The organism is Nostoc sp. (assembly GCF_036917315.1).
In the GTDB taxonomy this organism is placed as follows: domain Bacteria; phylum Cyanobacteriota; class Cyanobacteriia; order Cyanobacteriales; family Nostocaceae; genus Nostoc.
In genome coordinates this window covers 1-57,671 of the sequence record NZ_JBALDR010000016.1, presented here as the reverse complement: position 1 = coordinate 57,671, position 57,671 = coordinate 1, and the positions used below count along the sequence as shown (strand labels likewise).

General features: G+C 41.3%; 50 protein-coding genes. 27 read left to right on the top strand and 23 right to left on the bottom strand.

The genetic code is table 11. The features are described 5' to 3' along the window. Positions 1-35: 35 nt before the first annotated feature. From V7K84_RS09250 to V7K84_RS09240, 3 genes are all read left to right on the top strand, one after another. Complete coding sequence (locus V7K84_RS09250; protein WP_334837504.1) at positions 36-2,090, top strand: FAD-dependent oxidoreductase; 2,055 nt, start codon at positions 36-38, stop codon at positions 2,088-2,090. 289 nt (positions 2,091-2,379) lie between these two features. Then, positions 2,380-2,706 (top strand): ATP-dependent Clp protease adapter ClpS, encoded by a 327-nt coding sequence (gene clpS / locus V7K84_RS09245; protein WP_322673636.1) that lies wholly within the window; start codon positions 2,380-2,382, stop codon positions 2,704-2,706. Positions 2,707-2,711: 5 nt separating this feature from the next. Next, positions 2,712-3,056 (top strand): DUF2103 domain-containing protein, encoded by a 345-nt coding sequence (locus tag V7K84_RS09240; protein WP_334837502.1) that lies wholly within the window; start codon positions 2,712-2,714, stop codon positions 3,054-3,056. A gap of 29 nt (positions 3,057-3,085) precedes the next feature. Here V7K84_RS09240 and V7K84_RS09235 read toward each other — a convergent pair whose 3' ends face one another. The 3 genes from V7K84_RS09235 to V7K84_RS09225 all read right to left on the bottom strand — a co-directional run bounded on the left by V7K84_RS09235 (position 3,086) and on the right by V7K84_RS09225 (position 5,656). Continuing rightward, a complete protein-coding gene (locus V7K84_RS09235) occupies positions 3,086-3,406 on the bottom strand; it encodes a hypothetical protein (RefSeq protein ID WP_094348335.1) in 321 nt (106 codons plus the stop codon). Between the two features lie 970 nt (positions 3,407-4,376). Further along, positions 4,377-4,805, bottom strand: a complete 429-nt coding sequence (locus V7K84_RS09230) for a hypothetical protein (protein WP_334837500.1) — start codon at positions 4,803-4,805, stop codon at positions 4,377-4,379. Continuing rightward, entirely contained in the window at positions 4,802-5,656 is an 855-nt protein-coding gene (locus V7K84_RS09225) for an FAD-binding domain-containing protein (RefSeq protein ID WP_334837498.1), read from the bottom strand. Before V7K84_RS09225 ends, V7K84_RS09230 begins: the two co-directional genes overlap by 4 nt. Before the next feature lie 204 nt (positions 5,657-5,860). Between V7K84_RS09225 and V7K84_RS09220 the strand changes: the two genes are divergently transcribed. The 4 genes from V7K84_RS09220 to V7K84_RS09205 all read left to right on the top strand — a co-directional run bounded on the left by V7K84_RS09220 (position 5,861) and on the right by V7K84_RS09205 (position 10,427). Then, a complete protein-coding gene (locus tag V7K84_RS09220; RefSeq protein ID WP_334837496.1) occupies positions 5,861-7,711 on the top strand; it encodes a serine/threonine-protein kinase in 1,851 nt (616 codons plus the stop codon). Between the two features lie 152 nt (positions 7,712-7,863). Further along, positions 7,864-8,343 carry a thioredoxin-dependent thiol peroxidase gene (gene bcp / locus V7K84_RS09215; RefSeq protein ID WP_334837495.1) on the top strand — a complete coding sequence of 160 codons (480 nt, stop codon included), beginning with the start codon at positions 7,864-7,866 and terminating at the stop codon, positions 8,341-8,343. 52 nt (positions 8,344-8,395) lie between these two features. Then, positions 8,396-9,052, top strand: coding sequence for a type I restriction endonuclease (locus V7K84_RS09210; RefSeq protein ID WP_334837493.1), 657 nt, complete (start codon positions 8,396-8,398; stop codon positions 9,050-9,052). 217 nt (positions 9,053-9,269) lie between these two features. Next, entirely contained in the window at positions 9,270-10,427 is a 1,158-nt protein-coding gene (locus V7K84_RS09205; RefSeq protein WP_334837491.1) for a cysteine desulfurase family protein, read from the top strand. Positions 10,428-10,469: 42 nt separating this feature from the next. On the opposite strand, the gene V7K84_RS09200 is transcribed toward V7K84_RS09205, so the two are convergent. The 3 genes from V7K84_RS09200 to V7K84_RS09190 all read right to left on the bottom strand — a co-directional run bounded on the left by V7K84_RS09200 (position 10,470) and on the right by V7K84_RS09190 (position 13,307). Beyond that, a complete protein-coding gene (locus V7K84_RS09200; RefSeq protein ID WP_334837489.1) occupies positions 10,470-10,871 on the bottom strand; it encodes a hypothetical protein in 402 nt (133 codons plus the stop codon). Between the two features lie 27 nt (positions 10,872-10,898). Beyond that, positions 10,899-12,257 (bottom strand): DUF262 domain-containing protein, encoded by a 1,359-nt coding sequence (locus V7K84_RS09195; protein ID WP_334837488.1) that lies wholly within the window; start codon positions 12,255-12,257, stop codon positions 10,899-10,901. A 108-nt stretch (positions 12,258-12,365) separates the two neighbouring features. Then, positions 12,366-13,307, bottom strand: a complete 942-nt coding sequence (locus V7K84_RS09190; RefSeq protein WP_334837486.1) for a 1-aminocyclopropane-1-carboxylate deaminase/D-cysteine desulfhydrase — start codon at positions 13,305-13,307, stop codon at positions 12,366-12,368. Positions 13,308-13,526: 219 nt separating this feature from the next. On the opposite strand from V7K84_RS09190, the gene V7K84_RS09185 reads away from it, so the two are divergent. The 4 genes from V7K84_RS09185 to V7K84_RS09170 all read left to right on the top strand — a co-directional run bounded on the left by V7K84_RS09185 (position 13,527) and on the right by V7K84_RS09170 (position 20,378). Beyond that, positions 13,527-15,257 (top strand): diflavin flavoprotein, encoded by a 1,731-nt coding sequence (locus V7K84_RS09185; protein WP_334837484.1) that lies wholly within the window; start codon positions 13,527-13,529, stop codon positions 15,255-15,257. Positions 15,258-15,417: 160 nt separating this feature from the next. After that, positions 15,418-15,930: a phosphate-starvation-inducible PsiE family protein gene (locus V7K84_RS09180; protein WP_334837483.1), complete on the top strand. Its 513-nt coding sequence runs from the start codon at positions 15,418-15,420 to the stop codon at positions 15,928-15,930. A 134-nt stretch (positions 15,931-16,064) separates the two neighbouring features. Next, positions 16,065-17,801 carry a diflavin flavoprotein gene (locus V7K84_RS09175; protein ID WP_334837482.1) on the top strand — a complete coding sequence of 579 codons (1,737 nt, stop codon included), beginning with the start codon at positions 16,065-16,067 and terminating at the stop codon, positions 17,799-17,801. Between the two features lie 777 nt (positions 17,802-18,578). Further along, a complete protein-coding gene (locus V7K84_RS09170; RefSeq protein WP_334837481.1) occupies positions 18,579-20,378 on the top strand; it encodes an iron uptake porin in 1,800 nt (599 codons plus the stop codon). Between the two features lie 182 nt (positions 20,379-20,560). On the opposite strand, the gene rpmA is transcribed toward V7K84_RS09170, so the two are convergent. Next, positions 20,561-20,857, bottom strand: coding sequence for a 50S ribosomal protein L27 (gene rpmA / locus V7K84_RS09165; protein WP_289798566.1), 297 nt, complete (start codon positions 20,855-20,857; stop codon positions 20,561-20,563). Positions 20,858-20,884: 27 nt separating this feature from the next. Next, entirely contained in the window at positions 20,885-21,292 is a 408-nt protein-coding gene (gene rplU, locus V7K84_RS09160; protein WP_334837480.1) for a 50S ribosomal protein L21, read from the bottom strand. A gap of 589 nt (positions 21,293-21,881) precedes the next feature. On the opposite strand from rplU, the gene V7K84_RS09155 reads away from it, so the two are divergent. Together V7K84_RS09155 and V7K84_RS09150 are read left to right on the top strand one after the other, a co-directional pair. Further along, positions 21,882-22,115: a Nif11-like leader peptide family natural product precursor gene (locus V7K84_RS09155; RefSeq protein WP_334720947.1), complete on the top strand. Its 234-nt coding sequence runs from the start codon at positions 21,882-21,884 to the stop codon at positions 22,113-22,115. A gap of 477 nt (positions 22,116-22,592) precedes the next feature. Continuing rightward, positions 22,593-23,687 carry a nucleotidyltransferase domain-containing protein gene (locus V7K84_RS09150; protein WP_334837479.1) on the top strand — a complete coding sequence of 365 codons (1,095 nt, stop codon included), beginning with the start codon at positions 22,593-22,595 and terminating at the stop codon, positions 23,685-23,687. Between the two features lie 54 nt (positions 23,688-23,741). On the opposite strand, the gene V7K84_RS09145 is transcribed toward V7K84_RS09150, so the two are convergent. Then, positions 23,742-24,038 carry a hypothetical protein gene (locus V7K84_RS09145; RefSeq protein WP_322667694.1) on the bottom strand — a complete coding sequence of 99 codons (297 nt, stop codon included), beginning with the start codon at positions 24,036-24,038 and terminating at the stop codon, positions 23,742-23,744. 172 nt (positions 24,039-24,210) lie between these two features. Beyond that, positions 24,211-25,335 (bottom strand): magnesium chelatase ATPase subunit I, encoded by a 1,125-nt coding sequence (gene bchI, locus V7K84_RS09140; protein ID WP_334837478.1) that lies wholly within the window; start codon positions 25,333-25,335, stop codon positions 24,211-24,213. 441 nt (positions 25,336-25,776) lie between these two features. Between bchI and V7K84_RS09135 the strand changes: the two genes are divergently transcribed. Continuing rightward, positions 25,777-26,973 (top strand): glycoside hydrolase family 10 protein, encoded by a 1,197-nt coding sequence (locus tag V7K84_RS09135; protein ID WP_442940935.1) that lies wholly within the window; start codon positions 25,777-25,779, stop codon positions 26,971-26,973. Between the two features lie 110 nt (positions 26,974-27,083). On the opposite strand, the gene V7K84_RS09130 is transcribed toward V7K84_RS09135, so the two are convergent. Next, positions 27,084-27,767, bottom strand: a complete 684-nt coding sequence (locus tag V7K84_RS09130; RefSeq protein ID WP_334837476.1) for an ATP-dependent Zn protease — start codon at positions 27,765-27,767, stop codon at positions 27,084-27,086. A gap of 116 nt (positions 27,768-27,883) precedes the next feature. Next, entirely contained in the window at positions 27,884-28,279 is a 396-nt protein-coding gene (locus V7K84_RS09125; protein WP_334837475.1) for a hypothetical protein, read from the bottom strand. Between the two features lie 65 nt (positions 28,280-28,344). Here V7K84_RS09125 and V7K84_RS09120 point away from each other — a divergent pair, with 65 nt between their 5' ends. The 6 genes from V7K84_RS09120 (at position 28,345) to V7K84_RS09095 (ending at position 32,112) form a co-directional block, all read left to right on the top strand. Continuing rightward, a complete protein-coding gene (locus V7K84_RS09120) occupies positions 28,345-29,031 on the top strand; it encodes a response regulator transcription factor (RefSeq protein ID WP_334837474.1) in 687 nt (228 codons plus the stop codon). Further along, on the top strand, positions 29,019-30,335 hold the full coding sequence (locus V7K84_RS09115) for a sensor histidine kinase (protein WP_334837473.1): 1,317 nt from the start codon (positions 29,019-29,021) through the stop codon (positions 30,333-30,335). Before V7K84_RS09120 ends, V7K84_RS09115 begins: the two co-directional genes overlap by 13 nt. A 311-nt stretch (positions 30,336-30,646) precedes the next feature. Beyond that, positions 30,647-30,988, top strand: a complete 342-nt coding sequence (locus V7K84_RS09110; protein ID WP_334837472.1) for a DNA-binding protein — start codon at positions 30,647-30,649, stop codon at positions 30,986-30,988. A 273-nt stretch (positions 30,989-31,261) separates the two neighbouring features. Next, positions 31,262-31,477, top strand: a complete 216-nt coding sequence (locus V7K84_RS09105; protein ID WP_322674149.1) for a DUF2945 domain-containing protein — start codon at positions 31,262-31,264, stop codon at positions 31,475-31,477. 9 nt (positions 31,478-31,486) lie between these two features. Then, positions 31,487-31,813 (top strand): DUF3140 domain-containing protein, encoded by a 327-nt coding sequence (locus V7K84_RS09100; RefSeq protein ID WP_334837471.1) that lies wholly within the window; start codon positions 31,487-31,489, stop codon positions 31,811-31,813. A gap of 98 nt (positions 31,814-31,911) precedes the next feature. After that, positions 31,912-32,112 (top strand): hypothetical protein, encoded by a 201-nt coding sequence (locus V7K84_RS09095; protein WP_334837470.1) that lies wholly within the window; start codon positions 31,912-31,914, stop codon positions 32,110-32,112. Between the two features lie 185 nt (positions 32,113-32,297). Here the strand turns inward: V7K84_RS09095 and V7K84_RS09090 are convergent, their stop codons facing one another. Together V7K84_RS09090 and V7K84_RS09085 are read right to left on the bottom strand one after the other, a co-directional pair. Continuing rightward, on the bottom strand, positions 32,298-34,586 hold the full coding sequence (locus V7K84_RS09090; RefSeq protein WP_334837469.1) for an FUSC family protein: 2,289 nt from the start codon (positions 34,584-34,586) through the stop codon (positions 32,298-32,300). Between the two features lie 135 nt (positions 34,587-34,721). Further along, the gene (locus tag V7K84_RS09085) at positions 34,722-35,288 is read right to left on the bottom strand and encodes a hypothetical protein (protein ID WP_334837468.1); all 567 of its coding nucleotides are present in this window, start codon (positions 35,286-35,288) and stop codon (positions 34,722-34,724) included. 153 nt (positions 35,289-35,441) lie between these two features. Between V7K84_RS09085 and V7K84_RS09080 the strand changes: the two genes are divergently transcribed. After that, a complete protein-coding gene (locus tag V7K84_RS09080) occupies positions 35,442-35,786 on the top strand; it encodes a hypothetical protein (protein ID WP_334837467.1) in 345 nt (114 codons plus the stop codon). A 2-nt stretch (positions 35,787-35,788) separates the two neighbouring features. Here the strand turns inward: V7K84_RS09080 and purU are convergent, their stop codons facing one another. The 3 genes from purU to V7K84_RS09065 all read right to left on the bottom strand — a co-directional run bounded on the left by purU (position 35,789) and on the right by V7K84_RS09065 (position 39,280). After that, complete coding sequence (gene purU, locus V7K84_RS09075) at positions 35,789-36,643, bottom strand: formyltetrahydrofolate deformylase (protein ID WP_334837466.1); 855 nt, start codon at positions 36,641-36,643, stop codon at positions 35,789-35,791. Between the two features lie 96 nt (positions 36,644-36,739). Further along, positions 36,740-37,366 (bottom strand): DUF4340 domain-containing protein, encoded by a 627-nt coding sequence (locus tag V7K84_RS09070; protein WP_334837465.1) that lies wholly within the window; start codon positions 37,364-37,366, stop codon positions 36,740-36,742. 114 nt (positions 37,367-37,480) lie between these two features. After that, positions 37,481-39,280 carry a GldG family protein gene (locus tag V7K84_RS09065; RefSeq protein WP_334837464.1) on the bottom strand — a complete coding sequence of 600 codons (1,800 nt, stop codon included), beginning with the start codon at positions 39,278-39,280 and terminating at the stop codon, positions 37,481-37,483. A 168-nt stretch (positions 39,281-39,448) separates the two neighbouring features. On the opposite strand from V7K84_RS09065, the gene V7K84_RS09060 reads away from it, so the two are divergent. Beyond that, complete coding sequence (locus V7K84_RS09060) at positions 39,449-39,820, top strand: four helix bundle protein (RefSeq protein ID WP_334824048.1); 372 nt, start codon at positions 39,449-39,451, stop codon at positions 39,818-39,820. A 59-nt stretch (positions 39,821-39,879) separates the two neighbouring features. Here V7K84_RS09060 and V7K84_RS09055 read toward each other — a convergent pair whose 3' ends face one another. Together V7K84_RS09055 and V7K84_RS09050 are read right to left on the bottom strand one after the other, a co-directional pair. Continuing rightward, positions 39,880-40,692, bottom strand: coding sequence for an ABC transporter permease (locus V7K84_RS09055; protein ID WP_334837463.1), 813 nt, complete (start codon positions 40,690-40,692; stop codon positions 39,880-39,882). Then, positions 40,693-41,703: an ABC transporter ATP-binding protein gene (locus V7K84_RS09050; RefSeq protein ID WP_334837462.1), complete on the bottom strand. Its 1,011-nt coding sequence runs from the start codon at positions 41,701-41,703 to the stop codon at positions 40,693-40,695. It abuts the gene before it with no gap. 158 nt (positions 41,704-41,861) lie between these two features. Between V7K84_RS09050 and V7K84_RS09045 the strand changes: the two genes are divergently transcribed. From V7K84_RS09045 to V7K84_RS09030, 4 genes are all read left to right on the top strand, one after another. Further along, the gene (locus V7K84_RS09045; RefSeq protein WP_334837461.1) at positions 41,862-42,050 is read left to right on the top strand and encodes a diguanylate cyclase domain-containing protein; all 189 of its coding nucleotides are present in this window, start codon (positions 41,862-41,864) and stop codon (positions 42,048-42,050) included. A 606-nt stretch (positions 42,051-42,656) separates the two neighbouring features. Further along, positions 42,657-46,901 (top strand): PAS domain S-box protein, encoded by a 4,245-nt coding sequence (locus tag V7K84_RS09040; RefSeq protein ID WP_334837460.1) that lies wholly within the window; start codon positions 42,657-42,659, stop codon positions 46,899-46,901. A gap of 414 nt (positions 46,902-47,315) precedes the next feature. Beyond that, entirely contained in the window at positions 47,316-47,483 is a 168-nt protein-coding gene (locus V7K84_RS09035; protein WP_334837459.1) for a hypothetical protein, read from the top strand. 309 nt (positions 47,484-47,792) lie between these two features. After that, positions 47,793-48,275, top strand: coding sequence for a cupin domain-containing protein (locus tag V7K84_RS09030; protein ID WP_322636879.1), 483 nt, complete (start codon positions 47,793-47,795; stop codon positions 48,273-48,275). A 340-nt stretch (positions 48,276-48,615) separates the two neighbouring features. On the opposite strand, the gene V7K84_RS09025 is transcribed toward V7K84_RS09030, so the two are convergent. From V7K84_RS09025 to V7K84_RS09010, 4 genes are all read right to left on the bottom strand, one after another. Then, positions 48,616-48,861 carry a ChaB family protein gene (locus V7K84_RS09025; RefSeq protein WP_334837458.1) on the bottom strand — a complete coding sequence of 82 codons (246 nt, stop codon included), beginning with the start codon at positions 48,859-48,861 and terminating at the stop codon, positions 48,616-48,618. A gap of 114 nt (positions 48,862-48,975) precedes the next feature. Further along, a complete protein-coding gene (locus V7K84_RS09020; protein WP_334837457.1) occupies positions 48,976-49,644 on the bottom strand; it encodes a DUF1345 domain-containing protein in 669 nt (222 codons plus the stop codon). 262 nt (positions 49,645-49,906) lie between these two features. Then, positions 49,907-50,296, bottom strand: a complete 390-nt coding sequence (locus tag V7K84_RS09015) for a DUF1499 domain-containing protein (RefSeq protein ID WP_334837456.1) — start codon at positions 50,294-50,296, stop codon at positions 49,907-49,909. A gap of 210 nt (positions 50,297-50,506) precedes the next feature. Then, the gene (locus V7K84_RS09010) at positions 50,507-55,630 is read right to left on the bottom strand and encodes a putative Ig domain-containing protein (RefSeq protein ID WP_334837455.1); all 5,124 of its coding nucleotides are present in this window, start codon (positions 55,628-55,630) and stop codon (positions 50,507-50,509) included. 403 nt (positions 55,631-56,033) lie between these two features. Here V7K84_RS09010 and V7K84_RS09005 point away from each other — a divergent pair, with 403 nt between their 5' ends. Continuing rightward, positions 56,034-57,182, top strand: coding sequence for an alanine--glyoxylate aminotransferase family protein (locus V7K84_RS09005; RefSeq protein WP_334837454.1), 1,149 nt, complete (start codon positions 56,034-56,036; stop codon positions 57,180-57,182). Positions 57,183-57,671: the final 489 nt, after the last annotated feature.

The window sequence follows — 57,671 nt, the reverse complement described above, 5'->3', positions numbered from 1 at the left end:
AAGGTGACACAGGATTTGGAGCGGTTTTTTTAACTATGAAGCATAGACACAAAGTAGCTTTTAGCTTAACATCGTTGATCGGTCTTAATTTAATCTCTAGCTTAGTCGCATTCGATCGGGCGATGGCTGCGCCAACGTCTCCGACGAACGCTGCGCCACCGAGAACCCCAGACAAAAGTGTAAATTGCGAAATTTTAGTTGTAGGTGGTGGACTTTCTGGTGTAGCCACAGCTTACGAGGGCTTGCTAGCAGGGCGAACAGTTTGTCTCACAGAAATTACTGACTGGCTGGGAGGACAAATTTCTGCTCAAGGGACATCTGCGTTAGATGAACGCCCAACTCAAAGAGCTTTGAAATTCTATTCTCGCGGCTACCTAGAATTGCGAAACCGCATTGGGCGGAAATACGGTAAGCTTAACCCTGGTGAATGCTGGGTAAGTGAATCGTGTTTTCTTCCCCACGATGCTCACACAATTTTGACCCAGATGCTTAAAGATGCCGAAAAGCAGGGCAAAGGGAAGTTGCAATGGTTTCCCAACACAGTTATTAAGGATTTGGAAATCGCTGCTGATGGCAAAATAATTAATAGTGCGATCGCAATTCAATCTCAACCACCAAAAGGCGCACCACCTCTCAACACTTTTACGTTATCTCAAAGTATTGAAGATGCCTATCGCTACGAAAACTCATCTCGGTTTACTAAAACGATTGTCCGTTTCATCCCCAAGCCAGCGAAAGAGGATGCTCCTAAATGGTATGTCGTAGACGCTAGCGAAACTGGAGAAATTATCGCCCTTGCTGATGTCCCTTACCGATTAGGCATTGATGCCCGTTCTTACCTAGAACCTTCTGCTTCTAGTGCCAATAATGACCCCTATTGCCCTCAAGGCTTTACCTACACCTTTGCAATGGAGGCCACTAAGGAACCGCAACCGCAGACAATGCCTGCATTTTATCCACAATATGCGCCATATTTCAGCTATGAATTAACGCGACTGGCTAACTTTGATTTAGTTTTTAGCTATCGGCGCATTTGGAGTCCAAACAAAGGAAAACCAGCAAAATTTGGCGGTGTAAGTTTTACTGCGGCTGCACCAGGGGATATCTCGATGCAAAACTGGACTTGGGGTAACGACTACCGCCCCGGAACCGGTCAGGATAATCTAATTTACACTCGTCAACAGCTACAAAGTACTGGACAGTTAGAACCAGGGGGTTGGATGGGAGGACTGCGGACAGAAGCCCTCCGCAGCGCTGAGGAAAATGCCTTATCTTTCTATTACTGGTTGGTAGCTGGCACTACGGATTCTCAACTAGGGGATGGTGTCAAGCAGCCGCAAACTAATAACCGCTTTGTTTCCGGTTTGAATTCACCAATGGGGACAATGCATGGTTTATCAAAATATCCCTATATGCGAGAAGGACGGCGGATTATTGGCCGCCCCAGTTGGGGACAAACCGGAGGTTTTGGTATCTGGGAAATTGATATTTCCCGCCGAGATTATAATGACGAGTATTATTCTAAGACTCTGCCAGCAGATATGTATCGTCGCTTACGAGCAGCAGTTGCAGGTTTAGAAGCAATATCAGTAATTGATGGTAAAGTTGCACCAGACAAAGCAATGCGACGAACTCGTTCTACCATCTTCCCCGATGCTGTAGGTATTGGTCACTACGCCATAGATTTCCATCCTTGCATGGTGAATAGTCCCCCACAAGCACCTGGTAACACAGAACGTCCAGGCGAAAGACGTGGCGCTGGTCAAGCTTATCCCTTTCAAATTGCTTTGAGAGCGATGATTCCCCAGAAAATTGATAATTTGCTCGTAGGTGGCAAAAGTATTGCGACTAGTCATATTGCCGCTGCTGCCTATCGGGTACACTCCTTTGAATGGTCGGCTGGCGCAGCTGCGGGAACTATTGCTAGTTTTGCACTTAAAAATGCGATCGCACCTTACCAACTAGTTGATGATTTACCTAAACAAGAGCCACAACTAGAAGCACTCAAACGGCTTTTGCAACAAAATGGCAACCCTACCGCCTTCCCAGATACATCTATTTTTAACGAAAACTGGGATAATTGGAAATAGATTGTCATTTGTCATTGGTCATTTGTCATTTGTCATTTGTCATTGGTCATATCAAGTCCGGTTAATCACTTCTGATTACCGAATCTGTGCAAAAATCATCTCAAAAGCCTCTTCCCCCAGCAAGAAGTGCGGTATAAATGATAAGTCTTTAGCCGGACACGATATCATTGGTCATTGGTTAAGGACAAAGGACAAATGACAACGGACAAATGACAACAGACAACTAAACAATGAATTAAACTAATTACTTGTAGTGTAGTTTTGTAAAATTATCTTGACCAATTGTTTTATGGTTATGACACTTTCAGCAGATGTTTACGGGATGTCCACAGCACCAACTATAGCTCCTGAACGGTCTAATCAAGTTATCCGTAAGACTTATCCGAATTACAAAGTGATTGTATTAAACGATGATTTTAATACATTCCAACACGTGTCTGAATGTTTGATGAAATATATTCCGGGAATGACTGGCGATCGCGCGTGGGATTTGACTAATCAGGTACACTATGAAGGTCAAGCGATCGTCTGGGTCGGGCCCCAAGAACCTGCGGAACTCTATCACCAGCAGCTGCGCCGAGCAGGTTTGACAATGGCACCTCTAGAAGCAGCTTAATTATTATGGGCAAACCCTCCGTAGATCCTCTCCGCACGGCTTCTCTACGAGACGCTACGCGAACACAAAAAGCTGCCAGACTGGTTTGGAATCACTCAACACACCTTTCTGGTCTTATCCCGATTTTAGAACGTCTTTGTCAGCAAGATGGCATCCAAACTGTGACGCCGGGAGTGATTGGGCGATCGAAGGGTCATTGTCCAAAAATGCAACTACGCGTCTCAGTACCCATTCGCGGCGGCTATAAAGTCATTGCACGGCAGGGGAAAACGGTACAAGAGGTCTTTATTTTAACGACTTTACCCCAAGATCGACTAGAAGCTGCATTAGCGATCGCTATGAGATGTTGACCGCATACTCCATGCCCAATCCCCAATCACTATTCCTCAACCCGATGGACTGCAAATTTGTGTAGCGGCAGACTAACAATACAAGAAAAAGTTAAGAAATATGACAGAGCTGTAGTTATTTTCAAAGTCATGACTACAGATTCCCAGCCGGGTAAAACTATTTTTTCGATGCCAAAAGCTACACAGTAAACTAGCCAGTAACTAAAGCTCATTCTAAACAGAATTCGCTCTGTTTCTTCCATCTCATTTGTTTGTTGCTTACTATTCCACAGTAACAACAGTCCAATAATGCAAGCGACAAAGGAAACAGCAACTACAGATTCGTGACAAAATATATTTAACGAATGCATTTGTGTTTATTCCCACATTTTTTCAGTTGAAACTCAGTCTAAAGGAATATTCCTTGCAGAGATACAAATTATTTACAAACCTCAATAGATTCAATACTGCTGAGTGAAAAATCTCACTTGCAACTCAGCACTCATAACTTCATTAACCTGCAAGACTAGTTGCCAAAATTGAAGCGTTTGCAACAATTGCTCCTTCATGTATAAGAAACGTTTAAGTATTTCCAAGAAATGTATAAGCAAGTGCTGGAAAGACTTAATACTTTGCAACAATTACTCCTCCATGTATAAGAAACGTTTAAGTATTTCCAAGAAATGTATAAGCAAGTGCTGGAAAGATTTAATACTTTGCAACAATTACTCCTCCATGTATAAGAAACGTTTAAATGATTGCAGCAATTGTTGCAATTAGCTTATGAGTTAATCTTAGTTAAAAAATCAAAATCTTTTAACTAAGATTAACTGCCTCATCCCCCAACCCCTTCACCCAAATCGGGAGCAGGGGAGCCAATTTCAAAGTCCCTCTTCCAAATTGGGCTACGGTGTACAGACAAGTTCCTTCTAATATCATGTCCGGTTAAAGACTTATCATTAAGACCGCAGAGGGGCAGAGGGGGAGAGGGGAGGGGTTTTGGGTTTTCTGCATAGATTTGGGAATTATAACTAACTCCCCCTTGCCAAGCTACGGTGTACACACAAGTCGGAAATAGTAGTCTGTATTGGAATAATTGACGAGTCCATTCTTTGTAGAGACGGCGATTTATCGCGTCTCTGTAACGTGTCAGTTTTTTAGACGCGATAAATCGCGTCTCTACATGAGAGGTTTCTGGCTTATCCCAAGCGTATTGGGATAAAACTGGTGACTTGTGTGTACACCGTAGCCAATGCATCGGGAGGATTAAGGGGGTAAATCCAGAGTTTGGGCTTCATTACCAAGATGTGTGTACACCGTAGCCCAATTTATAAGAGGAATTTAGGGTGAAGGCTTTTGATAAACATAATTTTGAGCTACTTTCCAATAGCGCGAGAACCGTTTCAAGTCAATATAGCCGTCATAGCCAAAAAATGGTTCTACCTCTAACACTTCCACTGCTATAGAACACTCCATTTGATTACAGATATCATCAAACCGGGGACTAGGACTATTGGCTGTGACAACTAAATTAGCATCATGTTCTTGAGCAAAAGCTAAAATTTCTTGTGCCACATTGCCACGGCGAATAACAACAGGTAACTCTAGCAAACATTCGTAGATAAAAGTCAGACGTTTAAGACTCAATTGCCATTCCTCTATCAAAGCCTCATCCCAAACCCAGATAGCTGGGGCATCAGGGTATTTTTGCAATGTGGGATTATTTGGACTGAGGCAATCTCCATGTACCCAAACAATTGGTTTATTCATTTTTTACCTTTCTTTCCCCGTTGCCAACTTTGGCTATTCGCTTGTTTGCTAAATTCACCTTTGGGAAAAAGTCGCTGTTCTAATTCTTCATAACTGCCTTCAAAATCACAATGACCATAGAGGGGACATTTCTGGCAATAAATGCCTTTAGTGTAGCGTTCTAAGTTTTCACGGTTGAAAAAATACGGTTTATGACTAAAGGTGCTAGCAACCCACTGCCATGACATATTATTACTAGCAGGATCTCCGTCTAAAAGGTGTTCGAGAAACCACTTAGCTCCAGCTTGCCAACGAATACGCCGCCAATGGACAATATAAGCAGCTAGCCACATTCGTGCGTGGTTATGTAGATAGCCAGTTTCTCTCAAATCACGACTGAAACTGTCAATGCAAACTCTGCCTGTAGTTCCTTCTCTAATATCTTGCGGCAATTCGGGTGCATATTCGCCCACAGTATAACCAGTTTTGTACTCTTCCTGGTCTTTCCAGATTTCATTCCCTAACTTTATATACAACCGTTGCCAATAGTCGCGCCAACCTAACTCGTTAATTAGTTTGGTAGCATCGTTTTGTTGCTGTACCCGTTCAAGGACATAATCTCGAATTTCTCGCAAACTCAAAACGCCATAGCGGATGTAAGGTGAAAGACGCGTGACTGCACCTGCGAAAAAATTACGTGTTTGGGCGTAGCTTACTGGGTCAATTTTTTCCAACGCGTTTTGTGCTGCTTTGCGTCCCCCTAGAGTTTCACTGATGTGGTCATCGCGTTCTGCTGCACCTGGGAATTGTTCGCGCAGGTAGGCTACCAACTCATCGCGGTTGGTAAATTCGCGTTGCATATCTTTAGGCATTTGAACTTTGAAAAGTAAGAATAGATAAACAAAAATACTTGTAGGTTAAGTCATTATTATCGCGCTTAAATATAAGCGATCGCTCTCACTCTCATGAGAGAACTTAGGCAAAGATGAATGAGTGCATCGCATTGATGCCTATTTTCTCCAGCTTATCAGTAAGTAAAGCTAAGATATCAGATAAATCTGTCACTTTTCAAAACGATGAGTCTGTGCATCAATCCTAACTGCCAAAATACTGACAACCCTGATAATCTACTACGCTGTCAAAGCTGTGGCTCTGAATTGCTATTAGAAGGACGCTATCGGGTAACTCATTTACTGAGTGATAAAGGTGGCTACGGTGACATTTATGAAGTTAGAGATCGCAGTGATATAGCCAAAGTTTTAAAAGTTCTTAAGGAAGAGAAGAAAAATGATGCTAAGGCTGTAGAACAATTCCAGCGTGAAGCTGAGGTTTTAAGTAAGCTTAATCATCCAGGTGTTCCACAAGGGGAAGAATATTTCACATTTTTTCCTATAAATATTCAACAGCCAGTGCATTGTTTAGTAATGGAGAAAATTGAGGGAGAAAATTTACATGAGTGGCTACAAAAAAGAGGCAATCGCCCCATTAGTGAAAAGCTTGCAGTTGATTGGTTAAACCAACTGGTAAACACATTGCATGAAGTACATCAACAGCAGTTGATTCATCGAGATATTAAACCATCTAACATCATGCTTCAACCGAATGGGCAACTGGTGTTAATCGACTTTGGTATCGCAAGAGGAATTAGTAAAACATACGAACAAAAAAAATTGGCTGGACAGGTTACGAGAGCGGTTAGTGATGGTTACTCGCCTTTAGAGCAAGCAACTGGAAGTGCCATTCAGCAGTCAGATTTCTTTGCCTTGGGTCGTACTTTTGTCCATCTTATAACAGGAATACATCCTTTTGACCTGTGCGATCAATATAACCATGATATATACACAGATGAGTTAGAGGATTGGCGACAGAAAGCCCCTAAAATATCTGCTTCGCTAGCAGATTTGATAGATAAATTGATTGCACGTCCAATTAATAAGCGTCCAGCCGATACCCAGGTAATTTTACAAAAGTTAGCAGAAATTTCTGAGACTTTATATCCTCTCAAGTTATATCAGTCGAAGTCATATAACCAGATATCTACAATCAATAAACCAAGGATTGTTCTAGAATATACTCTTGGAAGTTGGTACTTTGGTCACTCTGGCTGGATTAATTCAATAGCCATTAGCCCAGATGGACAGACTTTAATTAGTGCCAGTAATGACATGACAATTAAAGTGTGGAACCTTAATAATGGAGATGAAAGTTTTACTATTACTCTAGTTCAAAACGTAGTTAGATGTCTGGCAATTAGTCCAGATGGACATACTTTATTTAGTGGTAGTAGTAAAGGTATAATACAAGCATGGAATATAACTACAGGCGAAGAAATTCATACTTTTACAGAGGATTCGTACCAAGTTTTTGCTCTAGTTATTAGTCCAGATGGTCAAACCTTGTTCAGCAGCAGTAGTGATATTAAGGTATGGAATCTAAATAATAACGATTTAGTTCGTACTCTTAACATACATTCAGGTCCAGTATTTACAATAGCAATTAGTCCAGATGGGAAAACCCTTGTTAGCGGTAGTGAAAACAAAAGTATTAAGATATGGTCAATTTGTACTCTTACTGGGCATTTAGGTGCTGTCAATTCTGTAGCAATCAGTCCAGATGGAAATACTATGGTTAGCGGCAGCAATGACAGAACTATTAAGATATGGAATATGAACTCAAAAGAAGAAAGTTTTACTCTTACTGGGCATTTAGATGCTGTCAATTCTGTGGCAATAAGTCCAGATGGAAATACTGTGGTTAGTGGTAGTAGTGACGAAAAGATTAAACTTTGGAATTTAAGCACTGGTGAAGAAATTTATACTCTCACTGGGCATTCAGATGCTGTTACATCTTTGGTATTTAGCCCAGACGGACAAACCTTGGTTAGCGGTAGTCGGGACTCCACAATCAAAGTGTGGCGAATACAATAGCTTCAAACTAAAAACACAGCCCTATTTATGCCAATCTGAACACTGCCGAGAAATTCATCACACAAGTAAATAAGATTGCTTGCTCAATATATGTACAATTCTAAAGCGATATTCACGATGAGCTACGCTTACACAATCTCTCACACCCCATCATGAGCAACATTCCCCAAGTCGGACAACCAGCGCCAGATTTCTCTACCCCTGACCAAAATGGCAATTCAGTCACTCTCGACGACTTCAGCAGTCAGTGGGTTGTCCTCTACTTCTACCCCAAAGATGATACACCCGGCTGTACCACCGAAGCGAAAGATTTCACCGAGTTGTATCAAGACTTCAGCGAACTGGGAGCGAAAATCTTAGGTGTCAGTCCAGATTTGGGTAAATCCCATTGTAAATTTATCAGCAAACATAACTTGTCGATCGCCCTTTTAAGCGACCCAGGACATCTTTTAATCGAAGCCTACGGCGCTTGGCGATTGAAAAAATTTATGGGTAAAGAATATATGGGTGTTGCTCGGTCAACCTTTTTAATTTCACCTGATAAAATTATTGTCTATACTTGGCCCAACGTAAAAACCAAAGGTCACGCTCAAGCAGTTTTAACTAAATTACGAGAATTAGCAGCCACGTAAGGCGGCTGGATGCTAGAAACTGCTAGGGTGATAATTAAAGTCAGGAATAAACATGATTCAAGTCATCCAAGCCCAAAATGTTACTCTTGCCTACTTAAAGAAAAAATTTGCTCTCTATAAATCTGAAGATGAGCAATTTTTTACAGAGTGGTTTGACTATATCCCTGAAATTTCCGAGTTAGAAAAACAATATTTAGACAGAGTTAAAAATAACTATCTTAACGTGCTTGAAAATGCTCCTCTTTTAGAAGAAGCAGTAAAATTGGTAGTATTATCTCCGTTGCTAGATTTAGCTGGTTTTTATCGTTCTCCTTTTTATATTGCTACTGAAGAAAGTGTAGAAATTAGTGAAAATTTTATCATTGATAATGAAGTAACTACCGAAGATACTAAAGAAATTATTAAAGGAAAAATTGATGTCCTAGTTCTCCAAGATCGGCTATGGTTACTGATAATTGAATCTAAAAGGTCTAGTTTTTCCTTGGCAAAGGCGATTCCTCAAGCACTAACTTATATGCTGGCAAATCCTCAGCCTGAGCATCCTGCATATTCCTTGGTAATGAATGGAGAAGATTTCCAATTTATTAAGTTGATAAAACAAGATAAACCAATGTATGCTTTATCTGATAGATTCACTTTATATAGACGTGAGAATGAATTATATAAAGTTTTGAATATATTAAAAAAAATAGGTCAAGTTTTAAATTAATTATCTGCGATCTTTATATCTAGTCGTATGTCAAATTTAAATTAATAGGTAAGCAAATTTTTAGTAATGGTGGTGATTTTATTTTTCTGAAACTTACCAAAAAGAATCAGCCAAAGTATGCTATATCTGACCAATTTACACTTTTGAAACGAGAAAGTGAACTGTATCAGGTTCTAAGTGTATTAAAAAATTTGAGTCAAAGTTTAAGTTAATAATTATGTCTATTCGTCCTATTTACCTTGATTGTCACGCTACTACACCCGTAGATGAACGGGTACTAGCAGCAATGCTTCCCTACTTCACAGAGAAATTTGGCAACCCAGCAAGTATTAGTCATGTTTATGGTTGGGAAGCAGAAGCTGCTGTGAAGCAAACGCGAGAAATTTTAGCAGGAGCAATCAACGCCACGCCAGAAGAAATTGTTTTTACCAGTGGTGCAACAGAAGCAAATAATTTAGCGATAAAAGGTGTTGCTGAAGCTTATTTTAAAAAAGGTCAGCATATTATTACTGTTGCCACTGAACATAGTGCAGTAATTGACCCTTGTAATTATTTAAAAAGTCTCGGTTTTGAAATTACTATTCTCCCTGTCCAAAAAGATGGATTGATTGATTTAACTGAGTTAAAAAAAGCTTTCCGCCCTGAAACGATTTTAGTCTCGGTGATGGCTGCAAATAACGAAATTGGTGTGTTACAGCCTTTAGCAGAAATTGGGGAAATGTGCCACGATCGCCAAATCTCATTTCACACCGATGCTGCCCAAGCTATTGGTAAAATTCCTTTAGATGTGCAAGCGATGAAAATTGACTTGATGTCTTTAACAGCACATAAAGTATATGGGCCCAAAGGCATTGGAGCGCTCTACGTCCGCAGACGCGATCCTAGAGTACAACTGGCTCCCCAGCAGCACGGCGGCGGACATGAGCGGGGGATGCGTTCTGGTACATTGTATACACCGCAAATTGTCGGCTTTGGGAAAGCTGTAGAAATCGCTTTGACTGAACAAGAGACAGAAACCCAACGTCTCACCCAATTAAGACAAAGATTGTGGGAACAGCTTTCGCAAGTTGAAGGAATTCATCTCAACGGACATCTTCAACAGCGATTAGCGGGAAACTTGAGTATTAGTGTTGAGGGAGTGGATGGAGCCGCACTTTTGCTAGGATTGCAGCCAGTAATGGCAGTATCTTCTGGTTCTGCTTGCTCGTCAACAAGTACTGCACCTTCCCATGTTCTCACAGCATTGGGGCACCCCCAACAGCTAGCTTATGCCTCGATAAGGTTTGGCATTGGCAGGTTTAATACAGAAGAGGAGATTGATATTGTAGCGAAACATGCGATCGCTACCATTCAAAGTTTACAAAATAAACGGTAAGCATGAAAACCAGCAATGCCTCTTTTTTGGATAATCACTTTTTTATAAATGGATATTATCTGTGCGACTGCCCATATCAAAAACATTAAATTCAATCCCGTCTAACTTCAGTCTCAAAGCCTCTAACAAAAGATTTACTCTTTCTTCGATAAAGATGGTTAGGGCGTGTTCAGGAAGTGCATCGGCTCTTGACCATTCGAGGATAATTGTAGGTATAAGATGAGAGTGTAGCACTGTCTCTAAACCAGGCTCGTCATATTCCTTGAGATAATCTAATGGATTTTTATCGCTAATTTTCAAATTAGTTATTTGAGACAGATAGGCAATATTCATCAAGCTGTCACATTCTATTTGACTAGCAATACCACTCTGTTTAATAAAGTTAACTGGAAATATATGGTGCAAGTTAGGCTTATCTGTTAGCAAATAATAAACATCAGACAAAATATCTCTATGAGGTTTTGCCCAATCTTACGGCTTGTGGTTTGCATAAAGTGATAGTATTGCTCTGGATAAGCGACCTCTATAACTGTAAAAAGATTTTCTTAGAGAATTCTTATCAATATCAAATTTATTGAATGAGGAAGTACTATTAGCCTTTTGTTGATTAACAAAGTATATATGTTCCCAGAGGTGAGTAGTGTTTGTTAGTAAGTCTGCATTATGAAAACTATAATACCAAAAATATTTATTTAAAAAACTATAATCTGGTTTATCATTCCGATAAAAGTATGCTGTAATAGTCAGGTATAAATATCGGTAAGGAATTAATCTTCCACCCTTAATATGCAAAATATTATCAAAGAAATCAAAAGTTTTAGCAACGGCTATTTTAAAATTAGACCATACAGCTTCAATATGCTCTGTTTTTAGCTTATTAAGATACATATCAGTAATATTTTGTATCCCAGCTTCGGGAAATTCAAGTTTTACTACTACAGCTAGCATCTGGAGCAATGTCCAATTATCGATACTGGCATATTGACTACTAGAAATAGTTTTTTTAAATTTATCAAATAATTCACGAAGATAGAACCCAGAGATATTATTTGTCTTATTTTCAGAACGAAAAGTCTTAGCAACCACAATATCAAAGATATCCAAGGGTTTACCAGCTTGATTAATCCGCTCAAATATTTGACAAACTTCCGCAACTTCAATACCTCTCAACTCAATGAAAGAAATTTTATAACTATATAAGACTTCTCTAATCCTTCTCAATTGTTGCATATAGGGATTTTCAAAGTCACCGTATCCATTTTTATGAAGATTTCTTTCTATTTCCCCAGGATTTTTAAGAATATCTATTAAACTGACAATTAGTTTATCTTGATAACGGTTTTTTCTCCCAGTATTTGCTGTAAGCTTACCATCTCTATCATCGATTTCGTCCCAAAACAAAAACCTTTTTGCATAGCTTGTGTCATCAGTCGCATCAGTAAGTTTAATAGTCAAGTCTATATATAGTGTTGGATCAAAGTTTTCGTTATTAGCAATTTTACCCTTGCCCCCATGTATTGATGTTAATAGAGAAGTTGTTCTTTGTTGTCCATCTAAAATGTATTGGTATTCATTCGAGTGAAAATTATCAGCAAACTTTATACCACCTATTTCTCTATGACTTTCTAGCTTGGTATTAGTTTTCCAAATTAAAATACTTCCTAAAGGGTAAAACTTATAGATACTATCCCAAAGTTTTTTAACATTCTCTTTCTCCCAGACAACATCTCTTTGAAAGGTTGGAATTTGATATTTATTTGATAGAAGATTTTCCAAATAGAGAGCAATACTCTGATCATCCGCCTTAATGCGTTCAGTAGATGTAAACATTGAATTAACCTTATCTAAGTTTGAGTAAATATCAAGATTGGTGTATGAATTTAACTTGGTTTAGTAAAATTCCATACAAGGTTAACTGATATTTAATTAAGTGGCAACTCAGATTTTAGAAACTCTCTGCAATCTTTCTTCCATACCAACGTTGCCCTGTAAGCCTCCTGTGTGTACTAGCAACAAGCGATCGCCTTTACAAAAAAATCCCTGCTGTAGTAAATCCATCACTCCGTAAAACATTTTGGCGGTATATACGTAATCAAGGGGTACGCCATGTTCTTGTGTAAACTGTTGGCTAAACAGTAGTAACTCGTCGTTCACCTTTGCATAGCCGCCAAAATGATAATCACATACCAATTCCCAGGAAGCGGGAGAACTATATGGCGAGGGTAAGCCAGAGGCGAGGTAATTTATCAATAGATTTTCGATTTCTTGTGTGAGAAATGCGCCATTTTTTAGAACGGGAAAAGCGATCGCTCTTTGTTCTTTATGCAAAGAAAGGGCAATACCTGCTAGTGTGGTGGCTGTACCGCAGGCTACGCAGATACGATCGAATGCGATCGTCGCATCATTAACTATTTCTGTGCAGCCGCGCACACCATTTAAATTACTCCCACCTTCGGGAATGATAAACACCTCACCGAAACGTTGTCGCAGATATTCTTCTAACGCTGGTGTGTTACGCTGTCGATACATTTCGCGGTTCAGATACACAAGCTGCATACCCTGTTGTACAGCAAAACTCAGCGTTGCGTTTAATGGTAGCCTCTCCTCTCCACGAATTACGCCGATGGTGCGAAAACCGAAAAGATTACCAGCCGCCGCAGTTGCATAGATGTGATTGGAATAAGCGCCGCCAAAGGTTAGCAGTGTTGTGAAATTTTTCTCCTTGGCCTCTAAAAGATTGTATTTCAGCTTAAACCACTTATTGCCGTTAACCCACGGGTGCATGAGATCCAGACGTAGCACATACAGTTCAACACCAGCGTGACGGGCGATTTCGCTATTGATTTGTTGTAGAGGAGGAGTAATAAAGGTTAACGACATCTGTCAAGATTCTAACTTAGAATTTGCATTTTCTCACGTTCATTATCGAATATAAAAGTAATGATAAACATTGAGTAATTCAATGGTTAGTCAAGCTAAATGATGAATAAATCTTTCTGATGATTAGCTTTAGAAATTGGCATTTTACTAATTGAGTGTTTCAGGTAAATATAAGAAACAGAACACTCGCTCCAGATAATATTCTTTTGGAGAAAAGAAATGGTTGCACTCACACAGCTTACTCAAGTTATTTCCCCTCCTGGACGTTTGACGATTGAAACTGTTGAAATTGCTCCTCAAACGACTGCTATACGTTGTCTCGATTGGGATAGAGAACGTTTTGATATCGAGTTTGGTTTACGGAATGGTACAACCTATAATTCTTTCTTAATTCAGGGAGAAAAAATTGCCTTAGTTGACACATCTCACCGCAAGTTTGAGCAATTATATCTTGAGGTAGTGACGGGATTAATCGATCCAACTAAGATAGATTACTTGATTATTAGCCATACAGAACCTGACCACAGTGGCTTAGTGAAAGATATTTTAGAATTAGCTCCTTCCATTACTGTTGTTGGTGCAAAGGTAGGTATTCAATTTTTAGAAAATATGGTTCACCAGCCTTTTAAATCAATGCAGGTGAAAAGTGGAGAGCGATTAGATTTAGGTAACGGACACGAATTAGAATTTATCTCTGCACCTAATTTACACTGGCCTGACACAATCTTGACCTATGACCATAAAACTTCTACACTCTACACTTGCGATGTGTTTGGGATGCACTACTGTGATGACCACACTTATGATGAAAATATTACCTTACTTGAGGAGGATTTTAAATATTACTATGATTGTCTTATGGGGCCAAATGCTCGGTCTGTCTTGGCAGCTTTAAAGCGGATTGAAAAGTTAGAAATAGCAACTGTTGCTACAGGACATGGTCCTTTATTACAAAACTATATCTCCGAATGGCTGGGACGATATCAAAACTGGAGTTTAGAACAAGCAAAAATAGAGACTTTAGTAGCTCTATTTTATGTTGAAGATTATGGGCATAGCGAACATTTAGTCCGTAACATTGCACATGGATGCGCAAAAACAGGCGTAGCAATAGAATTAGTAGACCTCAATAGTGCGGAGCCTCAAGAAGTTCGAGAATTAGTTGCACAAGCTTCTGGTTTAGTAATTGCAATGCCACCCCAATCTTCGGTGATGATTCAAGCTGCTTTAAGTACAATTTTGGCTGCTGTTCATAAGAAACAAGCAATTGGTTTATTAGAGTCAGGAGGGGGAGAAGATGAACCAATTTACCCCTTACGTAATAAGTTTCAAGAACTAGGATTAACTGAAGCTTTTCCACCTATTTTAGTTAAGGAAATCCCTACCCAAGCAACGGAACAACTTTGTGATGAAGCGGGGACAGATATGGGTCAATGGTTAACCCGCGATCGCACCATAAAACAAATCAAATCTATCAATACCGAGCTAGAAAAAGCTCTAGGGCGGATTACCACAGGATTATACATCATCACTGCCAAAAAAGGAGAAGTTCAGAGTGCAATGCTGGCTTCGTGGGTGACACAAGCCAGTCTTGAGCCTTTAGGAGTAGCGATCGCAGTCTCCAAAGATCGGGCAATTGAATCTTTAATGCACGTTGGCGATCGCTTTGTTTTAAATGTTTTAGAAGAAGGCAAATATCAAGGATTAATGAAACATTTCCTCAAGCGTTTTGCTCCTGGTGCAGATAGATTTGCCGGAGTGAAAACATATCCGGCTAAAAATGAATCGCCCGTTTTAGCTGAAGCTCTAGCTTACATGGAATGTGAAATCACTAGCCGCATGGATTGTGGAGATCATTGGGTAATTTATAGCACAGTCCAAACTGGAAGAGTTGCGAAGCTAAATGCACTTACTGCTGCGCATCACCGCAAAATTGGCAATCATTACTAAATTGTCATTTGTCATTTGTCATTTGTCATTGGGGATTGCTCAATAATTAATAATTCTTCCTCTGCTCCCCTGCTCCTCTGCTCCCCTGCTCCTCTGCTCCTCCTGCTCCTCCTGCTCCCCCAGACGCGATGAATCGCGTCTCTACAACTCCCAAAAAACTATGTATAAATCTGTTGAAAATACCCCGATTACCATGTACGAAATCAATCGTGGGCGCGTTGTCCGAAGCTTGGAATTTATCCAAGATGTAATTGTAATTTCTTTGTGTATCGGTTTATTTAGCTTCATGGTGCTTCAGGTGAGAGATATGTTTCTCTCCTTACTTCCACCTTTAGATTTTCATGCTGTTACTGCCGATATTCTCTTTTTACTTATCTTAGTTGAGCTATTCCGACTGCTGATTATTTACCTACAGGAACATCGAGTATCTATTGGAGTAGCTGTTGAAGTTTCTATCGTTTCCGCATTGCGAGAAGTCATTGTTAAAGGTGTTCTAGAAACAAGTTGGAGTCAAGTTTTAGCAACTTGCGCCTTTTTATTAGTGCTGGGAGTACTACTGTTTCTCCGAGTTTGGCTACCTCCTACCTTTGAAGGTATCGATCCCGAACAAGAAGTATCTAAACGCTATAGAAGCAAAGCCAAGTCTGAATTAATACAAAACAATGGTCATTAAAAATAGGGAGTAGGGAGTGGGTAGAGACACAATTAATCGTGTCTGTAGAGAGGAGAATCTTCTGCCATGTCAAACGCCCAATTCCTAATTCCCCATTCCCCGTTCCCCGTTCCCCATTATTAACAGAGGTTATTATGTCTGTCGCCACATTAACGCCCAACCATAGCAGAGATGTACAAGTTGCTGAAATTGGTAAAAATACTCTGATTTTACGATCGCGGACTTGGGACAGATTAAAATTTGAAGTTGAATATTCCCGTCAACGGGGAACTACAGCGAATTCTTATCTAATTCAAGCTGATAAAAAGGCTTTAATTGACCCTCCCGGCGAATCTTTTACCGAAATTTACCTTGAGCAACTAGCACAACATCTAGATTTCATCTCCCTCGATTACATTGTTCTCAGTCATGTCAATCCGAACCGCAGAGCAACCTTGCAAGTATTACTCTCTCTGGTTCCTCAAGCCACTCTCATTTGTTCTCGCCCCGCCGCAAATGCTCTCAAAACTGCCTTTCCCGAATTTGAATCACCTATTCAAGCGATGCGATCGCAGGATACTCTAAATTTAGGACAAGGACATCTTCTATCATTTATCTCCGTACCGACTCCCCGCTGGGCCGATGGACTTTGTACCTACGATGCCGCTACAAAAATTCTCTACACAGACAAACTTTTTGGCGCTCATATTTGCGAAGATACTTTGTTTGATGAAGATTGGAAGGGTTTAGATGCAGAACGTCGTTACTATTTTGAATGTCTCCATGCACCCCAAGCCAAACAAGTCGAAGTAGCCTTAGATAAATTGTCGCTTTTGGGAGCCAGATGTTATGCCCCAGCACACGGGCCGGTTGTCCGTTACAGCCTGAGTCGTTTTACTTATGATTACCGTCAATGGTGTCAAGGGCAAAAATCTCAAGAATTGAGTGTCGCTTTGCTATATGCTTCTGCTTATGGAAATACAGCAATTGTGGCGAATGCGATCGCTCAAGGTTTGATTCAAAATGGAGTTAATGTAGAATCAATTAACTGCGAACTAGCTGATTCTGCGGAGATTAACCGCATTGTAGAAACCTGCGATGGCTTGATTATTGGCTCACCCACTTTAGGCGGACATGCACCGACTCAAGTTCAAACTGCTTTAGGAATAGTTCTCTCGGTGGCAGCCAAAACTAAGTTAGCAGGGGTGTTTGGTTCTTATGGCTGGAGTGGCGAGGCAATTGATTTAATCGAAAGCAAGCTCAAAGATGCTAATTATCAACTAGGGTTTGAAACAATTCGGGTGCGTTTCAGTCCGACTCCTGAGATTCTTCAGCAGTGTCAAGAAGCTGGTGCTTTTTTTGCCCAAAACTTGAAGAAAACTAAAAAGCTGCGGACTTCCCGCCATATTGTCACAGAAACCCATGTAGATCGTACCGAACAAGCGGTGGGGCGCATCGTTGGTTCTTTGTGTGTTGTGACAACTCGTGATGAAGAAACTCACAAAGGGGTTTTAACTTCTTGGGTATCTCAGGCAACTTTTAACCCGCCAGGAATTATGATTGCGATCGCTAACGAGCAAAATGCAGATTTAATGCATCATCCTGGCGATAAATTTGTGCTGAATATCCTTAAAGAAGGAAGAAATGTCCGCCGCTACTTTTCTCGTCACAGCACTTTAGGAGATAATCCCTTTGCGAATCTTGCCACAAAAACTGCTCTGAATGGTTGTTTGATTTTGAATGAGGCATTAGCCTATTTAGAATGTACAGTGCAAAATCAGCTGGAATGTGGCGATCGATGGTTAATTTATGCCGTCATCGATCGCGGTGAAGTATTGGAAAATGATGGTGTCACGGCTTTGGAACATCGGAAATCTGGCAGCTATTATTAATCTGACTGTTCACTTTTATCTAGAAAACTTCTCTCTTTGTAGAGCTACGGTGTACACACAAGTCTTTTAAAATTGCAATGGCATTGTTTTGGCTAACAATGCCATTGTTTCGCCTAACAATAAACTCATAGGACTTACCCAAACTCTACGAACTCTTGGCGTTATTCTCTAACGAGACGCTTCTCTTTCAGAGACGCTAAAGCGAACGCGAAGGCGTCTTAGCGGTTCGATAAATTAAGCTTTTTGGCTATTTTTGCGTAAGTCCTGACTCATTATTGATTGCATGAATGAACGAGTTATATATTTTTATGTTATCAAAAAGCTATTTCTTATAATATTCAATAATATTTTAAGGTTATTTGTATATATTTAAAAACTAAAAACTTCAAAAATGTTTATTTTTGTAAAAAATACATAGTAAAGGACCACTAATCGAAACTATAGTATATCTATAAAGTTGAAGTAGTTTGAAAATTTCAAAAAGTATTTTTTCAAGCAATTAAGTCTTTAGTCATGGCTAAGTAATTGTTAAAATTCCAATTTTGAGCTTGATAAAAGCTGCAACTATCCTCAGTCGATGCATCGACTGAGATATTACTATGTGAATTGCTTACAAAGTAATTTTGTGCAGCATAAATTCGCATATCTAATTGGCAAACTCTCAACCAAAGAGTATTTAATTACTTGAGAGATTACTTTTGCTGGTTAGCTTTAGCTTGTGAATAATTAGTATTCACAACAAATAGTGGTGTTTTCTTTTGTGTGTGAGGAACGAGTGTGAATTATTACCAATTAATGTGTGCAAAAAGAGTCAGTTGGCTGTGCTTACTTACTGCTTTAATTTCGCTGAGTGCATCTCCTGCAACTGCTCAATCAATTACTGACAATCCTGTAAACAATTTTGAGAGCGCAGACAAAGACAACAGTAGCGGAGTTTCAACTAATTCTAATTTTCTAGAATCGAATGCGATCGCTCAAGTAAACTCAGTATCTCAATTATCTGACGTTAAGACAACAGATTGGGCATTTCAAGCACTGCAATCAGTAGTGGAACGTTACGGTTGCATTGTGGGATATCCTGACAGTACTTATAAAGGGAATCGTGCCTTAAGCCGTTATGAATTTGCTGCGGGATTGAATGCTTGCTTAGATAGAATCAACGAACTGATTGCTACTAGCACTGGTGACTTAGTTAAAAAAGAAGATTTAACTACTCTCCAAAAACTCCAAGAAGAATTTACATCTGAACTTGCGGCACTGCGGGGCCGAGTAGATGCCTTAGAACCTCACACAGCTACTTTAGAAAAGCAACAGTTTTCTACCACAACTAAGCTTAATGGCGAAGCGATTTTTTCTTTGTCCACAGCGACAGGTGGGGAACCAGGCAGCCAAGATGCTAAATTAGCCTTCAATAATCGCGTCCGGCTCAATCTTACCAGCAGCTTTAACGGCAGTGATTTGTTGATTGTTGGACTTCAAGCTTACAACTTCAGATCGAGCGGTTCATTTTATGAAAGAGGAACCATTCAAGGCCAATTACTACCAAATTCAAGTTTTCTTGGTGCAGGTTCAACCAAGTTAAGCTTTGAACCTCAATTTCCTGGCTTTAATCCCCAGACATTACAACCTGACGGCGGAGCAAACTCAGTTAGTGTTTACAAGCTAGCTTATGTCTTACCGTTGTCTCAGAAATTTGTTGTCTTTGCTGGAACCAATGCAGAGATTACAGATGTTTTTCCTGCAATCACTCCTTACGCTAGCGATAGCCAAGGTGCAATCTCTCGATTTGCAGGTTACAACGCTGCTGTCAGAATTACAGGAGGCACTTCTGGTACGGGTTTATTAGCGGGTGCTGGTTTCTTGTGGAATCCTTCAAAACAAGTGGGACTTGGAGTTATTTATGGTAGTGGTTCGGCTCCGATATCAGAAGATCGCGGTCTTTTGAACACACCTTTGGGAGCAGGTGTCTTTAACGGTACACAAGCAATTGCTGCCCAACTAACCCTCAAACCAATCTCAACTATTGATATCGGCATCAACTATGCACACAGCTACCACACAATCAACATTCTAGGTACAGGCTTGGGTAGTGCAGATATTGCTTCTATTCAATTTACTCCCAATGCAGCACAGCTGGCGAGGTTTGGCGGTAACGCAACATTAGCAACTCTTGATGAGCCAATCAATGTAAATTCTGTTGGTGCAACAGTAACGTGGCGGTTTGCGCCGAAAACATCCCTGTCACTATCAGGTGCATTGCTTTTTGCTAATCTCTTGAATGTGGATGCCTCTACAACCTACAGTAGTTGGTCGGCTGGGTTGCATTTTAGAGATATATTCCATGAAGGGAACACCGCCGCCGTCATTTTTGGACAGCCGCTTTACCGAGAATCTGTAGCGGGAGTTGCTTCTCGTCCAGAAGACACGACTCCCTATCATTTAGAAACATTTTATAACTATCGGGTTAGCGACAATATCTCCATTACCCCTGGTGTATATTTCATTTTTAGCCCGGAAGGCTTTAGTGCTAATGACACAGCAATTGTAGGCGCACTTCGCACAACTTTTACTTTCTAGAAGACTGGAGGCTGAGGATTGGATGTCACATTGAAAATATTTTCAGCCTTGTCGAACATTATTGTTCGACGAGCTTGGTTAAAGCCGTCCGTCAACGTCACTGACGAACGGCTACTCGTTCTCTTGACATCTGGGCTGATGCCTTAACTTGACACCAACGGTAGGATGCCCATCCTAATACTCTAACTTGCCACTGCTTCAGCAGGGGCTGTCTCAGCAGCAGTTATAGGTAAATAAACACTAACTTTTTTACGAGTTTTGCCCTTTCTCTCAAACATTACAACACCGTCGATTAAGGCAAACAAAGTGTCATCGCTGCCAATACCAACGTTGTTACCAGGGTGGAATTTAGTACCACGCTGACGCACGAGAATGTTTCCTGCACGTACAACTTGACCGCCATAACGTTTGACACCCAGACGCTGGGCATTAGAATCACGACCGTTGCGTGTACTACCTGTTCCTTTCTTATGAGCCATAATTTCCTCTTGTGTATCTTCTTCTTATTATTCAGCAGCGGTTTCAACTTCTTCGGCAGCGGTGTTATCTATAATGGGGGTTTCCTTCTCCGGTTCTCCTTGGGCAGCGAACACTGCACCGTTGAAGGTGATGGAGTCAATCATAAGTCTGGTAATTTCCTGACGATGCCCCCGTTTTTTGCGGGTTTTCTTTTTCGGCTTCATTTTGTATACCAGGACTTTACGACCTCTGTAATGTCGCATTACAGTCCCTTCTACAGTCGCACCTGTTACTAATGGCTGTCCAATGGTGACTTCGCCATCGTGCTGCACGAGTAATACGGAATCTATTGTAACTTTTTCATCTGGTTCGATCGCCAGCAGTTCAATGTCGTAAAACCGGCCTGGCTCTACTCGTATTTGTTTGCCGCCAGTTTCAATAATCGCGTAGGTCATGGAATTGTCCTTGAGGTTGCCGTACAGGTAGCTGGTTTTTATCTCTTATAGAGTGCTTTTGCCAGCCTTTGTAATATGTCTACCTGATCCGAGCAGGAATTAGACAGACAATCTAACATACTATTTTATTCATAGGCGTCAAGTCAAGCTCTAATCGGATTTTTTGCGTTTGGCATTGCTATCTGGTCAGTCTGAAGATGAGAAATCAGTTAATTACTTTGTGCGATTGTGCGATCGCTCATTTTCTAAGAGTGAGGAGGAATTAGTCAACAGTCTTCATGGGCGTAGGTGTAACGCGTTGTAGACATCACCCACTCACACGAATGTCAATTGTATTTACAAGCAGTAAAAACAAATACTTTTTATAGAAAAATTGCTACTATCTTAGGGCTGAATCTATGAAAAATTAACATTAGTTAGTATTAGCTTAAAAGTTATATTTTGTTATCAAAATCAACACATTCTTCTTCTTTGTTTTAAGATGAAATATACGGTGTCTCATCTAGAAATTCTTTACAAAAGTTAGTGAATCCTCAAGAGTTAAACTATCACATTCAAACCTGATATTTCAAACAGGAGATTGATTGTCATGACACAGCAAAATGCTGCCCGACTTTTTCAAGCTGTAAAACAAGATCAGGCATTACAGCAAAGACTCAAAGCAACAGCCGATCCAGAAGCCTTCATCAAAATTGCTCAAGAGCGTGGCTATGATTTCACTGCCAAAGAACTGGATAGTGAAATCAGCAAATTATCTGAAGAAGATTTAGCTGCCATTGTCAACCCAGGATGGGGGACTAGACGCCACATTTATCCTAGATAATTTCTGTTCTAGGAAACCGAAAGTATAGAAATAACTGAATTGACAAGTTTTACTCCTCAAGGGGATACTGTTGCATCATCTCCTTTAGGGGTATTCCTGTTAAACACAAGGCTTAAATCCCTGATTTCCTAGAGAAGTCGGGGATCTTATTGTTTGCAAATGATTAAGTAGAGCTGTTATATCAAGTCCGACTAATTAGTTATGATTTCCACAGTCATTGCACCCCACCCCGCTTGCGAGGCTACGGTGTATACACAAGTCTTCTAGAGTTGCGCCACAGGCTTTTGATCCCCCCAACCCCCCTTAAAAAGGGGGGCAAAAAGCTTTCAAAATCCCCCTTTTTAAGGGGGATTTAGGGGGATCTAGGACAATTTTGGTTTTCTAGAAAGTGTATAGAGTTAAAAACCCTTTCTCTACTCTCCATCTCGCCACCTGCTTAACTCATGAGTTAGGATGACTATATTTTAATCAGGTGATATGAAAAGAATAGAAGTTGAGCAAAGAACTATTTTAATTGGTTTGGCTGGTAGCCACGGCTATGGTTTAAATCGCCCTGATTCCGACTTTGATTACCGGGGAGTATTTATTGCACCCAAAAGGTACTATTTGGGATTCGATCGGATAGAACAAAAAGATACTGGTTGGGATGAACCAGGAATATTTCCATTCATTGATGGTAACAAAGATACGGTTATATATGAATTAAGAAAAATCCTCCAGTTATTAGCGGGCGCAAACCCCAATGTTTTAGAATTACTCTGGTTAAATAACTATCCTTTTTTAAGCGCAGTCGGACAGCATTTAATCGATCGTAAACAGTTATTTTTGAGCAAGAAGGTAAAACATACTTACACTGGTTATGCCTTTGCCCAAATCAAAAAGATGGAAACTCATCGTAAGTGGTTGTTAAAGCCACCGCAAAAAAAACCAATACCATCTGACTTTGCTATAGAAGACGAAGCACCCCTTAGCAAAGATGAGCTAAATGCTTTTCTGGAATATCTTTATAACTTAATCAGAGGACGGATTGAGTTTTTAGAAGAAGCGGAACAATTATATCAATTGCTGACAGCAGATATTGATTTTAAAGGAGTTTTAAAACAATATACTTTACCTGATGAAACTTTGGAATATACCCAAAAGTTAACCAATAGCCGTAAAGATTTTATCCGTCTGCTTCAGAAAAGCCAAAGCTATCAAATAGCTTTAAGAGAATGGAAGGCTTACTTATCTTGGCAGGAGAATAGAAATCCGGCTAGGGCAGAAATGGAAAGAAAGTCGGGTTTTGACCTCAAACATGGAATGCACTGCATTAGATTGTTACGCAGTGGAGTAGAAATATTGCGGCGAGGTGAAGTAATTGTAGATAGGAGAACAGCTGGTGATTTTGAGGATTTAAAAGCTATTTTAAAAGGTGAGTATTCTTATGAGCAGGTGATGAAAATAGCAGAAGATTTGGTCGCCGAAATGGAAGTGGTTTGCGAACAATCTGCGCTACCTCATAAACCTGATTTGGAGCAAATTAATGATTTGTGTATGGAATTGGTAGAAATGCAAAAATGGAGTCATTAGTCATTAGTCATTGGTGCTTATAACTGACAAAGGACAAATAACAAATGACTTATTTTAAAGAGTGTACATTAAATCAGCAAAGCCATAGAGGCTGATAATGAGTAATAAAGATGCTGTTAGTTGAGTAATTCGCGTTTGGGGTGAGGGAGCGATCGCTTCCCGCACTAAGATGGAAATAGATGCCCCCACTACTAAGCTCAAACCTAAGATTAAATAGGGCATGTCAGGTAAAATACTGGCTATTGCCAGCATTGCGATCGCTAATAAGAGCATCAATAATTCTACAAACCTGGGCGGGTTGTATTGGCTAGATAGAACAAAGCTGTTGAACCAAAAAGACCAAAATCTCATATTTCAGTACTGAGTTAAGAGTTAGGAGTTAAGAGTTAGGAGTTAGGAGTTATATATAGTCAGTGCTGATTGAGGAATTAAAGTTGTGAGATATGAAGCAGCTTTCCATTCAAAACTCTTAACTATTAATTCTTCAACGGAGGCGGAGCATTTCCGGCTCCGCTCCTAACTTTTAACCTCTAGCTCCTAACTTTTGACCTGTGCCGTTCTTTTGTGCAGTATCACTTTCTGGTAGTTCCACGCCAAAGACGCGGCTAAAAACTTTGGCGACTTTGTAGCCAGAATCAATCGATTCTAAAGGGTCTTTCCGCAGTCTGTGACGCAAGCATAGCGTAATTACGCGATGGATATCATCAACCGTAACTTCAGTGCGTCCTTCATAAGCTGTTAAGGCTTTGGCGGCGCGGTTACTAACAATATCACCCCGCAAACCATCTACATCCAGTTCTGAACAGACTTCAGAAATTTTCACCCGCAGATCGTAGTCAATTTTCACTTCTGGCAAAAGCTCTTGAGCATTGACAATTTGCTGTTGTAATGCTTCCTGCTGGGGTTTGTAGTTTTCGAGAAATACGGGAGGATTTTGGTCAAAATCTGCCCGTTGTTCCACGATTTGCACCCGCAAGGCTGGTTCTTTTACGGTGTGAATTTCTGCGTGCATCCCAAAGCGATCGAGCAGTTGGGGACGTAGTTCGCCTTCTTCTGGGTTTCCAGAACCCACAAGCACGAAACGCGCTGGGTGACGAATAGAAATACCTTCTCTTTCTACAGTGTTCCATCCACTGGCAGCAGAGTCGAGTAACACGTCTACAAGGTGGTCATCTAGTAAGTTGACTTCATCCACATAGAGAATGCCTCGGTTAGCCTTTGCCAGCAGTCCCGGTTCAAAAGCTTTGACACCTTCAGATAAAGCTTTCTCGATGTCGATTGTGCCACAAACTCGGTCTTCTGTAGCTCCTAGGGGCAGGTCTACCATTTGGACTTTTTTCTGAGCTACGGGAATTTCCGCCCCTTGTTCTAACAGTTGGCGGACTTCATCGCTCATCAAGTCAGGGTCGCTAGGATCGCTACTGAAGGGGTCATTAGCAACCACAGAAATTTCTGGTAGCAGATCCGCCAGCGCCCGGATAGTTGTGGATTTCCCGGTGCCGCGATCGCCCATAATCATTACACCCCCAATTTTGGGGTCAATCACGTTCAATAGCAGCGCCAGTTTCATTTCTTCCTGGCCCACAATTGCCGTAAAAGGAAATACTACGCGACGCGCACTTGCCGTGGATTGAGCAGTTGGACTCACTAAATTACCTTAACAATATTTTTCTTATTACAGTTCTTTATTGTGACACAGGTAGGGCATGGGGGAATGTGAAGATCGGGAGCAGGGGAGCGGGGGAGCAGGGGAGCGGGGGAGCGGGGGAGCAGAGGGGCAGGGGAGCAGGGGAGAAGTTGCAGTAAGTCTTTCACCTCTGCCCCTCTGCCCCTCTGCCCCCCTGCCTCTTTTAAATGCCCCATTCCGCATACCAATATCTATTGGGCACAAATGCTTATTAGCTGCGTCAACTACCTTAATTTGTCTGTTTTAGTTTTTTGGTGCAAAGGTTCCATAAGCAAGGAACGAACAACTACCAACTCATCAATTCTGTACTAAGCATAAATACTTGTAGACTATATGGTTAGTAGATTCAATCGTAAAAGCGATCAATGGCGTGTGTGGGTAGCTAATGCATCATTCAAATTTATGAAATCATCTTTTATTGTCCAAAGTTGGCGGCGACTACTTAAATCTCTTTTTCCCATTCTCATTTTAATATCGTTTGTTACTGTATTTCTGGTGGACAGTTTCACCCCTGCGATCGCACAGTTACCTCGTCAAGAAATTCGCGGGGTTTGGATGACCACTAATGATTTTGACACCCTCAAAAATCGGGACAAGGTGCAGGATGCAGTGAGTCAACTGCGGCGGATGAACTTCAACACAATCTATCCTGTGGTGTGGAATTCTGGCTATGTGATGTATCCTAGTGCCCTAGCACAACGTGCAGGTATTCAACCTTTTGTCTACAAAGGTTCAGATGGACATGATATTCTGGCAGACCTCATTACCCAAGCCCATCGCCAAGGATTGCTAGTGATTCCCTGGTTTGAGTTTGGTTTCATGGCTCCCCCAACTTCAGAACTAGCAATGAATTACCCGGATTGGTTCACGCAAAAGCGGGATGGTAGCCAAACTTCAAACAGTGCGGCTGGTGAGGTGATGTGGCTCAATCCATTCCATCCAAAAGTGCAACAGTTCATCACTAATCTTGTGCTAGAAACTGTTACCCAATATGATGCCGATGGCATTCAGTTTGACGATCACATGAGTTTGCCTCACGAATTTGGTTACGATCAATATACAGTTGCTTTGTATACCAAAGAAACGAAAAATCCTCCCCCAAAAAATCCCCAAGATGCGGCATGGGTAAAGTGGCGGGCAGATAAGATTACGGCGTTCATGGTAAAACTTAATCAAGCTGTGAAGCAGAGAAAACCCCAGGCGATTTTCTCTGTTTCTCCTAATTACTATGATTTTGCTTACAAATTTCACCTGCAAGATTGGCTAGGTTGGATGCGGCAAAATATTGTGGACGAGTTAATTGTGCAAATTTATCGTCCGGATCTGAAAAGTTTTGTGGACAATATTTCTCGCGCAGAAATTCAAGAAGCGCAACAAACAATTCCAACTGGAGTTGGCATTATGACAGGGTTACGAAATAACCCCGTTCCTATGCAACAAATTAAGTCTCAGGTGCGGGCTGCTCAAGAACGGGGTCTAGGCGTAACCTTCTTTTATTATGAAAGTCTTTGGAACGACGATCTAGAATCTTTAACTGAGCGACAAGCTGGATTTCAAAATCTTTTTCCATCTCCTGCACTCCGCGCCAGAGCTGAATAACTTTTCTGTTTAAGATAATGTTAATAAGTTCGTAGTAAGGACTTTAGTCCTTATTTTATAAGCACTAAAGTGTTTACTACAAACTATCAAAACTAGGTTGATATAACTTCTTACTTCCCACTATCTACTCCTAACTCAACATGACAATCTTCTACTGAAGCGCCTTGTCGCATGGCACTAACTAAAGTCTCGTAGCTAGACCAATTTTCTTGAAGTAAAGTTTTTGCCTGGAGAGCATGAAACCGCATTTTCTGCTGATAAACTGATTCAGAAAAGCCTAACATTGTCAAGACTCCTATCAGTTTGCTTTTATCATCAGATCCACCCTCAGCATTATCAAAAACTAGGGTTTCAGCAGCAATACCCGCCATCCAAACAGTGCAGTAGCGGTCTAGCATTTGGGCGCTGATTTTACCTACTTCTAGTTGAGATGCTAATTCGCCATCATCAAAGCTAACGCCGCCTTGGCCGGGTTGCCCCTGTTTCCAGGCTTCCCAAGCGCTGAGTGTGTAGCCAGTAACGGGAATACCCAACAGGTAAGCAACCAAAAAATGTCCTGCTTCGTGGTGGACAATGCGATCGCGGTGTTCTTTTGAAAAACCAGCAATCCAATCTACAAAGATAGTACCACCCTTGCCTTGCAGACTGAAGCTATCTAATGTCGCTATGCCTAAGATGGTGAAGGTAGCAAGTGCTGGTACTGCCGGTGATAAGTTGAAGAATGGCCCCACCAGTACCGATAGGGTCATGAGAAAGATAGATATTGCAACTAAATTTAGGCTAGTTTGGCTCATTGAAAGTTTTCTGAATGCAACTTAATATTTCTTTATTATGTAGGAATTAATGTATATTTAATTGTCTAGGCGTGGATTTGTGATTTTGGTTAATTAATTTATTCTTTGGAAGTCCCTTAGTTCTCAATGCGATAACGTATCAACTGCTTTATTGCTGTTATTGGTAATCCTAAAGCTTGAGCGATCGCAGCATCAACTTGAGCATATTCAGTCACAGGAAACTCAAATTCCATTTCCTTTAAAACCGAATCAGCAGTGTAAACTTTAACTTCAGTCAACTTTTGTTTGCGTTGAATTACAGCTTCAATAGACATGACAGCTAGTGAAACAGAAAACTGAATTTGATGTTTTGAGTCGGCGTGAATTTGGGCGGCTGGATCGTAGGTATAGCTCAATACTTGATGCGTTAGCAAACCCGTACTCAACCAAAAAAACAATCCGATTAAGGGTATTGGCAGCCAAAACTCTAGTCCTAAGTTAATGAGAAATTGCAACCAACGAGGTCGAGCCATAATACAGAAAAAGTTTGATGATTAATTCATCATAAGAAAAAGAAAAAAGTACAGCGACATGATGAATGAGAATTTTACTTGTAGAAGATGATATTACTCAGTTACAACCACTACAGGGTGCGCTATCGAAAGTCGGACATATTGTAGATGGTGCTGAAGATGGTGAAACAGCCCAATGGTTAATGCAACAGAGAGACTACGATCTGTTAATTTTAGATTGGATGTTGCCCAAAGTAAGTGGTGTTAGTCTGTGTCAACAGTATCGTCAAGCAGGAAAAACGGCTCCAGTGCTGATTCTCACAGCTAAAGATGCAATTTTGGATAAAGTATCTGCTTTAGATGTTGGTGCAGATGACTATCTAGTTAAACCCTTTAGTTTGCTGGAACTGTTGGCAAGAGTACGAGCATTGGGACGCAGAGCGCCACTCTGGCAAGGCGACACGCTAGAGTTAGCCGACCTACAACTTCATCTCAACACTCTAACGTTACAACGCCAGGAAGTTACAGTCCAGTTGTCGGGTCGAGAGTTTCAATTGCTAGAATATTTCTTTCGACATCCCAGGCAAGTACTCACTCATGACCAAATCGAACAAGCACTTTGGGAGTGGAATATACAACCAGACAGTAAAGCGATCGCCATGTCAGTGCATCGACTGCGGCAGCGCTTACAGATGGTGAAAGCAGAAGATTGGCTACAAACCGTTTACGGTATGGGATATAGATTGCTTGCTCCTGAATCATGCGATCGCTAATCCCTAACATGTTCAACCGCAGTCGGCGTAACCTAGCTCGCTGGTTTACGCTCTCTATGGGAAGTATTTTGGCGATCTTTGCGATAATACTTTACTTTTTAGAAGTAAAAGAGCAATTGCGGGCATTTGACCAAGAACTTTACAACACAACTCAGTTGATGGCGGCTGGCGTTGAAGATGGACTTTACCAAGAACAGCAACGCATTAGTCTCGAAGATGTCCCCATCTTGGGTGGTGAAGCTTTGCCCTTTGACAATAAAATTATTTATGCTCGTTGGTACACTCCCAAAAAGCAATTACTAGAGTTTTTTGGTGTCATTCCATCAGAGCAGTTAAATAATCGATTAGGATTTCAAACAATTGAGTTAAGCAATCGCGTTTCTACCAGTGTTCGCCAAAATAAACAACTGCGTCAATTAACAGTTCCTGTTTTTCAGGATAAACAATTAATTGGCTATCTAGAGATAGCCGCTTCTTTAGCGCCTGTTGAAGAAACTTTATGGTCGTTGAGACTGTTTTTAATAGTAGGTGTACCCATTGCTTTAAGCGTAATTGGTTTGACGGGGTGGTTTCTTGGTGGAATGGCCATGCAGCCAATTCGCCAAGCCTACGAGCAATTACAGCGCTTTACAGCCGATGCTTCCCACGAGCTACGGACACCCCTTCAGGCAATTCGGAATCATGCTCAGTTTAGTTTGCTCGAACCAATCGATCCCAATCAACAGCAAAGTTCCCTGGAAAATATTGACCAGATTACTGAATCAATGGGAATGTTGATTAGTGATTTATTATTCTTAGCTCGAAATGAAGGACAGTTAAAGCCAGAGGCACTTAACCTCGTCAATTTGGTTAGCTGGCTGGGAGCATTAGTAGAGCAATACACTCACTCAGCAAAGGTAAAAAACTTAGAATTCACCAGCGAATTTCCTGAACAATTGGTAATGTTGAGAATAAATCCAGATTTAATGCGGCAAGCAGTAACAAATCTTCTTAGTAATGCCTGCCGCTACACGCCGTCTGGAGGTAGAGTTTGCTTACGAGTCTTCTTTGAGTCTCGTTGGGTAGTAATTGAAGTACGGGATAGCGGTATTGGGATTCCAGAGGCAGATTTACCGCATATCTTTGAGCGGTTTTATCGAGTAGATAGCGTGCGATCGCGCCATACTGGAGGCTTCGGGTTAGGATTAGCGATCGCCCAACAAATTGTCCAGGTACATGAAGGACAAATTATCGCAATCAGCCGTTTGGATGAAGGCTCTACATTTCAAATCAAGCTACCCTTCACGCCTAAACCTTTACCATAACGAGCAATTAATACTGAGCAAGCAAAGATTTTAATTGTTAGTGAAGGAATTTCTTGGCTTAAGAGGTTATTTGAAAAGTGTTTCGCTGTGACTTTAGGCACTTTTAGATCCCCCCTAACCCCCCTTAAAAAGGGGGGAACCGGAATCAAAGTCCCCCTTTTTAAGGGGGATTTAGGGGGATCTAAAATTTTTGATACCGACAAGAGGACTTTTCAAACATCCTCTAAGACCGTGCTGTTACTTTCTTGTTACTTTTATCCGGCAATCTGAAAATAAGCGTGAGTTACACATCAGATTGGAGGTATTAACAAATGAATTTCAATCCTATACCCAGCATCGTTTTAACTAGCTTGTTTGCCTTGCTAATTTCTTTTGAGGTGGAAGCGCAGAAAGCACCAAACCAAATTGACAATTCGCCAAACGCTCGTGTTACTACTATCTCCGGTCAAGTTACTAAGCTTTTAGATGACGAGTTCATTCTCAACGATGGTAAGGGACAAATCATTGTTGATGCAGAACCTCAGTTGGGGCAACCCATTAACCTCTCTGTAGGAGAACAAGTCACCGTAGTTGGCAACTATGATAACAATGAGTTCAATGCCCTTAGTATTACTCGTGCCAACGGTGAAACTATTCAAATTCATGACGATTAAATCTCCGATACTTCAGGTTGTTCCCATGAATCTAATTTTGATTGCTGAAGACTAACCGGCGTTGCTGAATCAAGGGATGATTCTTGTAGGGTGGGCGTCTCGCCCGTCCCGAAATACAAGGGACGGGCAAGATGCCCATCCCGCAAATATGCAACGCCGACTAACCTTGTTTGCTGTTTTTTTCTCTATCACTAGAATGATGGCTACTTTTCCAGTCGCAGACATAATGTGACCTTAGTAGGTATAAAACATCAAATAGGATAGGAGATGAATGTGGCTGAAGAATTTAAAAAGGGCGATCGCGTTGAATGGAACACTTCACAAGGTAAGACAACTGGCAAAGTTGTAAAGAAGCTCACTTCACCTACAGATATTAAAGAACACCATATTGCTGCAAGTGAAGATAACCCCGAATATTTAGTTGAAAGCGATAAGACAGGAAAACAAGCTGCTCACAAGCCTGATGCTCTGAAGAAAGTAGAGGAGTAATGCTTAGTTATGAGTAAAGATATTAAAACGGTGATTGACGAGTTTCATCAAGCTGTCAATATGACACCTAAAGAACTAGAGTCTTGGCTAGATACGGATGAGTCACAAACTGTCGGGCAAAAGGATGGCGACGATGAGTCAATCGGTCATAAATCTGGACGGCGTATCATCCAGCTATTGCAGAAAAAGGATGATTACACCAACGACGATCTTTCGCACATGAAAAAAGTTATTAGTTACGTCCATCGTCATACTGCACAGCAGCCATCGGGTGATTTGGAACACACACGCTGGTGCTATTCTTTGAAGAATTGGGGACACGACCCACTTAAGTAAAGTACTTTGTAGCCCGCCATTTAGGTGGGCAAATTCCCGCGATCGCTCTAAATACAGTTTTGCGTAAAAGCATAGCATTTTTAATGTAGGGGTATGCATTGGCATTGCAAAGGGATACGTTGGCATTGCAAAGGGGTGCATTGGCATTGCAGAGGGATGCATTGGCATTGCAGAGGGGTGCATTGGCATTGCAAAGGGGTGCATTGGCATTGCAGTGGGATACATTGGCATTGCAAAAGGACGCATTGGCATTGCAGAGGGATACATTGGCATTGCAACGTATTGCCAAATTTAATTAGCTACGAATTAATGAAATGTTGTACTAAATGTTGACGCCGCAGAAACCAGACAAAAACAGGTTTTTACAGCCGGCTTTCAACTCCATATTGCAAAAATAGCCGATCCTGGCAAACGGGTAGCTGCGATCGCATACTCACAAAAATCAAGAGGTTAACACCCGCGCAAAGCAAGCGCGAAAAGAAAATTATTCTTGCAAACGAGCAATTACACAGTGCATAACTTTAATTTCATTAACAATTCGATCCAGTTCTGTGGAAAGCGGAGTTTGTTCTCGAACGGCTTGTAATGTGGGAGTTAAAGTGTTGGAATTGGTAGCAATCTCTGATAACCGAGCAGTATGTAGCTGTTGGATTTGGTTGTGAATTGCTTCGAGATAGCTATCCAGTGCTGGTAATGGTTGAGGTGGCTGTCCCTGTGCAAGGGCATCTGCTAAGTTTTCCAAAACTTGAACAATGGTATCGGCAAGTTGCTTAAGTTCAGTAAATTGGTACTCACCGCTAAATTCCCGCAGATGTTCTGCTAAAGTTGTTACCGAACTGAAAAAGCCACGAATGTATATCATCAGCGTCATTACAGGTTCGATTTCTCCCTGAATATGACGAGGTTCGCTGAACAATCGTTGAGCTGCGGCGTTGGCGTTGGCGTTCTCTAGTGCTGCTTGGTGGCGTAGCAGGTTGATAGAATCAGCAAACGCATTATGTTCTGGATGGAGATAGTTAGCAATCACCTGTTGAAAGTAAGCAAGATTAGCTCGAATTGTCTTTTCCAGTTGTGCAGGAAGTTGCTGTCGTTCCCAACGGGGGAAAAGCAAATAGCTACCAAGCAGTGCTAAGACACCCCCAGCAAAGCTATCGAAGATCCGCAATACTCCAACCTCCCAGCCACCTGCACTAATCATGTTGAGTAGCAAGATGATGGCGGGAGTCAGGAGTATGGTAAATAAGCTGTAGCTTAACGATCGCACCGACATCGCCACAAATACCAGCAGCAGGAAACAAACTGCGATCGCCAATTGATTCTTAACTAGTAAAACCAGAGCAATGCCAATAATTCCACCCAAAATAGTGCCAACAACTCTTTGGACTGTTGTCTGTGACGTTCCACCAAAGTTAGGTTTAAGTGCAACTAAAGCTGTGAGCGTTATCCAATAGCCTCTAGGTAGTTGGAATAGCGAGGCAATTAATTCAGCAAAAGTTACGATCAGTGCGAGGCGCAACGCATGACGAAAGAGGACTGAATCAAAAGTGAAATTATTTCGCAGCGTATCAATAATTGTAGAACGCTCTGGTTGGGCTGGCGGAGAAATATCTCGCTGGGCAATGCTGTTACGCAGTTTTCCTTGGCTTAAATCTGTAACAATCTCTGCATCAGTATGAATTTGCTCTACTAGCTTTGTCAGACTGGCTGTAATTTTGCCAAGGTTGAGGAGATCGGAATAATCATCTGTCTGAGCATTGATGGTTTGATTGAGGACTTGCGAACGCAGAACTTGCCTTTGGTGTTCTAGCGCTTCAAGACTCCGATCGAGATCCCCTAAGTGAGGTGAGTTTTTTCCTTTGGCGATCGCTTGTGATAACATTTGCAGAGCAATTGCTGACTGTTCTATCACTTGCTGAATTTCTGGCTGTAACCGAGAAAATAGTTCATGTTCGGATGCGATCGCTAATAGTTCGCTCAGTGCTACAACAGAATTGACAATTTGATTTATATCCTCAATTAATACGAGTAACTGATTTCCCCGCAGGGTAGCTCCTCTTTGCCTAGTCCAGATAGTTGTCCAGACGCTACGAGCTGATGTTAAGTTTTGAATGACCGTATCCTGAGCTTGCAAAAATCGCTGTTCCCACTCCTGACGATCTCTTGGATTTAATGCTCTCTGGCTTGCCAAGTCCACAAAATTGCTTAATGAGAGATAACAGTTAGCGACTGTCTGTATTGCAGGTACATCAGGACGCACCGCCCACAGTCCCAATGACAACACAGTAGTCCATGTTCCACCAGCCAGACATAACGCACAGTGTTGAATAAGAGTAGGCAAATTAGAAAATGAAGCGAATCTAGCCAGCGCAATCACAAACATTATCGAAGTAACCAAGCTGACAGATGCAGCCACGTTGCCATAGAGATTTGCTAAACCTGCTATAAATATTACCAAGAACGTGGTCGGGACAGCTAACCAGAGATGACTGCTAACCAAACTTGCGATTAGGAACATTACAGTTACCCCAATGGTAGCTGCGATCATAGCAGTCGCTCGCTGACGGTAGGCTCCGTCAACATTTACCATACCAACGAACCAAGCTGCCATAGTGGCGATCGCACTTTCAGCAGCATGACCTGTAATGATTCCAATTCCAATCGGGACACCCAGTACAAAAAGGCTACGCAATCCAGAGGCTATGGCTGGCTTACCTGGCTGGAGTTGAAACTGCTGCAACAACCAACTAAGAGGACGTTTATCTGTAAATGACATTATGAAACTGGCGACTATAACAAAGCGCGATCGCTTCTTAAAGCATTTTAGCCAGATATAACTGCGTGGCGGATGTCTGTAATATGTTTTTTGAGGTGATTCAGTTGTTTAATTTTTACTATGACTGGTTTAACATTAGAGATGATGACTTAAACCATGTAGTAAACCTTCAGCAGTATACTGCAATCCGGTTGAATGGGGTGAATGAGAATTATTCAATGCCCATGCCAATTTATTTTCTATAAAAGGTGTAGGATTTATTTCAGAAATAAGGTTTCTTTTTTCTTCATTAGATAATCCATAATTATTCCAGAACAATATCCTCTCTAAAGAAACTAAAGCTTGATAGGATTCATTTGGATTAAATTCAGAAGAGTAATTTTGAATAATATCTAGTAGTGCTAAAAGTCCGGTTTTTGATGAAGATTTACCAATAGTAAATAATAAACTACTCTTTGTTCTATTCGAATCAGTAATCTCTCTTTTGAGGAATTCTACAATTTCTGCTTCTTCGCTCTCAGTTAAATTTATAGTTATTAACTCCTCTTTGATTAAACTATCATATCTACTCAGTCTTTCATCTAGTGGTAACTGCCAAGAATTAATTTCTAGGATGAATGATATATCAGTAATTGCATTACTGCGTACACGTTCGTCGTCTGATTTTATATTTACAAAAAGTTCGTTAATTAAATGATTCATAGCTTTAAGCTGATTAATCCCAATTTTTCCCCCTTCCCGCTTCGGGAAGGGGGTTAGGGGGTTAGGTCTATTAACAGGTAAAAAACGAGTAAAACTAGATTAACCCCTGAAGACTGAAAGTAAAATAAAATTATCCTCCACTTAAACCCCATCATGGCTATCCCAGAACTCGAACAACAACTCCTTCAGCTTTCCCCCAACGATAAACTGTATATTATCCAATTCATTGCCCAAAGCCTGACTACACACAACACCCACCCAAACCAACCCACCAAACTTTCAGAATTGTTCCGTCAATCCCCCTTGGCTGAACTCACCCAAGAACTCGACCTTAGCCGAGGCTTGACATTACTAAAAACCCTGATTGAGTCCCTAGAACCAGAAACCCAAATCGAAACTCCAGAATATCCCTTGACTAAATTCTATGGATGTATTGAAGATGAAACATTCTTTTGCCATCCTCAAGGACAACAACAAGAACGCTTCCTTTTGGTATAAAATCACTCAAATACTACCGTTCTATTACCATATACTAATACACGATTTTGCAAGTGCGATCGCACCGCTCTTGCTAATACAACTCTCTCTAAATCTTTGCCTTTTCTCACCAAATCATCAACTTCATCACGGTGACTAACTCGCACCACATCCTGTTCAATAATTGGGCCTGCATCTAAATCAGCAGTGGCATAATGAGCAGTTGCACCAATAATTTTTACCCCACGTTCAAAAGCTCGGTGATAAGGGTTTGCTCCGATAAAAGCTGGTAAGAATGAATGATGTATATTAATAATTTGCGGAAATTGATTAATAAAATCTGCACTAACAATCTGCATATATTTCGCCAATACAACTAAATCTATTTTGTACTTGCGTAATAATTCTAATTGTTGGGCTTCTTGTTCTGATTTATTATCTTTATTTATGGGAATATGCTGGAAGTCAATATTAAATTGCTCTGCAACTACCTTTAAATTAGAATGGTTACTAATAATTAAAGGAATTTCAGCAATAAATTCTTTAGCACGTTGTCGCCAAATTAAATCAAATAGACAATGGTCTTGCCGACTTACCCAAATAGCAATGCGTGGTACTGTATCAGAAAAACGTAATTCCCACTTAGCACCTAAAGGTTGTGCGATCGCATTAAATGCAGGGGCAATAAATTCTCGCGGCAAATTGAATCCTTCCAACTGCCATTCAATGCGCGTGAGGAATAACCCAGCAGCAAAATCTGTGTGTTGATCTGCATGGATAATATTACCACCATTAGAATAGATGAAATTGGCAAATTTCGCTACTAGTCCTCTTCTATCGGGGCAGGAAATCAGCAATGTTGCTGTCGGATTTGTCATAGTAACTTAGAAAAACTAGTGAGATTTGAAGTAGAGTAGCACAGATGTGATAACCCATTGTGCGTTACCGAAACATACCACAGAAACCCTAATTGCTTATTTACTATTTGTTGGAATTGGTAAAGGGGTGCTGAGTCCAGGTAGCTTCTGACTATTATCTACAGGTTGTTTCCACTCTGATAGTTCCCGATTTACGGCATTTGCAAAATCTGTAGATACTAACAGCAGATTTATATTTCCATCAGGTTTAGCAGTAGGGTCAGCTTGAGCATACAAGAAACGACCGTTAAAGTTAGATTTACCCAAAATCAACTGATGGCTTTGTCGGTTTTTCAGGGTGATATTAATAGTTGCTTGGGGTGGATCTAAGGCAAATTCTCCAAGCTCTTTTGCTGGAGTTGCTAGAGTGCGATCGCTATTACCTTTGACTAACAAATCCATTAAATAAGAAACAATGGCGTCATTTGCTGGGCCCGATATTGGAGATTTAATTAACCACTTGGGGTTACTAGAAGATTCAGGGTTACGTTCCAGATTCAGGGTGAGTTTTTTTGTCTTGACTGTTAAAGCCTGCACATCATCTTCTGCAAAAGAGAAAATTTTCTGCTTTTGCTCCTTAATTTCTTCTCGCACAGTTGCACCCCGAATTTCATAGAAGTAAACAAAACCACCTAAACCCAGCGCTAGCAGTATCAAAATTAAAGTCGTTCGTGGCAATTTCATTTTTTAGTCATTTGTCATTTGTCATTTGTCATTCGTCATTTGTCATTGGGCATGGAAAAAACTCTTCTCCAGTCTCTACTTGTCACTCCTAACTCCTAACTCCTAACTCACTTCTTACCGTCGTTTCCACCAGAGAATAACTGCGATCGCAAACCCAATTAAGGGTAAAAGCAACAGAGATAACAATATTAAAAGATTACCTTGTGCTGTTGTCAGGGTTATCCGTCGATTTTTCGGTTCTTTGGGACGAATGGAAAGGAGTTGCTGATCTTGTTGACTCAGCCAAGTAACTGAGTTGAGGAATACATCTCCATTTAATTGCTGTTGAAACAAACCATCGGTGGCGAAATCGGAATTTCCTAAAACTACTAACCGAGACTCGGTAGCTGTTTGAGATGAGGAAGTAGGGGAAGATGGAGGAGTGGGCGAAGCCTTACTTTCAGTGGTTGGTGATGGTAAGGGTAACGCTTGCGGAGTCTTGAGGGAAGGGGAAGGAGTAGGGCTAGTCTTGCTTTGGGTAGTTGGTGATGGTAAGGGTAATGCTTGCGGAGTCTTGGGAGAAGGGGAAGGAGTAGGGCTAGTTTTGCTTTGAGTGGTTGGTGATGGTAGGGGTGAAGGTGTAGGTGAGGATTGGGGAGTGGAAGTAGATTTGGGTGTTTGTTTTCTTGTTAAAGCAACGCCCAAGGTTAAAGGCCCTTTCAGGTCTTTATCTGCATTAAACTCCAATTTTTCGCTTTGGAGATCGCTTTCTGCCCAACTGTTGGGGTAGGGTTTGGTTCGTAGCAGTGGAGTAGCCTGAACACCAGGCACAGAGGTAATTTCTAGTGGTCGGGAAATCGGATAAAAGGAATTACCGTTACCAAAATCTTTGGTAATCGGATGTTGTCCATATTCTGTGACTAAGGGCGCAGCAGGGCCAAGTCCCACGACGCTTTCGCCAGAGACATCGACTGCTAAACGATTATCTAGACGAACACCCCACTCTTGTAGCAAGCTGTTAAGTTTGGGATCGGTATTGGGATCGATCATCAGCAATAAGTTACCGCCGCGATTCAGATATTCTTGCAAAGCTTTGACTTCACCCTCAAACAGCCCTCGCTTGGGGCCAGCTACTATCACTACAGCCGCATCTTGAGGAACTTTGGAAGTTTCTCCTAAATTCAACGGTGATGTTGTAAAGTTTTTATCGCCTAATCCCTGAATTGCTTGTGATATTGCACCTTTACCAGCCGAAAGTTGGCGTTCGCCATGACCTTGGAGTAAGTAAACTTTGGCTGTGGTTGAATTTGTTAGTTGTTGCAGACGACCAGTTAATCTAATTTCTGATAATCGCTCATTTTCATTTATCGTCTGTACTAGTTGCCGTTTATCGCCAGATTCTAAATAAACTTCTCCATAATCTTTGACGCCAAACTTTTCTGCAAGTCCTGGTCTAGCTTGGGGGTCGATATACTCGTATTTAAATTTTGAGCTTTGTCTCTGATAATTTTCTAGCAGTTCTCGGTCTTGGGGGTTTTGGTTAATATCAAACACCCACACTTTAACTGGCTGTGGTAAAACTCTTACTAATTCGCGTGACTGGGGGGCAAGAGTAAATAATTGAGCCTCTGTTAAGTCTGCCCGCAAATGATAGCGAGTTCCCAAAAAGTTAATCAATCCCAAAATTGCTAGTACTGCCAAAGTTGCTACTAAGGCATTAGTCCCAGCTTGGGTAGAACGACGGTTCCACCAGTTACTCTGGTAGCTTTGCCATATTATCCCCAATCCACTGATGACAATTCCTGTAATTAGGAATGCTAATGAAATTAATCCCCATTGTTCAGAGACTAATCCAACTGTTAAGCCGACAGCAATTAGGAACGGTCCCAACCAAAACAGATATTTCCACAGTTTCTTTTTTGCAACTATTTTCATAATTTGTCATTTGTCATTTGTCATTTGTCATTTGTCATTTGTCATTTGTCATTTGTTATTGGTCATTGGTCATTGGTCATTTTTCATTGGTATAAAAATAGTGACAATTCAAAATATATGGATGAAAATTGAGTGACTAAAAATAAGGAATACAACTGAATTAAATAAATGGCAACAAAGCGGTTTCAAGAATTACAGGTGTATCAATTATCAGAACAATTAGCAGATGACATTTGGAAAATTGTTGAAGGATGGAACTTTTTTGCAAAAGATACTATTGGTAAACAGATTGTTCGTTCGGCAGATAGTATTGGAGCCAATATAGCAGAAGGTGTAGGAAGAGGTAGTTTTCAAGACAATAGACGTTTTATCAAAATAGCAAGAGGTTCTTTGAATGAAACTCAACATTGGTTAAGACGGGCTTACACTCGTAACCTTTTAACTACCGAACAGATAAATGCAATCAAAACAATCATTAACGAACTAGCACCCAAATTAAACTCCTACCTAAACTCAATTGGCAATGTCCCAGATGACTAATAACAAATGACCAAGGACAAATGACAAATGACAAATGACAAATGACAAATGACAAATGACTATTGCCTTTGAAAGCGCAGTGCATCAATTGATTGAGCGGTGAGAAAGATACCCAAAAAAATATAACTGGCGAATAAAATGAAGGTGCTGGTATCGAAAATGCCTTGGATTAATGTGTTGTAATGTTTCAGCAAAGATAGATAACCTAAAGCTTCGCCGATGGGCCCAGGGACAATTTTGCCGATTAAATCAATCAATAACAATAATAAGATTACTGCAAAGGTAAGAACGGCAGACAAAATTGTGCTGTCTGTTAATGAAGAAATAAACATTCCTACAGATAAAATTGCTGCTGCTAGTAAGATTAATCCCAAATGACCCAATAAGGGAATTGAGGGTGTCATTGGTGGATTTGAACCGCTGATGGCGATCGCTTCCAACACTAGCATAGGTAAAACCATTGTGATAAAAAATGTGATCGCGCCTAATAATTTACCTACAGCTACCGCCCAATTGGTGATTGGTGAGGTCGCTAACAGTTCTAAAGTGCCCCGCTTCCTTTCTTCGGCATAGAGTCCCATTGAGAGTGTGGGCAGAATAAACAACAATAGCCACTCCATACGTTCCAAAAATATTCGGACAAATTCGTAGGGGACATCTATCGGCGGTACTGGTACTCCCAGCTGTTGCCCTTGTGCATCTATTGCTGCAACTCCTACCAAAATGCCGTCTGGCCCTAGCAAAATCATCACGAAGAATAACCCCGCAAGGAACCAAAATATGCCTGCGATCGCATAAGCCAAAGGTGATACAAAATAACTCTGTAACTCTCGGCGATAAATGGCAATAATATTACTCAGCACTATACCCATTTACGCTGCCTCTCCTTCTTTGTCTGCTGCTAAGTCTACCTCAGGATCGAAATTCTTTTCTTCTGTGGTCAGTTGCAAGAATACATCTTCTAAGGTAGCGTTAACCCGCCGCAGTTCATGTAAACCGAATCCCGCACGCACTAATGTTGTGGCAATATCGCGTCCTGGTTCTTTTCCTGGTTGCGATATCACCCGCAGGTAAGCGCGGTTTTCCTGGGGTTGATGTCCGTGCATTCCGGCTGTCGGAATTGATTCTATCAGGCTCACACCCGCGACTTTTTGCAATACCTGTTTCGCTAGGGCAGCTTCTCCTTCTATTTCCAATTCATACCCTGAACCACCCGTCAACTGAGTCATCAAGTTTTCTGGTGTATTAGTTGCCACCACTTTACCGCGATTGATAATGGCGACGCGGCTACAAGTCATACTCACTTCTGGCAGAATGTGCGTGGAAAGAATAATTGTGTGAGTACCAGCCAGGCTTTTAATTAAATTTCGCACCTCAATTATTTGTCGAGGATCGAGTCCGACGGTGGGTTCATCCAAAATGATTGCTGGGGGATCGTGGACGATCGCTTGAGCAATTCCAACTCTTTGGCGGTATCCTTTTGAGAGTTTGCGAATAATTACTCGCCGTTTATCTTCTAAGTTGCAGCGTTCGATGGCGGCTGTAACCTTATTGGGGCGATCGCCTGCTGAAACTCCCTTAATTCGGGCGACAAAATGCAAAAATCCCTCCACTGTCATGTCTGGATATAACGGTGGTGTTTCGGGTAAATAACCAATTCGTTGGCGCACAGCCAGGGAATTGTCATGGACATCATAACCAGCAATCCGGGCATTTCCATTGGTTGCCGGTAAATAACCAGCCAGAATCCGCATGGTTGTGGTTTTTCCAGCGCCATTGGGGCCCAACAACCCTAAAATCTCCCCAGGTTCGACGCTAAAGGTGACATCAGTAATCGCTGGGGTAGAGCCGTATATTTTACTCAGATGTTCAACTTCAATCATCCGTATAGTGGCGAGCGCAAATTATAGAATACCCAATAATCTTAGATCGCAATATTGAGTATGGGGGACTGGCACTAAGATTAGCCGACAAAGGGTAAAGTTCCTGAAAAACCTCTTTAGGGACTTCAAAATAAAAAAATCCCAAATTTTCTTGTGGTATGGGTGTCCTCACCCGTCTCATAATCGGTGGTGACGAATTCGTAATTCTCCTGGAAGGTATTTCTGGTATTGAAAAAGCTATTCAAATTACTGAGCGGATTCTAAAAGATTTTCAAACACCATTGATACTTAATGATTCGGAAGTGGTTATCAGTACAAGCATCGGTATTGTCTTAGAGGTTGTTTGAAAAGTGGTTAGGTGTAATTTTAGGCACTTATTGATCCCCCCTAGCCCCCCTTAAAAAGGGGGGAAAACTTCTTAAAGTCCCCCTTCTTAAGGGGGATTTAGGGGGATCTAAAACTTTTTGCTACCAACAACAGGACTTTTCAAACATCCTCTTAGGAACAAATAAGTCAAACTATAAGTAGGCGATCGCGTTGTGATTATCTCTAATGCTTAAGTAAATATCCTGGCAATATCAATTGTTTACTTATGCATTCAAATTTCAATGTTGATGTCCAGCAAATAAATAGTAATATGACAGTTAATGACCGATAGCCAATATTTTATATTTATCTTTATCCTGAAACAGATATTATTCTATAATTTTTGTTATGAATTAGTTTTGTGTTTGTATTTAGTATTTTAGATTAGCAAAACAGTGCCATTTATCTTGATGGATCGAGCTAAATTTTTCCTTTATATATCAGATAGCTAACAAATAAACCTCTAGCAAAAGAGGTTTTTATAACTCAGCAAAAATCTATCTGGAGATAAGTTACTAAAATTTACAAACTAGCTTAGGGTATATACAGCCTCTGCAATGAGTATTGGTTGCTCCAAGAACGTTTTCATGCCCCATATTCATTATTCTCAGTTACTGCGTTATGGCATCGTTGTATTAATTGTCGCACTTACACTAGTGCTAATGTTGATGCTAGACCCCTGGTTAAACATGAGTGGAACTCCTTTTCTGCTGTTTTTTAGCGCTGTAATGTTGAGTGCTTGGTATGGTGGTTTGAAGTCAGGGTTGTTAGCAACTTCTTTGTCTGCGTTACTGAGCAATTACTTCTTTCTCCCTCCAGTTTATGAGCTGAGTTTTGACTTATCTAATTCTGCACGAATTGGGTTGTTTGCATTACAAGGATTGCTCTTTAGTATCTTATGCGAGGCATTAAAGACTGCTAAAATACGAGCTGATAGAAATCTGCAACAGCTGAAAGTTAGTAAAGAAAGATTTCGATTAGCGTTAAGTAGTTCAGATATCGTGGTTTTTCAGCAGGATCGTGATTTGCGATATCAGTGGATTCATAATCCTCAAGGTCTAGACACTGCTGAGGAAATGTTAGGTAAGTCTGATGATGAATTATTTCCAGCTTCAGTAGCAGAGCAATTGCAGGCAATTAAGCTAAAGGTAATAGAGACTGGTGTTGCAACCCGTGAAGAACTTTGTCTGACAACTTCTGGAGAAGACTGTTTTTATGATTTGCTAGTTGAACCACTAAGGGATGCAGACAATAGCATTTTAGGTATTACCTGTGCAGGTGTGAATATTACAGAGCGCAAGCAGGCTGAGGAAAGACTCCGCTATATTGCCCAAATTAGTAGTTTACTCTCTACTTCGCTAGATTATGAACAAACCTTAGAACAGATCGCTAAAATCTCAGTTCCCCAATTAGCTGATTGGTGTAGCGTCGATATTTTAAATGAAGATGGTTCCATTCGTCGTCTACCCATTGCCCATGCAGACCCATCGAAAGCGGAGTTGGCGCGTAAACTTCAAGAGTATGTGACAGATCACAAGGGTGCAAGTGCAATTACTAGAGTACTGCAAACCGGGCAAAGCGAATTGATCTCAGAGGTATCTGATTCGCTATTAGTGGCGGCTACTCAGAATCAGGAACACTTAGAACTTGTGCGGCAATTGGGGATGAAGTCTGTAATGATTGTGCCGTTAATCGCCAAAGGGCGAGTACTCGGCACTATTAGCTTTGTCACCGCAGAATCAAAGCGTCGCTACGATCGCACCGACCTAACTTTAGCAACAGATATTGCCTATCGTGCAGCCTTAGCAGTAGAAAATGCCCAACTTTATCGAGACATCCACCAAGCTTTAGTCCATTATGCCGAATCTCTATGTCTCCTAGATGCGTTACTAGAAGCGGCTCCTGTTGCCGTATGCTTTTTGGATCGGGAACTGCAATATATCCGCATTAATCAAGTTTTCGCTGACATTAACGGTTTAACTATAGAAGAACATCTAGGACGCAAATTTAGGGAAGTTTTGCCAGCGATGGCGGCTGAGTTAGAGCCACAGTTACAGCGCGTGTTAGATACTGGAGAACCCCTGCTGAATATGGAAATCAGTGGTGAGACAAGAGGACAACTAAGACGTTACGGTTACTGGCTCGGCAACTATTACCCAGTTCATAACGCAATGGGTGAAACGGTAGGAATTGGCATTATTTTGGCAGATGTGACAGCAGCAAAGCAAACAGAAGTTGCTTTGCGAGAAAGTGAAGAAAGGTTTCGGGCAATGTTCAACCAAGCAGCTGTGGGTATTACTCTAGTAGGGTTGGATGGAAGATTTCTGCAAATTAATCCTGCTCTGTGCGAAATTACTGGGTATAGCCATGAAGAGCTAATTCAAATGAACTTTCAGGAAATTACCCACCCTGACGACTTAGAAGTTGATTGGGAAAATGCTCGGCGAGTTGTAGCAAAAGAAATTAGTGGTTATTCCTTAGAGAAGCGCTACATCCGCAAAGATGGTTCTATAGTTTGGGCAAATCTAACTTCATCAGCAGTTTGGGATGCTAACGGACAACCAATGTATGCATTAGGGATTATTGAAGATATTAGCCATCGCAGACGAGTTGAAGCCACACAAAACTTTTTAGTCGAAGCCAGCACCTTACTAGCTGCCTCATTAGATTATGAAATCACCTTAGAAAATGTGGCAAATCTAGCAGTTCCAACTTTAGCCGATTTGTGCATTGTAGATGTCTTTGAGAAAGATTGGTCAAGTAAACAAATTGCGATCGCAATTGCCGATCCCACAAAACTGAATATTTTAGACGAAATCCGACGGCGTTATCGACCCAAAACCAAAGCCAAACAGCTTGTACGGCAGCTAAGGCTAGGAATATCTGTCTTTTATCCCGAATTATCTGACTCTAATCTTGTAGAGATGTCTGAAGACAACGAACATCTGCAATTGCTGAAAAGTCTAGGTATTCGTTCTCTGATGGTGATTCCAGTTCGTTCTCGCGGGCAATTATTTGGAGCAATCTCTTTTTTTACCGCCGAATCTGGTCGGTACTATCAACAAACAGACTTGGCTTTAGCAGAAGATATTGCTCGGCGTGCAGCGACAGCCATCGACAACGCAAGACTTTACCAGGAAACTCAACGGTCTGTCAATCGCACAGTACTTTTACAAAAAATAACTGCTGCCTTCTCGGAAGCCTTAACTCCCCTACAGGTGGCTGATGTAGTGGTGAACCAAGGCATTGCCGCCTTGGAAGCTACTGGCGGTTCCGTTGTCTTACTTACTGAAGGAAATACTACCCTAAAAGTTGTGCAAGCAATTGGCTATCCGCAAACGCTCATAAATACTTGGACAAGTTTTCCGCTAACAGCACCTAACCAAATAGCAGAAACAGTCAGAACTGGGCAGCCGATTTTTTTAGAAAATTTAGCAGCCATGATTGCTAGATATCCCGATTTAGCAGATGTTGTGACTGTTATAGCGAATAATGCCTGGGCTTCCATTCCCTTGATAGTAGAGGGTAAAGTAATTGGGGCTTTGGGATTAAGCTTTACTCCTCTTCAAATATTTAACGAAGAAGACCGGGGATTTATGTTGACACTGGGACAGCAGTGTGCGCAAGCGATCGCCCGCGCTCAACTTTACGAAGCCGAAAAGACAGCCAGGGCACAAGCCGAGACAGCCAACCGGATTAAAGATGAATTTCTCGCTGTCCTTTCCCACGAACTCCGAACTCCCTTGAATCCGATTTTAGGGTGGGCAAAGTTACTCAGAACCCGCAAGTTCGACGAAGCTACTAAAATCCGGGCTTTGGAAACCATCGAGCGGAATGCCAAGTTACAAACCCAATTGATTGGAGATTTACTTGATGTTTCGCGGATTTTGCAAGGTAAGGTTAGGTTAAATCTCCATGCAGTGGATTTGAAAATAGCGATCGCATCTGCATTAGAAACGGTACGTTTGGCAGCAGAAGCCAAATCGATTCAAATTAAAATCATCTTAAGTAATGATATCGGCAAAGTTCTTGGCGATGGCGATCGCTTGCAACAAGTAATGTGGAATCTCCTCTCAAATGCCGTTAAATTCACACCAACAGAAGGACTTGTAGAAGTGCGTCTAGAGCAAGTTGGTTTAGATGCCCAAATCCGGGTAATTGATACAGGTAAAGGAATTAACCCAGAATTTTTGCCCTACGTCTTTGATTACTTCCGGCAAGCAGATGCCAAAACAACCAGAGTTTTTGGTGGATTGGGATTGGGACTGGCAATTGTACGTCATCTAGTAGAACTTCACGGTGGCACAGTTCAGGCAGAGAGTCTGGGAGAAGAACAAGGGGCTACCTTCACAGTTAAATTACCTTTACTCAAAAATTCGGAGTTGCGAGTTAGCAGTAGTGAGGCTTCTCAACCAGAACTTAATACTGAAGAGACATTACTTGCTGGAGTACAAATCCTGCTTGTGGACGATCAAGCTGATGTGCGAGAATTTTTTAGCTTTGCGCTGGAACAATATGGCGCGACGGTAACGGCAGTTGAATCAGCAGATGAAGCGCTGCAAACATTAGTGCAATCCCAGCCAGATATCCTCTTAAGCGATATTGGAATGCCCTTGATGGATGGCTATATGTTGCTGGGCGAAGTGAGAAAATTACCGCCAGAGCAAGGCGGACAAATACCTGCGATCGCTTTGACTGCTTATGCAGGAGAAATTAACTACAACCAAGCAATGGCAGCAGGTTTTCAAAAGCATCTACCTAAACCCGTCGAGCCAGCGGATTTAGCCGCAGCGATCGTTAGTCTCATTGGGCACACTTCACCTTCAGAGTAAATCAACTCTTCAATTTCTCTTCTTTCCTTTAGAAATTAAATATAAGACTCATATTTGATTTTTGAACAAAACTCACTACACCTTTATTCCTTCTTCCCATTCCCCAGTAAATCTGGATTTCTCACAAGAGAGAAATCCAAAGGGTGTGGGAGGTTTGGGAGGTGTGGGAGGTGTGGGAGGATGGAGAAGAAGTCTTACCCCCCATACTCTACTCCCCACACTCCCCACACTCCTCTTCCCCTGAAGCCTACACTATGCGTGAGAAATCCGGGTAAAGATTTCCTTACCTCTACGAGTGATTCAGAAATCAAATCGGATTGCTATATGTATTTTTTATTTTTATTCAGAAATTTGCCGTTTGCAAATTGATGTTATACATTGGTGCTCAGATTTTAATCAGAAATTTATTTACCAATGAAAACCCAACAGTTCAGTTCAACAACCCTAGAAAATAGACCTACCAAGACCAAAAAACAGTCTTTTCCTGGTAGCAGTATTGGTACTCCTAAAGTACCATTCCGTAAATGCCATAAAATAGTACAACAACATGAGTTACTTAGTGACTGGGAACACGCGAGTTAATTTAGTAACGTACTATACGATCTATGCTGATGTACTACTCTCGGTATCCAGTCAGACATTAACTGATACCAATTGTCTATGAAGTTGCACTTAATAACGAGGTGATGATATAATCCCATCCACAAATAGAAGCGTAGTTTACCGCCGTAGGTCTTACCCTGAGCCTGTCGTTCGCGGAGCGTCTCGTAGAGAAGGGCATCGCTTCTGCTGAGATGGAACCCTTGAACCTGTTTTAACTTCCGTCTTAATTGATCTTTAGTCCCCTCGCTTATTCACCATCAAATTTTCTTAGCACCTTGGTATCAAGAAATGGAAAAGTATTTAGTCACCAAAGAAGAGATTGAGTCTTATGAAGGACTAGAAAAAACACATTTTCTCAACTCCAATGCTCGCAGACTAAATAAGTCTTTAGGGGATTTGACAGGTTTAAAAAATATCGGTTTCCACATCATTGAAGTAGAGCCTGGACGTGAATCAACGGAGCTTCATATGCACTATCACGAAGAAGAGTGCGTATACGTTCTTGAGGGAGAAGCTGAGGCAACAATTGGAGAAAGCGTTTATCCAGTTAAAGCGGGAGATTTTATTGGATATCGCGCTGGTGGTAAGCCGCACAATCTGAAAAACACGGGCAATTGTATATTCAAATGTATAGTAGTTGGTCAAAGGCTAGACCATGATATCGGTGATTATCCAAATTTGCAGAAGCGTATATATAGGAGCAAAGGTTTAAAGTGGAATCTGGTCGATATGGAAAATATAGCTGAACCAGTAGCAGGTAAGAAGGCATAATATCATATCCGCTTGATTACTTACTAAACCCCAAGAACCGCACCCCGCCGGCGGGGAGGGGTGCAATGACTATGGGAATCACAACTAATTACCCGGACTTGATATCATACATTTCATCTTGCATGAGACGAATAGATATTTAGCCTTTTTGAATCAGCATATCTTGTGTATATATCATATTTTTTATAGCAGCTACTAATATAAGTTGTTAAAAATATCTATCTTATGACATAAGTTGTGAAAAAAAGGGGAATTTTATCTTTGTTTTCTAAGAATAAAATTCCCCTTAAACCCTTATAAGACCCTTGAGATTAGATGGTTATCCACACGTGAGATTTACTTAGTTCCCACCAGATACAACAGCTTTATGATGTATCGCAGTGTCTTCAGGCTTTCTCTGCCATTTACCATCATTGCCTGGTTCGTATTCATTTTTTACACTATTCCAAGCAATATCACGCGCACCCTCTTCACTCAAACCATCACTTTCAGCAGCATTAAATGCCGCAACAAAAATCTGTTGTGCGTGTTCAGGCAGCTGTCCTTTGATTTCTTCCGCTAATTCATCTATTTTGTTATAAGGCATGAACTCACTCCGATTATCTCAACTTGAGTCCATCCTAAAAAACTGGTAATCTAATTTCCTCCTTCTCTAAGTAGAGAACCAAATAATCATACTTTTGGCTGAGTCAAACAATTTTTAAATCAACGATGCAATGATATTAATACTCATGGCTAAAATGGTCGTATTAAAAAAGAAAGATAAGATGCCATGTAACAGAGTCAAGCGTCTCATATTGGGTGATGTTGTCTGCACATCTGAAACTTGACTGGTCATACCGACTACAAAAGAATAATATAAAAATTCCCAGTAGTCTGGATAGTCGTTATGAGGAAAATCTAAACCTCCGATGATTTCTTCACTATGATTACGATTAATATATTTGTAATAGCTGTGTGCATATTGCACTGCAAACATCGTATGCACTAGTAACCAGGAACCGACAATGGTCATAATTGAAAGTATGACATGTAGGGTAAGCAGAATTGTTGACAATCCTTTTTTATCAGTTAGTAAAAACCCAATAGCTAAAACACTGGCACAAGCCGCAGCAATCACCAGCATAAATATAGCCAAATGTCCTTCATATTCACTCTCAGCATAACGGCGAATTTTTTCTGGGTTAGCCTTAATCATTTTCCACCACGTTATCGCTAAGAAAAAGTCAATACCGGAGTTCCAAGCACAGAGAATGCGAGTAGGTAAGTGCAGAGAATCCGGCAGGATGACTGAAACTAATACAGCGAGTCCGATAGCAACAATCAGTCGGGGTCGGGTGTCAAAGTTTTTAAATAAATTAAGTTTCACAAATATTGCGATCGCAGAGTTTAACTAATTGCTAATTCATAATTTTCGGTGAAATAACACACCGCATTTCACAATCGTCATTCCAGATTTTACTGGGGTCTGAATCCACATAAGTAGATGGACAAAATATTTACAACCATTGCAAACTTAGTGAATCAATCCAATACTCTGCGAATGTCTCACTCGTAATAAGATTGTGTAATTAATTTTGCCCAACTACTTACCCCAGTCTTTAATCTCCAATCCTTAGTTCAATTACAAATTAATTGAACTTGGCTCTAATCGTCTCTATTCGTTGACGATTAACGCCCAAATCGCTCTGACCTAAACGCGAAGCTGAACGCACGTGGATAACATTGGCATTCCGGTCTAGATAAAATTCTACATCATCCACAAATCCCAGTAAAGCACTTTTAAATTCTGCATATAAATAATCTTTACTTTCGGTGATGATTTTGGTTCTTGGTAAAGACTCAATAATCTGTTTAAGATTAGTAATCGCTTCTTCTGGAGTAGATGTAAAAGTCAGTGGGGCAATTTGGTGAGATGCATCTGGACTCTGACTAGAAACGCAGTTAGGGGAATTAGGGCAGGATGCTAATTTACCGTTGCTAATACCTAAATTATTTGGTCGTTTGCCAGCAAAAACCATAATTATGTCTCCGGGTAAGTGAATAAATATACTCTCACATATTTGTTTGAATCACTGTAATACTTTGCTGTAATCGCATCTTCTGTTACTAAAACATCGGTGATGCGATCGCTCTTTATGACTCATCTTTGACTTTTTGAGAAAAAAAGCCTGTACTCATTGCTCAATAAAGCTTACAGGCCATATTACATCTTTACGAGTCACTTCAGACTAGGCGATACTCAAATTAACTCGGACAATCAAATCGTTGTAATCTCGATCGCCGCCATTAGCCAAATCCTCAAAGCCAAAAGCGTTATTCCCTAACAGACGAATATGATCTGCTTTATCAGTGTTAGCGCCCAAGAAGGAGAAGTAAACTGCCGGATCGTTATTGGGATTGCTATCAACAATTGCATCAGCCCCGGCATTAACAATGATAAATGGGACGAAAATAGCACCAGGTTGGAAAGTGCCTGTAAAACTTGCTGTACCTTCGTTAGCTACACTCAAATCAATACCAGCGACACGGTTATTAATCGCAGCTTGAGTATAACCCGCCTGTCCAACCAGCACATCTGCTGTACCATCGCCATTGGTATCGATGCCACCACTCTCATCAGTTATCTGATAAAAGCCGACAAAGTTGTTAAAAGCGGCTTCTCTATGAACCACAAATTCGGCTTTTACCAATTGTTTCACATCCCGTAAATCAATTAGTTCCGGTTCATATTTTCCTTGAAGACCAGTACCTAGAGGTGGATCTTGCTCTGTTGCTGCAATCTTGAAAACCAAATTCTGGAAGTTGAGAGAGAACCCTGTATCGTCCACATTCGTATCCGAGGAAAAAAGCACCTGAGAAAACGGGGTTTGTCCAGATAGCACCGCCTGAGTAGTGCTGCTACGGATTAAATAAAATCTTAGGTTGCTCTCAGAGTTGAATTCCAATAGTCTGCTGAGGTCAGTGGGATTAAAACCATTGGGTAATTTGGCAAGAGATGAGAGAAGCACTGTTGCTCGTTGGAGAGCTAGTTCGGTGTAATTTGCAGTACCAGGGGCTACGCCATTAATCCTACCTTCTGCATCATCAACGACAAATACACCCAGTTCATTGACTTCTTCAGAGGTGTTGCTTTTAATCTTGACTGAGAGTTTGGCTTTTTCACCATTAACTTGATTTTTGATCGTAAAGATATCACCCGTAATTCTTGTGAGTAGGCTAGTTGATTCAGCCTCAGGAGTAATCCCTTGAGCAACGGTGAGTGCAAATACGTCACTAATTTCAGCCCCAACCGAATCTTTGACGATAACTTTGATGTTCAAGTTACCCAAGTTATTATTCGTAGGAACGCCGCTGAAAGTACGCTTATTAGCATCGAAGGTTAACCAACTGGGTAGCGGGTCGCCATTATCTAAGATAGCAGTGTAGGTTAGGGTATCTTCAATATCTACATCGCTAAAGGTGTTTTCAGGGATGATGAAGTTAAAGGTAGTTTCTGCTGTGGCTTTTTGATCGGCGATCGCTCGATCTACAATTGGTGGATTGTTGGCTTTAGCAATAGTGAGTGCAAATACATCACTAATTTCAGCAAGAGCCGGATCTGTGGCGGTGACTTTAATATTCAAGCTACCCACATTATCATTTGTAGGAGTGCCGCTGAAAGTAAGCTCATTAGGATTGAAGCTTAACCAACTGGGTAGTGGATCGCCATTGTCTAAGGTAGCAGTATAGGTCAAGGTATCTTCAAGATCGACATCGCTAAAAGTGTTTTCAGGAATGGTGAAGTTGAAGGTAGTTTTTGCTGTGGCTTTTTGGTCAGCGATCGCCCGATCTACAATTGGTGCGCTATTGAACTTAGCAACTGTCAATACAAACACATCACTGACTTCATCCCCAGAAATATCCTTGACAGTGACTTTGATATTCTGATTACCCAAATTCTCCATCGTCGGAGTACCACTAAAATTCCGGGTAGCAGAATTAAAAGTTAGCCAACTGGGCAGTGGCTCGCCGTTTTCGAGAGTAGCAGTGTAGGTGAGGCTATCGCCAGCATCGATATCAATGAAAGTATTTTCTGGGATAGTGAAATTAAACAGCGTATTTATGAGTATCTTTCGATTAGCGATCGCCTTAACTAACTCTGGTGCATCGTTAACGTTCTTAACAGTGAGTGCAAAATCATCACTGACTTCAACCCCAAAAATATCCCTAGCAGTAACTTTAATGTTGAAGTTACTCACATCCGCATTTAAGGGAGTGCCATTAAAGGTTTTGGTCGCAGCATTAAAACTTAACCAACTGGGTAGAAGATCGCCGTTTTCGAGAGTGGCAGTGTAAGTGAGACTATCGCCAGCATCGACATCAATAAAGGTGTCTTCTGAGAAAGTGAAATTGAAAACCGTGTCTTCTGTTGCTTGTTTATCTGCGATCGCCTGAAATACCTCTGGCGGCTCGTTGGTGTTGTTAACGGTGAGTACAAAAACATCATTTGCTTGGGCAAGAGCAGTATCTGTGGCGATAACTTTAATATTTAAGCTACCCACGTTTGCATTCAAGGGAGTGCCACTGAAGGTTTTGGTCGCAGCATTGAAGCTTAACCAACTCGGTAGAGAATCGTCGTTTTCGAGAGTGGCAGTGTAGGTGAGAGTGTCGCCAGTATCGACATCCTTAAAGGTGTTGTCTGGGATAGTGAAATTGAAACCCGTGTCTTCTGTTGCTTGTTGGTTAGCAATTTCATTCACCACCTCTGGCGCATCGTTGGTGTTGTTAACGGTGAGTACAAAAACATCACTGACTTGAGCAAGAGCAGTATCTGTAGCGGTGACTTTAATGTTCAGGCTACCCACATTTGCATTTAAGGGAGTACCACTGAAGGTTTTGGTTGCAGCATTAAAACTCAACCAACTGGGTAGAAGATCGCCGTTTTCGAGAGTGGCAGTGTAGGTGAGGCTATCGCCATCGATATCAATGAAGGTGTTGTCAGGGAAAGTGAAGTTGAAAACTGTGTCTTCTGTTGCTTGTTGGTTAGCAATTTCATTCACCACCTCTGGCGGATCGTTGGTGTTGTGAACAGTGAGTACAAAAACATCATTCGCTTGAGCAAGAGATGGATCTGTAGCGGTGACTTTAATGTTCAGGCTACCCACGTTTGCATTTAAGGGAGTACCACTGAAGGTTTTGGTTGCAACATTGAAGCTTAACCAACTCGGTAGAGAGTTACCGTTTTCGAGAGTAGCAGTGTATGTGAGACTATCGCCATCAATATCAATAAAGGTGTTGTCAGGGATAGTGAAGGTGAAAACTGTGTCTTCTGTTGCTTGTTTATCTGCGATCGCCTGAAATACCTCTGGCGGATCGTTGACGTTCTTAACGGTGAGTACAAAAACATCACTGACTTTAGCAAGATAAGTATCCGTAGCAGTAACTTTAATGTTGAGGCTACCCACATTCTCATTTAAGGGAGTGCCACTAAATGTTTGAGTAGCAGCATTGAAGCTTAACCAACTCGGTAGAGAGTCACCGTTTTCGAGAGTCGCAGTGTAGGTGAGAGTGTCTTCAGGATCTTGATCTTGGAAGCTATCTGAGATTGTGAAGTTGAAATTTATATCTTCTGGAGTCTCTTTGTCTGCGATTTCATTCACTAGTACTGGATTTTGGTTAACCCTGTAGCGTGCCACAGCAAAGTTATTGGCGCTTACTCCCGCGACTATTATCGTACCATCGTGTTGGGTGAGAGCATAGGCATTATCAGTAGTATTTGTGCCGATATCAGTAGTGATGATGCCAGTAGTGTTGAAATTGGTGTCGAGACTTCCATTGCTGTTGTAACGTACTAAAGCAAAGTTACTGTTACTCGAACCCCCCACGATAATTTTGCCATTAGCTTGCACGCTAACGCTGTAGGCTATGTCAGTACCGCCCAAGTTAGTAATGACCTTGCCAGTACCACCAAAGCTGGTGTCAAGACTACCATTGCTGTCGTAACGTACTACAGCAAAGTTACTACTACTCACTCCCGCCAGCAGAATCTTGCCATCAGCTTGCACGCTAACGCTGTAGGCGGTGTCCGTGGTATTAGTACCAATATCAGTAATGACCTTGCCAGTACCACCAAAACTGGTGTCAAGACTACCATTGCTGTTGTAACGTACCACAGCAAAGTTACTACCACTACTCACTCCCGCCACCAGAATCTTACCATCGCCTTGCAAGGCAATGCTGTAGGCTATGTCAATAGTGCCCAAGTTAGTAATGATCTTGCCAGCAGTACCAAAGCTAGTGTCGAGATTACCATTGCTGTTGTAACGTACCACAGCAAAGTCATTATTGCGCTTTCCAGCCACCAGAATCTTGCCATCGTCTTGCAGGGCAATGCTGTAGGCTATGTCAGTACTGCCTAAGTCAGTAGTGACCTTGCCAGCAGTACCAAAGGTGCTGTCGAGACTACCATTGCTGTTGTAACGTACCACAGCAAAGTTACTACTACTCACTCCCGCTACCAGAATCTTGCCATCATCTTGCAGGGCAATGCTGTAGGCTATGTCAGTACTGGCGAAGTCAGTAGTGACTTTGCCAGTAGTACCAAAGGTGCTGTCGAGACTACCATTGCTGTTGTAACGTACTACAGCAAAGTTACTATTACTCACTCCCGCTACTACAATCTTGCCATCGTCTTGTACGACAATGCTTCTACCAGTATCCATGGTATTAGTACCAATATCAGTAGTGACTTTGCCATCACTATCAAAGCTGGGATCAAGAACTACAGGTAGAATTGAAGCGTAGGCTGTTATTACTTCTTGCTCAAACGCTAAACGAGGAACAATAGGTTCTGTAGAAACCTCCAGTTCCCAATCACCACCTAATGCAGCACTCCCTGTCAAGTCATCAGAGGCCGCTACTACTGCACCCGTCAATTCGCTCAGACAGCGTATAAACAATACACCTGGCTCGTTTTGAGCGACTTTGCAACCATACAGCAGTAGTTGTGCATCTTCACCCAAAGCATTTGCCCAACCCATAAGTTTGGCTGCGTAATGATTGAGTGTTTCGTTGTTGAGTTGACTGTTGCCCAAATAGATGCACCCAGGTGCGCCGTGGGAAACAATGTGCATACTATTGATTCCCTGATGAGATTCCAGCACTTGACTAATTTGCTCAATGCCATCTTGGTTGGCATCTAAGACTACAACTGAGGTATCTGGTAATACACCCATCACCAAACTTTGGTAGTCATCAACCTGTGGGTCAATAAAAACTAGACGAGTAGGATACAAGTCTAAAGTTGGTTTAATATTAATGCTGTTAGATATTTTGTGTATAGTAAAGTTTTTATTGATACTATGCTTTATCATAATTGTCCAAGAGTAAATCCCTGATATTCAGCAAAAATTAAACTTTTTGCAGATCGTTTCTTGTAGTTGCTTTCACTTTCAATGTAGGAATAAAATAAATCCTTTCCCTCGGTAAATCCACCAGTTTAATTAATGAAGATTTAGAAATTTTGGGCATAGAAAGTAGCTGAAACTTTTGATAAAAAAACTCAGTACACATCTATATGCCGACATCGCATATTTGCGGGATGATTTAGCAACGTCCAAAAATTTCCCCCAGTTTCCCCTGCTTGCCTCAATTCATACCACTGTTCTGCAATGCCCTATTCCCAGATTTCCTGTTCCCTCCCTACACAAGTAAGTTCAGGAATCAAATCGGATTCCTATATGATCCGGTAAGTATCGTCTAAATGAAGAGAGATTTATGACGCAAACAATTTCAATTAACGACTCCGGGCGCTTGCAACTCACGCCGCTAGAAATCCCATCTCGTCTGCTGTTGGGACCAGGGCCATCTAATGCCCATCCCACAGTTCTCCAAGCGATGAATACTTCACCCGTTGGGCATCTTGACCCAGCTTTTCTCGCACTCATGGATGAAATTCAGTCGTTGTTACGCTACGTATGGCAAACAGAAAACTCACTTACCATTGCAGTCAGCGGTACGGGAACAGCTGCAATGGAAGCAACCATCGCCAATGCTGTAGAACCCGGTGATGTAGTTTTAATTGGTGTAGCTGGTTACTTTGGTAATCGCCTTGTGGATATGGCTGGACGTTATGGCGCTGATGTGCGAACCATTACCAAACCTTGGGGACAAGTTTTCAACTTGGATGAACTCCAAACTGCCTTAAAAACTCATCGTCCTGCTATCTTAGCTCTAGTTCATGCCGAAACTTCCACCGGCGCACGTCAACCCTTGGAAGGGGTCGCTGATTTGTGTCGTGAATTTGGCACTTTGTTATTAGTGGATACGGTGACAAGTTTGGGCGGCGTCCCCTTGTTTTTGGATGCTTGGGGAGTTGACTTAGCCTATAGTTGTAGCCAAAAAGGGTTAGGTTGCCCGCCTGGTGCTTCTCCCTTTACAATGAGTGCGCGTGCAGTTGAGAAATTGCAACAGCGGCAAACGAAAGTTGCAAACTGGTATTTAGATATGTTGTTGCTGGGCAAATATTGGGGCGCTGAACGCACCTATCACCACACAGCACCGATTAATTTATACTATGCATTGCGGGAAGCACTACGTTTGCTTGCAGAAGAGGGATTAGCAAATTCCTGGCAGCGGCATCAAAAAAACGTAGAATATCTCTGGGAAGGTTTAGAGAATTTAGGGCTGAGTATGCACGTTGAGCAAGAGTATAGATTGCCAACGCTTACCACTGTCTGTATTCCAGCCGGAGTAGATGGTAAAGCGATCGCTCGGCAGTTACTCAATGAACATAATATTGAAATTGGCGGTGGTCTTGGCGAACTCGCTGGAAAAGTTTGGCGCGTTGGATTGATGGGCTTTAATAGTCGAAAAGAAAGCGTTGACCAACTTTTAGCAGCACTGCGGCAGGTTTTGCCTAAGTAGTTTTGATATATGGTGCGTTAACAGTAGCTTAACGCACCTGAGAAAAAGAGCATCGGGCTAACTTCACTGCGACAAAAAACCAACAACTAGCAGAGGCAAGAGTATTAAGACAGATACAATCAAAACCAGGGTTGCCGGCTCGACTTTAATGTGGTTATTTTGTGGATCGCGCATTTGGCACTCTCTCGAACAATCAATATATTAACCAAGCCTAAAGGATGGTTACTTTTTTTCCAACCCCAATCAGGTTTAGAAGTGTAAACTTTTTAGCCCATCAGCTTATTTCTTCCAAGGCAATTTAGTCCCCATTTCAGTTAATGCTGAGAAGATAAGATAGAGAATGAGTAACCCAGCAGCAGCAAAAAAAGCGAGTAAATCGTTATCCATAAATGGTATGAGACTGTTGGCGAATTAAAAGAGGGTGAAACCAAACATCCCATAAAAATGGCAAAGGAATTATGATGAAGCAGAAGTAAAAAGAGCAGCAAA

Excerpts from the sequence above, each read along its gene's own strand:
- V7K84_RS09100 (WP_334837471.1), top strand. The coding sequence starts at position 31,487 with ATGAGTAAAGATATTAAAACGGTGATTGACGAGTTTCATCAAGCTGTC.
- V7K84_RS09225 (WP_334837498.1), bottom strand. The coding sequence starts at position 5,656 with ATGCCTAAAGATATGCAACGCGAATTTACCAACCGCGATGAGTTGGTA.
- V7K84_RS09110 (WP_334837472.1), top strand. The coding sequence starts at position 30,647 with ATGAATTTCAATCCTATACCCAGCATCGTTTTAACTAGCTTGTTTGCC.
- V7K84_RS09040 (WP_334837460.1), top strand. The coding sequence starts at position 42,657 with ATGCCCCATATTCATTATTCTCAGTTACTGCGTTATGGCATCGTTGTA.
- V7K84_RS09125 (WP_334837475.1), bottom strand. The coding sequence starts at position 28,279 with ATGGCTCGACCTCGTTGGTTGCAATTTCTCATTAACTTAGGACTAGAG.
- V7K84_RS09115 (WP_334837473.1), top strand. The coding sequence starts at position 29,019 with ATGCGATCGCTAATCCCTAACATGTTCAACCGCAGTCGGCGTAACCTA.
- V7K84_RS09210 (WP_334837493.1), top strand. The coding sequence starts at position 8,396 with ATGATTCAAGTCATCCAAGCCCAAAATGTTACTCTTGCCTACTTAAAG.
- V7K84_RS09035 (WP_334837459.1), top strand. The coding sequence starts at position 47,316 with ATGAAAACCCAACAGTTCAGTTCAACAACCCTAGAAAATAGACCTACC.
- V7K84_RS09235 (WP_094348335.1), bottom strand. The coding sequence starts at position 3,406 with ATGCATTCGTTAAATATATTTTGTCACGAATCTGTAGTTGCTGTTTCC.
- V7K84_RS09205 (WP_334837491.1), top strand. The coding sequence starts at position 9,270 with ATGTCTATTCGTCCTATTTACCTTGATTGTCACGCTACTACACCCGTA.
- V7K84_RS09055 (WP_334837463.1), bottom strand. The coding sequence starts at position 40,692 with ATGGGTATAGTGCTGAGTAATATTATTGCCATTTATCGCCGAGAGTTA.
- V7K84_RS09045 (WP_334837461.1), top strand. The coding sequence starts at position 41,862 with ATGGGTGTCCTCACCCGTCTCATAATCGGTGGTGACGAATTCGTAATT.
- V7K84_RS09185 (WP_334837484.1), top strand. The coding sequence starts at position 13,527 with ATGGTTGCACTCACACAGCTTACTCAAGTTATTTCCCCTCCTGGACGT.
- V7K84_RS09085 (WP_334837468.1), bottom strand. The coding sequence starts at position 35,288 with ATGAATCATTTAATTAACGAACTTTTTGTAAATATAAAATCAGACGAC.
- V7K84_RS09220 (WP_334837496.1), top strand. The coding sequence starts at position 5,861 with ATGAGTCTGTGCATCAATCCTAACTGCCAAAATACTGACAACCCTGAT.
- V7K84_RS09145 (WP_322667694.1), bottom strand. The coding sequence starts at position 24,038 with ATGAGATTTTGGTCTTTTTGGTTCAACAGCTTTGTTCTATCTAGCCAA.
- V7K84_RS09090 (WP_334837469.1), bottom strand. The coding sequence starts at position 34,586 with ATGTCATTTACAGATAAACGTCCTCTTAGTTGGTTGTTGCAGCAGTTT.
- V7K84_RS09025 (WP_334837458.1), bottom strand. The coding sequence starts at position 48,861 with ATGCCTTATAACAAAATAGATGAATTAGCGGAAGAAATCAAAGGACAG.
- V7K84_RS09030 (WP_322636879.1), top strand. The coding sequence starts at position 47,793 with ATGGAAAAGTATTTAGTCACCAAAGAAGAGATTGAGTCTTATGAAGGA.
- V7K84_RS09155 (WP_334720947.1), top strand. The coding sequence starts at position 21,882 with ATGACACAGCAAAATGCTGCCCGACTTTTTCAAGCTGTAAAACAAGAT.
- V7K84_RS09150 (WP_334837479.1), top strand. The coding sequence starts at position 22,593 with ATGAAAAGAATAGAAGTTGAGCAAAGAACTATTTTAATTGGTTTGGCT.
- V7K84_RS09015 (WP_334837456.1), bottom strand. The coding sequence starts at position 50,296 with ATGGTTTTTGCTGGCAAACGACCAAATAATTTAGGTATTAGCAACGGT.
- V7K84_RS09060 (WP_334824048.1), top strand. The coding sequence starts at position 39,449 with ATGGCAACAAAGCGGTTTCAAGAATTACAGGTGTATCAATTATCAGAA.
- rplU (WP_334837480.1), bottom strand. The coding sequence starts at position 21,292 with ATGACCTACGCGATTATTGAAACTGGCGGCAAACAAATACGAGTAGAG.
- V7K84_RS09240 (WP_334837502.1), top strand. The coding sequence starts at position 2,712 with ATGGGCAAACCCTCCGTAGATCCTCTCCGCACGGCTTCTCTACGAGAC.
- V7K84_RS09175 (WP_334837482.1), top strand. The coding sequence starts at position 16,065 with ATGTCTGTCGCCACATTAACGCCCAACCATAGCAGAGATGTACAAGTT.
- clpS (WP_322673636.1), top strand. The coding sequence starts at position 2,380 with ATGGTTATGACACTTTCAGCAGATGTTTACGGGATGTCCACAGCACCA.
- bcp (WP_334837495.1), top strand. The coding sequence starts at position 7,864 with ATGAGCAACATTCCCCAAGTCGGACAACCAGCGCCAGATTTCTCTACC.
- V7K84_RS09010 (WP_334837455.1), bottom strand. The coding sequence starts at position 55,630 with ATGATAAAGCATAGTATCAATAAAAACTTTACTATACACAAAATATCT.
- V7K84_RS09190 (WP_334837486.1), bottom strand. The coding sequence starts at position 13,307 with ATGTCGTTAACCTTTATTACTCCTCCTCTACAACAAATCAATAGCGAA.
- V7K84_RS09135 (WP_442940935.1), top strand. The coding sequence starts at position 25,777 with ATGAAATCATCTTTTATTGTCCAAAGTTGGCGGCGACTACTTAAATCT.
- V7K84_RS09230 (WP_334837500.1), bottom strand. The coding sequence starts at position 4,805 with ATGAATAAACCAATTGTTTGGGTACATGGAGATTGCCTCAGTCCAAAT.
- V7K84_RS09120 (WP_334837474.1), top strand. The coding sequence starts at position 28,345 with ATGAGAATTTTACTTGTAGAAGATGATATTACTCAGTTACAACCACTA.
- purU (WP_334837466.1), bottom strand. The coding sequence starts at position 36,643 with ATGACAAATCCGACAGCAACATTGCTGATTTCCTGCCCCGATAGAAGA.
- rpmA (WP_289798566.1), bottom strand. The coding sequence starts at position 20,857 with ATGGCTCATAAGAAAGGAACAGGTAGTACACGCAACGGTCGTGATTCT.
- V7K84_RS09080 (WP_334837467.1), top strand. The coding sequence starts at position 35,442 with ATGGCTATCCCAGAACTCGAACAACAACTCCTTCAGCTTTCCCCCAAC.
- V7K84_RS09180 (WP_334837483.1), top strand. The coding sequence starts at position 15,418 with ATGTATAAATCTGTTGAAAATACCCCGATTACCATGTACGAAATCAAT.
- V7K84_RS09050 (WP_334837462.1), bottom strand. The coding sequence starts at position 41,703 with ATGATTGAAGTTGAACATCTGAGTAAAATATACGGCTCTACCCCAGCG.
- V7K84_RS09250 (WP_334837504.1), top strand. The coding sequence starts at position 36 with ATGAAGCATAGACACAAAGTAGCTTTTAGCTTAACATCGTTGATCGGT.
- V7K84_RS09065 (WP_334837464.1), bottom strand. The coding sequence starts at position 39,280 with ATGAAAATAGTTGCAAAAAAGAAACTGTGGAAATATCTGTTTTGGTTG.
- V7K84_RS09195 (WP_334837488.1), bottom strand. The coding sequence starts at position 12,257 with ATGTTTACATCTACTGAACGCATTAAGGCGGATGATCAGAGTATTGCT.
- V7K84_RS09070 (WP_334837465.1), bottom strand. The coding sequence starts at position 37,366 with ATGAAATTGCCACGAACGACTTTAATTTTGATACTGCTAGCGCTGGGT.
- V7K84_RS09005 (WP_334837454.1), top strand. The coding sequence starts at position 56,034 with ATGACGCAAACAATTTCAATTAACGACTCCGGGCGCTTGCAACTCACG.
- V7K84_RS09130 (WP_334837476.1), bottom strand. The coding sequence starts at position 27,767 with ATGAGCCAAACTAGCCTAAATTTAGTTGCAATATCTATCTTTCTCATG.